This is a genomic window from Amycolatopsis pigmentata (genome assembly GCF_042684065.1).
GTDB classification, from domain to species: domain Bacteria; phylum Actinomycetota; class Actinomycetes; order Mycobacteriales; family Pseudonocardiaceae; genus Amycolatopsis_E; species Amycolatopsis_E pigmentata.
This window is the reverse complement of record NZ_JBHUKR010000025.1, coordinates 1-56,133: the sequence shown is the minus strand read 5'-3', so window position 1 is coordinate 56,133 and position 56,133 is coordinate 1. Positions and strand designations below refer to the sequence as shown.

Below are 56,133 nucleotides of genomic sequence, written 5' to 3'. Positions count from 1 at the left end.
CAGCAGCGGCCGCCCCAGGACTGCCAGCGCGGCCAGCACCACGACGGTCACCGCCGCCAGGACGACGACCTGCCCGGTGGTGATGCCGAGGAACGTGCCGAACAGCAGCGCGTTGATCCCGTTAAGGAATCCCTTGTACAGCGCGATGAACAGATACCCGCAGGCCAGCGCGAACGCCTGCACCGTGCCGGTCACCGCCGACTCGTGGCCGAACTCTCCGTGCCCGCCACGGGGAATCACCGCGATCACCAGCGCCGCGGCGACGCAGAACGTGAAGTACCCGTAGATCGCCGACACCCCGAGCAAAGTGGCGCCCGCCGCGCCCGGGAACCCGATCACGGCCAGGGTGTGTCCGGCGAAGGTTTGCCGCCGCAACACCATGAACCAGCCCATCGTCGCGGCCGCGACGGCGACGATGGTGCCCGCGCGGAAAGCGTTGACCATGAACGGGAACGACCACAGCTCCCGGATGTCGGCGATCAGGTTCCAACTCGGTCCCATTGGATCAACCCCCCGCGAGCCCGTCGTGCCGGTCGGCGTGCAGCGCCGGGGCCTCGGGCGTGCCCACGACGACCAGCCGGCCGTCGGAGGCGCGCAGCACCTCGACCGGTGTGCCGTACAAGCCCGACAATGTTTCGCTGGTGATCACCTCGGCGGCCGTGCCGGTGACCGCACGCCCCTGGGCCAGGTACAGGACACGGTCGAGAGAGCGCAGGATCGGGTTCACGTCATGTGCCACCATGACCACAGCGACTCCCTCCTCCCGGCAGATCCGGCCGATCAGCGCGGCCACCGCGGCCTGGTTGGGTAAATCGAGACTGTCCAGCGGCTCGTCCAGCAGCAACAATTCCGGGCGGCGCACCAGGGCCTGCGCGATCAGCAGCCGTTGCTGCTCACCACCGGAGAGCTGCCCGATCGGCCGGTGCGCGTAGGCCGACGCACCGACCAGATCGATGACCTCGGCGATCCGTGTCTCGGCCGCGCGGCGGCGGGCGCTGAACAGTCTCGCGCCCGGGACGGGGACTCCCCATCGGTGGCCGTCCCAGCCCAGCCGCACGACATCCACCCCGCGTATGTGCAGGGACGCGTCGAAACCGCGGCGCTGCGGCAGATACCCGACACGATGTCCTGCCCGGCCCGGCGGCAGGTCCAGCACCTGAAGGGTGCCCTGTGCCGGGTGCACACCCAGCAGCACTTTGACCAATGTGGACTTGCCGGCACCGTTGGGGCCCAGCACCGCGATGAAATCGCCCCGCGCCACCCGCAGATTCAGCCCACGCCACAAGGTTTTTCCGCCAACACGCACCGCGGCGTCCTCGAGCACGATCACCGGCTTGCCGGGGCTCGGCGACGGGTCCGCGCCCGCAGCCGGGTCCGGCATCATCGGCCTACTCGACACGCCAGTCCTACTTTCCGGTGGCCTGGGCGAGCGCGTGCTCGATCCCCTCCAACTGCGTGACCTGCCAATCCTGGAAAGTCGCGCCGGCCGGGGTGAGCGTCTCGGTCACCAAGGCGACCGGAATCCCCGCCGCCTTGGCCTCGTCGGCCTGCCGCTGCACGTCCGGGGTCGAGTTCTGGGAGTTGTAGACATAGATCTTGATCTGCTTGCCCCTGATCTGGTTGTCGATCGTCGCCTTGTCCGCCGCCGTCGGGTCACTGCCCTCGCTGATCGCGTCCAGGAAGCTCTCCGGCGTCGCCATCGTCAGGCCCAGTCCCTCGGCCAGCGGCGTGACAATGGACTCCGACGCCCCGATCGGCGTTCCCGCGTACTTCGCCTTGATGTCGGCGATCAGTTGGTCGTAGCGGGCCAGGGTCTGCGTCTCGAACGTCTGCTTCCGCTGATCGAAATAGGCCGCGTCCGCCGGATCGATCGTCTTGTAGTCCGCGGTGATCTGCTCGATCACCTTGTGCACGTCCTCCGGTGAATACCAGCGATGCGGGTTGCCGCCGTCCTTGACCCCGGCCAGATCCCCGACATTGAGCACCTTCCGCTGCGGGTTCGGGTTCGCGTCGATCATCTTCGGAGCCCACGGGTCATACCCGATCCCGTTGACGATCGCGTACTGCGCGGACGCGATCGTCCGCCCGTCCGCCGGAGTGGGTTCGTAATCGTGCGGGTCCGCGTCCGGGTTGTCGATGACACTCGTCACCGTCGCGTGCTCACCTCCGAGCTGGGTGGCGAGGCTGCCCCAGAAGTTCTCCGCCGCCACCACCGCGACCTTGGTGTTCGACCCACCCGCGGCACCGCCCACGCCACCCGTCTGGGCCGGCGGTGTCGTCGCGCAACCCGCAAGCGCCGCGACCGCGGCCACCACCACGCCGACGCCCGCCACCCCACGACGCATCCCGAAAACCTGACCAGCCATCGACACAATCTCCTCAACGACGACGAACAAGCTGCCGCGGCTCAGCCCGCGGACCACCCGGCACGCTAAGTGAAAACGATTGTCATCTCAATGTCACCCATAAGTGGTAACGACAATCGTTCTCATCTCGTGACCATCGGCGCGTGGCCCGAACACGAGCGACGACGGCAACCCGTGGCAGCCTCGTCACCCGGCCGTGGCCACCCGTCCAAGCCCGAACGGTCTCGGTGTAGTGTGCACGCTGCACATGACAATCGTTGTCGTTTTCAGTAACTGGAGAGGGTAAGACTGTGAAGATCGCGTTCGTAGGCAAGGGGGGCAGCGGGAAGACCACACTGACCTCACTATTCGCCGCTTACCTGGCCCACAGGGGACGCCCCGTGCTCGCCATCGACGCCGACATCAACCAGCATCTGGCGGTCGGCCTCGGCGCGAGCGAGGAGGAAGCGGCGGCGCTGCCCACGCTCGGTGAACACCTGGGATTGATCAAGGACTATCTGCGTGGCGACAACCCGCGCATCACCGGCGCCGACGCAATGATCAAGACAACCCCGCCCGGCCGCGGGTCACGGCTGCTGCGCCCCTTCGAGGACAACCCCATCGCCGACGCCTGCTTCCGCACCCTCGGCCGAGTGCGGCTCGGCGTCACCGGCCGGTTCGACGAGACCGACCTCGGCGTCTCCTGCTACCACTCGAAAGTCGGCGCGGCCGAACTCCTGCTCAACCACCTCATCGACGCCGACGACGAGTACGTCGTCCTGGACATGACCGCGGGCGCCGACGCGTTCGCCTCCGGACTGTTCACCCGATTCGACATCACATTCCTGGTCTGCGAACCGACACTGCGCAGCCTCGGCGTCTACCGGCAATACGCCGACTACGCCCACGACTTCGACGTGCGACTCGCCGTCATCGGCAACAAGATCACCGACAACGAGGACATCGAATTCCTGCGCCAGCACGTGGGTGAGGACCTGCTGTGCTGGCTGACCGGCTCCGGCCACGTCCGCGCCGCCGAACGCGGCCGGACACGCCCCATCACCGCACTGGAACCGGAAAACCTCACCGCACTCGGCACCATCCTGTCCACTGTGGACAAGACACCGCAGGACTGGCACCGATTCCACCGCCAAGCGATCGAATTCCACCTCCGCAACGCCCGGTCCTGGGGCAACAACCGCACCGGCCACGACCTCACCGCCCAAATCGACCCCGGCTTCACCCCCGGCCCAGCCGCACTGACCGGCTCCTGAAAGAACCACGGCACCGGGACAGGCAACATCTCTCACAGCACCACGGCCGCGACCCGGCCCATGATCATCATGAGATCCCGCATAGCCGAGGGCAACAGCCCGCACCAGAAACGAACGCTGCGCCGGATCCTATCCATGTTCCCGATCACACAAGCCATCCCAGCCACGGCCCACGTGATTTTCCAACCGGTTCCGCCAGCCTTCATTGCGCACCTCCGCACCACCTTATTGCCCCGCCCGGAAACGCACCGCACCACAGCGCCTACTTGTTGTCGACGCCGTCGCGAATGCCCGAGCACGCCTGCGTTCGACGAGTCCCACCGCATTCCGGCCACGATCATCGCGGACAACCCGCCGGCATGGTCGTCGGTCGGCCGCGGAAGCCGATGATCAGTGCTTCTCGGCGTAGTGGACAGCGCCCTGCCAGTCCACGATCACGACCGTCTCATCACCGATCACCCAGGCGTCGTGCCCTGAGGGCAACATGGTCAACTCCCCGGCCTTCGCATCGAACTCGGTTCCGTCGGCCATGTGGACGCGGAGGGTGCCGGACACGTGGTACTGGAAGTGGGGCGCTTCGCACCACTGCGTCCCTGCCAAGGGCTTGACGTCGTGGGACCAGCGCCAGCCTGGCTCAAGCACCAGGCGGCCGACGACCCCGCCGCCCACGTTGAGGATCTCGGCACGTCCGTGGTCGAAGGTACGTACCTCGTCCGGATTGCTGAAGTCCAGGTGTTCGACCCGCCCCGCTGCTTTCGCGGCTGCGCCCGGTGCCCCTTGCGGCGTCACGCCGCCGCTGCCCTCGTCCCAGGCCTGCAGGCTGGTTTGCGCGATGATCCGCCCGTCACGCAGGTCCAGCATCGAGGTGGCGAGCACCGTCGTGGCGTCTGGGTAGCGGCAGCGCTCGAGGTAGGCCGCGTGGCTCCCGTCGGCGGAGACAACGACCTGCTCAAGATGGTGCTCCATGTCCCTGCTGCACAGTTCGTCGACGAACTCGCCGATGGCGGAGTTCCCGGAGATCTGGTGCGGGTGGCTCGGCTGGTCCCGCCGGTCCACCACGGTCATCTGCGCGTTCTCCGCGTACAGGCTCCGCAGGGTCGCGGCGTCGCGCTCCTCGATACCGCGACGCAGCGCCTCGACATCTAACGTCGGCCTGTTCTGCATAGCGTCCATTTCGGGTTACCCGCCTTCCTTTGCGCGGTGCCCCTACTGACCACGGTCCTCGCCGAGCGTCGCACCGTCAATCCGCAGGCCGGAGCCGATCATGGCACGCTCCCGCCTGCGGACCCGCCGCGGATCCTCACGCAGCCGACCACCTGGCTATGTGCCAGGCCAGTGGGAGCACCGCAGCGTGCTCGCGCAGTCGCGGTTGGGCAATCCAGTCGACACGCACGACGCGGTCGCTGTCGACAACGCGGCGGTGCAGGCCAGTCGTAAGGTCTGGGCTCCCAGGGGTGTGCCGGTGTGGCTTTCAGGCATCCTCCGTGTGTGGCTTCCTGCGATTGGCCAGCCACCCGGCGATTTCCTCTTTCGCGGAGGGCTTTGATCTTGCAGACGGTGCCTTCGACCGCGCCGCTGCTCCAGGAGAGGGTCAGTCCGTTGCGGACGGCGTCGTAGTCCTTGAGCAGTCCGGCAGCGAATCCCCGGAGCTGGGGAAGGCCGCTGGCCTGGGCTTTGGTGATCCAGGTGTCCAGGTACGGGACTGTCGGCGATCTTGTGGGCGGGATGGTGATCCGACAGGCTGGGGCACCGTGCCTCGGCAGGAAGGATCAAGATGTCGGAGAGGGTCGGACGGGATGACCATGCTCGTGGTGACCCATGAGTTGGGCTACGCGCGCCGTGCCGACGACCGCGTGGTGTTCCTCGATCAGGGGCGGATCGTGGAAACCGGTACGCCGCAGGAGTTCTTCGACAACCCACGCACCGACCGTGCCAGGGAATTCCTGTCCAAGCTCCTCACCCACTGAGGGCACCTGACGGAGCGCCGCGAACCGAAATCCGCGGGAACTGCTCTCGTTCCTCGCCGCCCTGACATACCTCGGCGCCGTCCGTCCGATCAGGTCAGCTCGATCGGCAGTGTTACGCGTGTGTGTAGTGGGTCGCCTCGTCGCCTTCGAGGAGGTGGCTGCGTTCGCCATTGGTCCCGGTCGGTACGTCGCCGGCGACGGTGACTCGGTGCAACAGCCGGGGCAGGTTGCCGTAGTCGTCCGGGGCGTAGTGCTGGGTGATGCGGTTGTCGAAGAGCACGAGGTCGCCGGGTGCCCACTGCCAGCGTACGACGTTTTCCGGCCGGATCACGTATTCCTGCAGGATGCGGAGGATGTCACGGGATTCCGACGTGGACAGTCCGTCGATGCTCTGGGCGAACCCGCCGATGAACAGGCCGCGTTCTCCGGTCTCCGGGTGGACGCGGACCACCGGGTGCCTGGTGCGGTACTTACGGGAGACGAAAACAGTGCGGTATTCCGCGGCTGCCTCGTTCGCGGGCGGCTGGAGGTAGTCGTAGTCGTTCGTGTGTACCGCCCACAGCTTGTCGGCGAACTCGCGCAGGTGCTCGGGCAGGTCCCGGTAGGCGGCAGCGGAGTTGGCGATGAGAGTGTTGCCCCCGTAGGGCGGAACGACGAGGCTGCGCAGGCTGGTGGCCTTGGGCGGGGTTCGTACGAACGTGACGTCGGTGTGCCAGCGGTTGGACCGGACGCCCTTTTCACCGTCGACCGGCAGCACATGGGGTTGTCCGGGCACGGACGGCACGGTCGGGTGCGCGCCGGTGAGTTCGCCGAAATGCGCGGCGAAGCGGGTGTGGTCGGCGTCGGACAGGTTTTGGCCGCGGAAGAACAGGGCCTTGTGTTCGAGGAGCGCGGCGTTGAGTTCGTTCACGAGGTCCGGGGGAAGGTCGGTGGCCAGGTCGACGCCGGTGGCCTCGGCGCCGATGCGTCCGCCGACTTTGCGGATTTCGATGTCGGTGTTGATCGTCGTCATGGGAACTGATCCTTTCTTCGATGTGCCGGTACGGGGAAGCGGTCAACAGCTGTTCAGGAGCGGTCTTCAGGAAATGATCGGACTGCTGTCCGGGTGCAAGGCGGGGCCGATTGCCCGGGCCGCGCCTGGAGTGCGCCCACGGCCCCACCCGATCTGCTCGCGGTAACTGCCGAGCAGACCGGATCGCAGTAATCCGTCGGCGTCGTGCTCGGGCGCTCCGGCGGGCAGCGGGTGGGTGTACGGGGCGACGAACAGCGCGTCGACGGGGCAGTTCGCCTCGCACTGGAAGCAGGTCTGGCAGTCGTCCTGTCTGCTGATTACGGGAATGCCGTCCGCGCCTGGGGTGAACACGTTGGTGGGGCAGACCTTGATGCATTTGTCGCAGGCGATGCACCGCTGTGCGGAGACCAGTTCGATCACGACGCCACCGCCGCGGCCGCACGGAGCGGTCGGGTCCACACCTGGTCGAGACCGCCGGTGAGGATCCGGTGATGCTGCCCGGGATCCTGGCCCGGGAAGTCGAGTCGCTTGGCCATGCCGCGGGTTTCCGTCCGGGACAGCGCGGAGGCGTACATCCAGCGGGCGTGTGCGACCATGGCCGCCGCCTGCCTGGCCCGCACCACGTCGGCACCATGTTCATGCAGCGATGCCCGCACGGCTCGCCAGCAGTCGTCGAGAATCTCCACGGAGGTCACGAGCCGGTCGCCCCGGCGCAAATAGTTCCTGTCGTAGGGCAGGATTTCCGCCTGCACCGTCCGGATCACGTCGCGGTACTCCCCCGCCGGACCGGGCTTGGCGTCCGGCCGGAGGCCCGCGCCACCGGCCGCGGTGATGCGGCGCGTGGCCGTTTTCGCGCCGAGCGCGATGGCATACCTGGCCGCCGCCCGCCCGGCCCAGGTGCCGGAGGAAATCGCCCATGCCGCGTTGTGGCTACCGCCGCCGGTGAACCCCCCGCAGATGAGTTCTCTCGTCGCCGCGTCACCCGCGACGTACAAGCCGGCCACGGTGGTCGAGCAATCGTCACCGGTGATGTGGATGCCGCCGGTGCCGCGCACGGTGCCCTCGGCGAGCAGGGTCACCGCAAATCGGTCGGTGAACGGGTTCACGCCGAGCCGGTCGAAGGTGAGGAAGAAGTTGGGCTGTGCCAGGCGCATCGCGCGCTGTACCGGCTCGTCGGCCAGGTCCAGCCGGCAGTAGACCTTCCCGGTCAACAGCGCCTGGGCGATCACGGATCGTCCACGCTGGCTCCCGGCGCCTTCCAGCACGGTTCCGTCCTCGTGATAGAAGGTCGCGTAGTTGTAGAAGGCGGTCTTGGTGACCGAGGTGTGTTCGGGTGCGATGCCGTAGGCGTTGGAGAACTCCATACCCGACAGCTGCGCTCCTGCCTCGGCGGCCATCAAGGCGCCGTCACCGGTGTTGACATCGCAGCCCAGTGCCTTGCTCAGAAAGGCACAGCCGCCCGTGGCCAGCACGACCGCGGCCGCTCGCACGCGGAACGCGTGGCCTGCCTGCCGCCGGTACCCCGCCGCCCCCGCCACCGCGCGGTCGGCGTCGGTGAGTAGTTCGAGGACCGGGCTGTGATCGAGAATGCGGATTCCTGCCCGTCTCACCCGGATCCGCATCCGGCGCATGTATTCCGGTCCTTGCAGGCCGGAGCGGATCAGCGTCCCGTCCGGGCTCGCCGGGAACGGGTACCGGGCGAGTTCGGCCAGTTCGTTGACGCCCTTGTAGGTCTGGTCCAGAACCCGTGCCATCCAGCGTCGGTCGGCGAGGTAGCCGCCGAGCGCTTCGCGGCTGGCCATGGCCGCTTCCCTGGGCTCGGGTTCGGGTGGTACATACCACACGCCGGTGCCGACGGCGGCGGTGGCGCCGCTGGTTCCGCAGTAGCCTTTGTCCGCCAGCACAACCCGCGCTCCGGCCTCCGCGGCCTTGAGCGCGGCCCAGGTCGCCGCTGGGCCGCCGCCCACGACGAGCACGTCGGTTTCGAGTTCCATCCTCAGCCTCCCACCGGGACACGCCAGCGGGTGAAGCGGCGCTCCAGACTCACCAAACCCTGGTTGAACAGCACACCGATCACCGAGATGGTCACGATGCCCGCGTACATCTCGGGGATGGCGAAGTTGAACTGTGCCGCGTTGATCAGGTAGCCGAGTCCGGCCTTGGCTCCCACCATCTCGGCGGCGACGAGCACGAGGATGGATACCGCTCCGGCGAGCCGGATGCCCGTGAAGATCGAGGGCACCGCGGCGGGCAGGATCACCTTTCCGAACAGCCGGTGCGGCGGCAGCGCCAGCGAACGCGCCAGCTTGAGCAGCGTGGGGTCGACGCCACGGACAGCGCTGATCGTGTTGAGCAGGATCGGCCACGTGCAGGCGAAGAGCACGATCGCGATCTTGGATGTCTCGCCGATCCCGAGCAGTAGCACGAACACCGGCAGCAAGGCCAGCGCCGCGGTGTTGCGGAAGAGTTCCAGCAGCGGTCCGAGGAGGTCGGCGACCGGCCGGTACCAGGCGATCAGCAATCCGAGCGGTACGGCGATGACGATGGCGAGCCCGAAGCCCGACAGGGAACGGACCAGGCTGGCTTCGGTGTTGGCCAGCAGTTGCCCGTTGAGCAGCAGTTCCCACCAGGCCCCGGCCACCTCGCTGACCGGTGGCAGGAACGTTCGGTCGACGAGGCCGATCCTCGGCGCCGACTCCCACACCACCAGTAGCACAAGAATCGCGGCCGACCTGGTAGCGGCCCTGCGAAGTAGGCCTGGCAGGAGTAGGTGGGGTGCCTGCGGCCTCGCCACGGGCGCCTTGAGGTCCGCGACCTCGGGGCGGATTTCCGTCGATGTACTCATGCGGGTGTGGCCTCCTTCTCCAATCGCTGGGCGCGCGCGACTTCGTCGTGCAAGAGTTCCCAGATCTCGTGGCGGTAACGGGCGAACTCGGCGCTGGAGCGCGGGTCCGCGGCCGTTGTACGGGCGGCCAGTTCAATCGGCACGATCTTCTTGATCCGTCCCGGTCGCGACGTGAGTACCGCGACGCGCTGTCCCAGGTACACGGCTTCGTCGATGCCGTGGGTGATGAACACGATCGTCTTGCCCGTGCGCTCCCAGATCCGCAGCAATTCGTCCTGCAACGTCTCCCGGGTCTGCGCGTCGAGCGCGGCGAACGGCTCGTCCATCAACAGCACTTCCGGTTCGTAGGCAAGGCTTCGCGCGATCGCGACACGCTGCCGCATGCCGCCTGACAGTTCGTGCGGGTAGCGGCGCTCGAAACCCTTCAGCCCCACCAGGTCCAGGTACTCCTTGGCCCGTTCGACGCGACGACGACGCGGGATCCCGACGGCTTCCAGGCCCAGTTCGACGTTGCCCAGCGCGGTTCGCCATGGCAGCAGCGCGTACTGCTGGAACACAATGCCCCGGTCGAGTCCGGGACCGCTCGCCTCCCGGTCGTCGAACAGAATCCGGCCGCTGGTCGGGGTGGCGAGCCCCGCCAGCAGGTCCAGCAATGTCGATTTGCCGCAGCCACTGGGTCCGACGATCACGACGAATTCCCCGGGGCGCACTTCGAGGTCCACTTCGGACAAGGCCACCAGCTCGGTTTCCCTGTCGCGGTTGGGGAAGTTCTTGGTTACCTGCCGGAGGACTATCTGTGTCATCGGTGTGCTCATTTCCCGGCGGGAAGGCCGTTGAACTCGTTGGTGTAGATGTCGGTGATGTGCACGTCCTGCTTCAGCTCACCGCGCGCCCGCAGCCAGTCGACCCAGATCGAAAGGTCTTTCTCCGCGATGGCCCCACCGGGCGCCGCGACGCCAAAGGACTTCCAGTACTTCAACGCGTCGGCGTTTTCGTTGCGGTTACGTTTTTTGACGATCGCGGTCATCCGGTCCACCACCTCGGCGGCGGGCGTGGTCTTACTCCACTCGATTGCCCTCGCGACCCCGGTGACGAAGGTACGCACGGTGGCGGGGTTGGATTTGAGCAATCTCTTGGTCATCACGTAGGTGCCCGCGTTGAACGCGCCGAGCAGATCGTAGTCGGTGAACAGCGGGCGGATACCGCCGTTGGCCAGCGCCTTGTCCCGCAGGATGCCACCGAGGACGACGACATCGAGTTGCCTTTGACGGAGTGACTGTTCCGTGTTGACCGGGGGGACGACCAGCCGTTCGACCTGCGATGTTTCCGCGGGGCCGAGGCCGTTACGCTGCAGGTAGATGTCGAGTATGGCTTCGGAGTGCGCGCCGAGTGTGTTCATCCCGACTTTCTTCCCGATCAGGTCGCGCGCGGAGCGGACCGGGCTGTCGGCGAGGACGTAAAACCCGTTGAAAGCATAGGCATCCGAGCCGTAGTAACTGATCACCGATTTGATCGGCGCGCCCGCGCCGGCGAGCTTGACCACAGCGCCGTTGAACGCGCCGCCGAAGTCGATCTGCCCGGTCGCGGCGGACTGGATGTCCTGCGGACCGCTGATGGTGTCACCGACCCATTCGAGCTTGACGTCACCCAGGAAACCGAGGTCTTCCGCGAGTTCCGGCAGGGTCACCTGGCCCGCCCAGCCCTGGTACCTGAGCGTCTTGGCTTCGGCCCCGCCCCCGCTGGCGGTACCGCACGCGACCGTGGTCGATGCGACGGCGAGCGCACTGAGAGCGAGGAACCTTCTTCGGGTGGCAGAAATCACCGGATTTCCTTTACTGGGTAGGGAAGGGGTATCGGATGCTCAGACCACGCTCGGCTCGGCGCGAGCGAAACCGTTGACCGGTTTGGGCAGGCCATAGTGGTCGCGCAGAGTGGTACCGGTGTATTCGGTGCGGAAGAGCCCCCGTTTCCGCAGCAACGGCACCACGTGATCGACGAAGTCTTCAAGCCCGGACGGCAGCAGCGGCGGCATCACATTGAACCCATCGGCCGCACCGCCGGCGAACCAGGCTTCGATGTGGTCGGCGACCTGCTCCGGTGTGCCCGCGAGCACCTGGTGACCACGCCCGCCACCAAGTCTGCCGAGGAGTTGCCGCAGCGTAAGCTTCTCGCGTTCGGCGAGATCCCGGACCAGTTCGAACCGGCTCTTCGCACCGTTGATCGCAGCCACCGGCGGCAGCGAGGGCAACCGCTCGTCCAGCGGATGGCCGGTCAGGTCGACGCCGATGAGTTCGGTCAACTGGGCCACCGCGCGCACCGGGATGATCAGGTCGTCCAGCTCCGCGGCCAGCTTTCGTGCTTCGGCCTCGGTTGACCCGAGCACCGGGACAAGTCCCGGCAGCACCTTGAGGGAGTCGACGGACCTTCCTTGCCTGGCCAGCCGCCCTTTCAGGTCCAGATAAAAAGACCGCCCATCAGCAAATGTCTGTTGTGCGGTGAACACTGCCTCGGCATGGCGAGCCGCGAAGGCCTTCCCGTCCTCCGACGAGCCCGCTTGCACCAGCAGCGGGCGGCCCTGCGGGCTACGGATCGAGTTGAGTGGCCCGCGCACCTCGAAATGGAGTCCGCGGTGGTTGACCTCATGCACCTTGCCCGGATCCGTGAACACACCGGAGTTCTTGTCCACGACCAACGCGTCGTCGTCCCAGCTGTCCCACAACCCGGTGGTGACTTCGAGGAACTCCGCCGCGCGGCGGTACCGGTCCACGTGTTCGCTCGCCTTGGCGGCGTTGAAGTTCTGCGCCGCGCGGTCCCCGGCGGACGTGACGATGTTCCATCCGGCCCGCCCGCCACTGATGTGGTCGAGCGAGGAGAACCAGCGTGCCAGATTGTATGGCTCGCTGAATCCGGTGGACGCGGTTGCGATCAGTCCAATGTGGCTGGTCACCGTGGCCAGCGCGGTGAGCAGCGTGATCGGCTCGAACACATGGGCCGCGCTGTGCCGGATGTCTCCCATCACCTGCACCCCGTCAGCGAGGAAGACCGAGTCGAACGTGCCCCGCTCGGCGATGGCCGCGAGCCGCTGGAAATGCCGGACATCGGCGACCCCGAACGGGTCGGTCGCCGGATGACGCCAGGCGGACTCATGATGGCCGACGCCCATCAGAAACGCGTTCAGGTGCAACTGCCGATTCGCCATGGTTACATCCTCGAAAGCAAACCCACACGAGGACAACTTTGCGAGAAATGAAATTAAGTCCGCCCACCGAGTGGAACGCCCGGCACGGTCCTGCCGGACACAACCCCGAGCGACAAGGGAGAGCGATAGATCGCGTCCAGCTCCACCGAGCCCCCCGCCACGGCGAGTGTGGCGTCCACGCCGAAGCTGCCGGCGACCACCGACGTCCGTGTGTCGGCGCACACATTCGAACGTGCGGCGACCTCGTCGCGCAACGCCTCGAGGCAGTCGGCGAACTGGAGCACACCGAGCTCGGTCACCACCAGCACCTCAGGATTGAGCACATCGAACAGGACCGCTGCGCCACGACCGATCATCCTCGCTCGATCCAGGAACAACTCGCGTGCGCGCCGGTCCCCCGCCATCGCCCTCCCTGCCAACGCCGTTAGAGAGGGCCGCGTGGTGATCCCGTCGGCGACGGCGCGGTGCGCCCAGGCGCGGTCGGAAACCGTGGCTTCGAAACAGCCGTAGTGCCCTCGGGAACAGCGCACCCCGGCCTCTCCCACCGGGAGGTGGGCGATTTCCCCCGCACCCGAGCGGGGGCCATGATGCGGTACGCCGCCGGTCATGATCGCGGCATCGACCACGTTGCCGACGAAGATGTGCGCAAACGACCCATGGGCCCGGACGTTGCCGAACATGCGCTCGGCGCACGCCAGAGCGCGGGCATGATTGTCCACCCGGACCGATGCGCCAAGGGCCCGGCCGAGCGTCTCGCCGACGGGAATATCACGCCAACCAAGCGAAGTGTGTTCGATGACTATCCCCTGCTGCGGGTCCACCCAGCCACCCACCGCCACACCGACCGCGACCGGCGTCCAGCCTGACAGTCGTGCCTCGACGAAGGCCGGGAACCTGTCCGCAATCGCGGAAAGCACGGCATCCGGAGCGGTGCCTTCGTGCGGGACACGTTCACTCGCCCGGAGCCGGCCCCGCAAATCGAGCGCGGCCAGCGTGAAATGCTCGTGCGCGATGTGCACCCCGCCGATCAGATGGCGGTCCACATCGATGTCCACCGGGACGTGCGGCCTGCCCATACCACCTCGGACAGCCGCCTCCTCGGCCTCGCGGATCAGGCCAAGTTCGACCAGGTCACGGCAATGCCTGGTCACCGCCGCCGCACTCAGCCCGGTCAGCCGCGCGACCGTACGGCGAGCCACCGGGCCATGCTCCAGAACAACACTCATAACAGCTGCCGCGCTCATCTCGCGCCGCCGCACGCTCATCCCAGTGGCATCCGACATGACCCGATGATGCTTTTCGTCACCCTGAAAGAAAATGTCTCTCAGCTAGAGCCCAGCATGTGGACATGACCCGTCCCCGCGCCACGGAAGACCCGCATACAGCGTTCCCACCAGCCTTTCCAGAACTTGGGAGGATAGAAGGAAACAGAGACTATCGCGGAGGTGCTGATTATCCTCAAGCCTGCCAGGACGACCGGAGCCAGACGGAGGAGGCATGACTATTGCGGCCGGGATTCCCGAATATACCGCCGGATCTCGCACATTGATCCGGTAAACTCCGACGTGTCCTTTGTGGTCCGCCACCTCGGGCCAACCCGTTTCCGCCGCAGCGCCGGAAAATACCGAGGAGAGATCGTGACCGGCACAGCCCCCTGGAATCTCCGGCGACCGCGTCGGTCGATCTGACCACTTTGGACACCGGACACGAAGGCTTCAATAGGCACCTCTTCGGCGCCGACTTCCTCGACGTCCAGAACCACCTCACAGCGGAGTTCCGCTCGACCGGCCTGTGCACCTGAAACAGGACTTCGCCCTCGGTTCGACCATCGTGGCGAAAGGAATCGCTTTGACGAAATGGAACAGAGAATCACTCCTTCAGGCCGGATGCCAGCCGAGCGCGGGCGCGACCTCGGTGGCGATGGTTTCGAGTGCGGCGACGGTCTTCGCGAAGCCGGGCAGTCCAGGCTGGACCTGCACGAGCAGATCGGTCGCGTGCTTGAGGACACGGTCCGCCCACAGCGCCGCCACTACGTCGGAGATGTGACCGTAAATGATGTGGTGGCGGGCGAACAACTCGGCCGCGGGCAAACCCGGGGCGATCCGGTCAGCGGCCATGGTCTTCGTCCAGTCCCGGGCACCGGCTTCGAGATCGGCGACGGCCTGCTCGCGACTGGCCGCCGGGTACACCGACCGCGTCACGCCGATCCGTGGCGTCCTGGTGTGCCCCGCTCTTCGGTAGGTGCTGAGGTAGGACTCGGCCAGCGGTGGCTGGATGTCCCGGGTGGGGCCGGTGAACGCCGAACGCGCGAGCAGCAGGCCGTGGCCGGCGCGCGCCGTCTCGGCGACACCGCTTTCCGACGAGGTCGCGCGCCACAACCGATCCACCAGCCCGGGAACGCGCGGCGTGAGCCGCTCGCCGCCAGGAAGCGGGCGGTTGGCGAGCGCGTCGGTCAATTCGTCAGCCGAGGCACGGTTGCGTTCGCGGCGCGTCTCGAAGTCCGTGCCCAGTGCGGTGAAGGAACGCTCATGCCCGCTCGTGCCGATCCCGACCTCGAGCCGGCCACCGCTGAGCAGGTCGGCCACCGCAGCGTCCTCGGCCACGCGCACCGGATGCTCCAGCGGCAGCGTGACCACGACAGCGCCAAGCCGGATCCGGCTGGTGCGCTCGGCGACCGCGGCCATGAACACGAACGGCGAGGGCAGGTGCCCCCGCTCCGCACCAACGTGGTGCTGTACCACCCACGCCGAGTCGAGACCGAGCTCCTCGGCAATCACGAACAGCCGGAGGGTCTCGCGCAACGCCGCCCGGGGTTCGCCGACGGACGCGACATGGCTGAGGAAGCCGAGCCGGAACGGCCGCTCGTCGTTCACCGGAACGGTTTCCTGTGCCAGCCCCGTTCGGGCGCGACCTCTCGGGCGATCCGTTCGAGTACGGCGAGCCGGAACAGGTCGGGCTGCGCGACAGGTTCGAGTGCGGCCGTTCCCACGCCAAGAACGTATTGCCGGACAAGACGCGGGCAAAGTCATTTCACATGCTGGTCGTCTTCACCAACGATTCCGGTGGCGCGGTCCCCGGTGACGGCGAGGCGCGATCCAGACCATAATGGACAGACGAGCGAGATCGCCGAGCACGGTCCTGGAACCCGCTGGACCACGCCGGCAGTTACGTACGATCTGTCACCCAGCCGCAGGACGCCCTGGCCGATCAGCTCACGGGATGGGAATCGTTGACCGGGCTGTCGGGGCGCGTTTAGCGTCGAAGACTGGAAGTACCGCACTGACGGTCAGCGCGTTCTACGACGGGGATGCGGCGAACTACGCGCGGGGAAGCAAGTGGGAGCAACGATGACCACATCCACCACACCCATCGACGCCTTCGCCGCCGAATGGCAGGAATGGCACCACGAGCACGAGGCGCGACTGTCCGGACCGCACGGCTTCCTGGCGATCACCAGCCTGCGCTGGCTCGGCGACGAGCCGGCACGATTTCCCGACGCCCCAGGCACATGGTCGACCGGCGATGAGGGCGTGACGGTCGTTCTCGACGACGGCGAGGAACTGGTGGTCGAAGGTGCTCCGGTGCGCGGGCGCTACGCGTTCGGGGTCATTCCCGAACGCGTTGGGGTCAATGCGGTTTGGGGTGACGCCGTGATCGAGGTGGCGAAGCGAGGCGGCCACGACATCCTGCGGCCACGCCACCCGGACACCCCACTCCGTACCGGGTTCAACGGCACCCCCGCCTACACACCGCACCCGAGGTGGCGCGTCACAGGCCGATACCAGACGTTCGCCCGCCCGAAGCCGACGACGGTGGGCGCGGCCGTCGAGGGGCTGGAACACGTCTACAACGCGCCGGGCCGGATCGACTTCGAACTCGACGGACAAGCGCTGAGTCTGACCGCGTTCCCCGGACACGGTCCGGACAGCCTGATCGTGCTGTTCACCGACGCCACCTCCGGCGTCACGACCTACCCGGCCAACCGCGTCCTGCAGGTACCGCCACCCGACGCGGACGGCTTCGTCACACTCGACTTCAACCGGGCCACCAACCTGCCCTGCGCCTACACGGACCTGGCGACCTGCCCGCTGCCCCCGGCGGAGAACCGGCTGCCGATCGCGATCGAAGCCGGCGAACAGATCCCCTACGAGCGTCGCTGAAGGTGGCCACGCGACCGGCCGTCACTTCGCTGGCCTTCCTCACCCCGGGCAACTTCGCCGACGACGACCCCTACCCCGGGCTCGAGGACACATTGTGGTTGTTCGAGTACGGCGAAAACCTGGGCTTCGACGGCGCGTGGATCCGGCAGCGCCATCTCGAACACGGTGCGGGCTACGCGGCGGTGTTCCTCGCGGCGGCCGGCCAACGCACACAGCGGGTCGAACTGGGTACCGCCGTGATCCCCATCGGTTACGAAAGTCCGTTCCGGCTGGCCGAAGACCTTGCCTTGGCCGACGTCCTGTCCCATGGAAGTCTCCAGGTCGGATTCTCCACCGCATGCCGCACGCCGAACTGTTGGGCGATCTCGTCTACGACGGCGATTGGCGCGGCTTCGACCTGGGCTACGGCCGGATAGCCCGCCTCATCGACAATCTCCGCGGTCATTACCTCGGTGACGAGCACACCGTCATCCACTCACCCGGCAACACCCAGCGTCCCCGGCTGCAACCCCATGTTCCTGGCCTGGTGGACCGGACCTGGTACGGCGGCGGCAGCCTGCGCTCGATCCGCTGGGCGGCCGAAGAAGGCCTGAACCTGCTCACCGGCAACGTCATCAGCGGCGAAGGCACCGACGACTTCGTCACCGCGCAACGCACCCTGATCGGCGAATACCGCCGCCTGATCAAGCCGGACCGCCCAGCGCGAATCGCACTCGGCCGGGTGATCGTCCCGTTCGACAGCGCGGACACGCGGACCCGGGCGCGCTACCGGGCCTACGCGGCCAGCCGGCACCGACCGCACCCTGAAACGGCACGGACCGAAGCGAATCCTGTTCGCGCAGGACATGGTGGGCACCTCCGAACAGATCCTCGAACAGCTCTCAGCCGATGCCGCCGTACGGGAAGTCGCCGAACTCCGCCTCGAACTGCCGTACGAGTTCGACCGGCACGACTACCAGCAAATCCTCCATGACTTCCGCACTGCGATCGCACCCGAACTCGGCTGGAAACCCGCCGGCTCAACGGTCACACCGGTGTGAACCAACCTCCGCGGCATGGAGGCCCTGAGAGCTGCACAGGGTCGAACCGGCGTACTCGGCGCGGAAGACGGCAAGGTACTGGCACTGAGGTATCACCTCAATCGCGAACTCGTCGGAAGCACACGTGACGCCGGTTTGGAGTTACGTCGATCACCTGGATTCCATTTTCTGGGACGACCATGCACGCGGTTGACATGCAACGTTCCGCTCTGCTCTGATCGTTAATCGTTCACACGCCAGCCCGAGGAATTTTTTTCCAAGGGTTACGGAAACAGCGCGCCACTGTCGGCACAGGCATGAACGGAAGTGCGAGCACAACAGTGAAAGACAATGAAACACGGGTCGACCCCGACCTGTTGCACAAGCATGGCCGGAACATGGAGGAACGGCTACTCGACCTGGATTCCGCGCTCGAGGCGGCGAGATCGCGGACCGCCTTGACTCCGTCGGATTTCGGCACCACCCAAGAAGCCCGGGACGCCGCATGGTCCTACGCCGACGCGTCCGACGCCCTCAACGCGGCCATGGCCGCACTGTCCCGGGCGGGCGAGAGCCACGCACGCGCGATGCGCGCCGCCGCCGTCCTGTTCCGGCAAGCGGACGAGGACGCGGCCGCGAGAACCCGCGACCCTGGACCGCGTGACCACCTCCCGGACGTCATGTCATGACCGATGTCAACGAGCCTGTCGAAAACGCCATCATCTGGATCCTCCAGAAAGTCGGTTTAAACCTGGGTACGGGCCACCCGCAACGCGTCGAACAGAAGGCGGAAGAACTCCGCCAATACGCGGAAACGCTCCGCCGCGAATACGACGGTCTCAATCGTGACCTGGCCGGCCTCGGCGACTCATTTTCCGGCCGCGCGGCCGACGCTCATGCCGAGGCATGGGCGAAACACATGATGCTGGCCGGTCAGGTAGCGGACGGCGCGGACGGGATGGCGAAAACACTCGACCAGCACGCCGATGAATCGACGCGGATAATCCGCACGATCATCGGCATCGCACTGGAGTTGCTCGAGATGTGGCTGCTGTGCGTAGCGCTGTCCTGGATCACCGGGTTTCTCTCCGACCTCATCTTCTTCAGCCGCGCCGGCCGCCTCATCGCCGAACTCTACAAGCTGTTCACCAGACTGGGCGAGTTGATCAGGACGACGACCGAGGCGATGAAGCAGTGGGGCACCTTCGCGGGCAAGATCGGGGAATACACCAGGGTGCTCCTGGTCGAGTACGTGCCGGACGGCATCAAGGAGTACCCGATCAACCTCGCCGCCACCGCGGTGCCGGCGAAGCTCAGCGGCCGGAACCTGGATGTCGGGTCACTGCTGCTCCCGATGATCCCCGCGATCGTCCAGTACGGCGCGCTCAATCTGGGCATGGAGATCCTGGAGAACGAGACCAAGGTGGTCGGCGGTCTCAAACGGTTCATCGAGGGCAAAAAAGAGGAACCCTCGGCACCGGAACTCCCGATGCCCGACGCGGGCAAACCGCTGCCGCAAGCCATCGCCGAGTCGCCGTCATTGTCCTCGGAACTCAGGAACCTGCTCGAGCGAGAGTTCCCCCACGACCGGCCCGCGCAGCAGGCGGGCGACGCGGCCCGCGCCGAACGAGGGACTTCCATGGAATCCGCGGAGCGGCCGGAAACCGTACACCCCCTTCCCGCCGAATACGAGCTTCCGATGCCGGAGTTTTCCCGCCCCCTCGCGGAAGAAATGGCCGAAGACGTCACACTGTCACCGGAACTGCGGAGCCTCCTCGAACGAGAATTCAACCTCAAAGCGCAGCGCGAAAAGAAGGGTTCGGAAACCGAACCGGCCACCGAGGAGGTGGTCTTCACCCCGAAGACGAACCGCGAACTGTTGTATGCCTTTCTGAAGGAAACACTCGTCAACGGCACCCAGAACATCCTGCTCGGCGCCGAACAAGGCCAGCACGACAACTGGCTGTCGAACGCCGCGATCGGCGCGCCGCTTGGTGGCCTGCGCAAGGTGGCTCTGGAAAAATACCTCAAACCCGCCGCCTACCAGGGCAAGCCTGCGGAAGCGCCGCTCGGCCAGCGCATCGTCCCCGAAATGACCATGCGAACCTTGGCCTACGGCTTGCGCAACACAGTCCGGGAGGCAGTGGAGGACGCGGCGAACGGGGATCCGGTGACGACACAGCTCACTCAGGACACGGCATCGTAGCTTCGCCATGAAAGCTTTCACCGCCCCAACCTCAAGTCAAGTTCAAATCTTTTTCCCTCAATGCGAAAAAAATCCGGACAACGCTATCATCGGTTCTGCCCGCGCCAGGGCGGAAATACCAGGCAGGAATTCGTTGCAGCGCTTTGCGAAACCCTGTATCCCCCTGGCTCGCGATGTCTCGACGTTCGGAGGAAATCCATGTTCACCGCCCGGTTCCCCTCGCGCCGGACCCCCTGGCCCGCCATCGCGGCCGTGGCGCTCGCGTCCGGCTTCCTGGCTTCGTGTGCCGCCGTGTCCTCCCCCGCTCTCCCCGGGCAGGAGCCAGACGTGTGCTCACCACTGGTCAAGGAGACGCCGGTGGCTCCCGCGGGCCTGCTTCCCGCCGGTTCCTTCGCCGACTCCGTGAAACGACGGGGTGAACTGATCGTCGGTGGTACCACGACCGCACCGTTGTTCTCGCTCCAGGACCCGACGACCGGAAAACTCACCGGATTCGACGCCTGCCTGTCGCAGATGCTCGCGAAATACGTCATCGGCGAGCCGAAGACGCGTCTCACCCAGGTGACCACCGACACGAGGGAAGCCTTGCTGGCCAACCATGCCGTGGACGTCGTCCTGGCGACGTACACGATCACCGCGGCACGCGCGGCAAAGGTCGACTTCGCCGGACCCTACTACGAGTCCGGGGTCGGCATTCTCACCAAGAAAGACGACAACACGATTCACACCGTCGCCGACCTCAATGGCAAGAACGTGGTCACCCAGTCCAGCTCCACCGCCGCGCAGGCACTGGCCACGCAGGCTCCGCAGGCCAAGGTGACCTTGTTCGGCACCAACGACGAATGCCTGGCGGCCGTCCGGCAGGGACGCGCCGACGCCTACGTCATCGACCAGTCACTGCTCATCGGAGCGGCCGCACGGAACAACGACATGAAAGTCGTGGGGCCGACGATCACCCACGAGTCCTACGGCATCGGGACCCCTAGGGAAACCGGGATGAAGGAAGTCGTCAATGACTTCCTTCATCGGATTCAGGACGCGGGCCTGGCAACCCGGCTGTGGAAGGGCACCATCGGAACCGTCGTGCCGGGCGAAGCCCCGCAGTGGCCCACGATCGGAGCCGGACCGTCCTGATGAACAGCATCACGCATATCGGCGTCCTGCTCTCCGGACTGGCCGGCACGGCCGAGCTTTCCGCGCTGGCATTCGGCGGCGCGCTGGTCCTGGGCACGCTGCTGGCGATCTTCCGGGTCAGCCCGATCCCACCACTGGCGGCGGCCGCCACGGTGTATGTCGCCGTGTTCCGGAACGTGCCGCTCCTGGTCCTGCTGGTGTTGTTCGTCTTCGGCCTGCCCGAAATCGGCCTCCTACTGCCGCTGTTCGCCTCGGCCGCGCTGTGCATGGCGCTCTACGCGGCGGCGCTGGTCTGCGAGGTGGTCCGCTCCGGAATCCGCACCGTGCCGCTCGGTCAAGCCGAGGCCGCGCGGGCTCTCGGTCTCACGTTCGGTCAATCGCTGCGGCACGTCATCCTGCCCCAGGCAATGCGGTCCATGGTGCCCCCACTGGGCAACATCCTCATCGCGGTCGTCCTGAGCACCTCGCTCGCGGCGGCGGTCGGCGTGGCGGAACTCACCAACGGCGTGCAGACACTGTCCCTGCGGTATGCCGAGGGACTCGCTGCGTTCGGGATCGCCGCGGTGTTCTACGTAACGATCACACTGGGTTCTTCGGCAGCGCTGTCCCGCATCGAACGACGAGTGAGGATCCGGCGATGAGCGACACCGCGGTGCTGTTCGATCTCCCCGGGCCCCGTGGACGCCGCAGGATCGCGGTCGCGACCGCGATCGCGGTCGTCCTATTGGGCGGCCTGCTCGCGCTCGCGCTGCGGCAGTTCGCCGCGCACGGAGCATTGGACTGGACCAAGTGGCAGATCTTTCTCGCACCGTCAATCCTGCGGTATCTCGGCCAAGGCCTTCTTGGCACGGCCGAAGCGGCCGCCGTCGCCGGCGTGCTGGCACTGCCGCTCGGCGCTCTCCTCGCCATCGGACGACTCGCCCGCCGACCCGTGGTCCGGCTCGGCTGCGGCGCCTACATCGAGACCTTCCGGTCGTTGCCGGTGCTGCTGTTGCTGTACCTGTTCTTGCTGGGACTGCCCTCTGCCGGACTCACCTTGCCGATCTTCTGGCAACTCGTCGTACCGGTCGTCCTCACCATGTCCGCGTCGATCGCCGAAGTGTTCCGGGCCGGTGTCCTCGCCCTGCCGCCAGGTCAGAGCGAGGCGGCCTTCGCACTCGGCCTGGGTTACTGGCAAACCCAGCGGTTCGTGGTGATACCGCAGGTGGTTCGCCTCGTCCTGCCCGCACTGATCACCCAGTCCGTCAGCCTGGTCAAGGAAACCACCCTCGGCTACGTGGTCAGCTACGCCGAACTGCTGCAAAGCGGAAAAGTCCTCGGCGAGTACACCCACACTTTGGTCCAGACCTACCTCGTCGTCGCCGCGGTCTACGTCCTCGTGAACCTGTCGCTGAGCAGACTCGCACGCAGCCTCGAACACCGGAGCGCGATGGCATCGGGCCGCCAGCGCGGAGGGCTTCGGTTGATCGCCAAAAGACGATCCGCCCCAGGCCCTTATCGGCCGCCCCACACAAGAGGCGAGTCCGGCACCACGATCACCGCGGCCAGCCGCTCCCGGCAATGCGTCACGCCCACAAGCAGACACAAAGCGTACCCATGCGGCAACTATCAGCAATAATCGGGCCTTGTGACCCCCACGAGGTTCACAGACAGGGACCGAACCGAAACCCCAGGTCACGAGTCCAAGACGCTGCACAATGTCGCGTAGGGGTGGAGCAGTGTGCTCCAGCAGGGACACCTATCCACGGCCACGGAACCGATCGGATCCGCTCAACACCGGATATTCAAAAACCCTCTGACCAGCGGAGACGCGTGACCGGGCCTTCCACATCGGCCTGCTGGCCGGATGCGGCAACCAGCGGATGCTGGAGACCGCCCGTCCCTGCGCCAGGAGGTCGAACTGTACCTGCACTGGTCGGTCTCTTTCGGGGACGAACCGGACCGCGACCTCGCCACCGAACACCGGCAACTCCTCGACGCAGCCATCGCACGCGACGCGGACCGGGCACAGCAACTTCTGCGGGACCACATCGCGCACACCACGCGACTGCTGATCCGCTGCGACCCGGACCCGCCGAACAAGGTGCGTTCCTGACCGGCGTCTCGCCGGGTTTCAGCGTGCGGGATGTGGTTCCCTCGGGTGCGGTCCGGTCACCCAGGACAGTGCGGCCTCGGGTCCGGCCTCAGCGCACGTGCAGCACGGTCTTGCCGCGCAACCCGGCGACTTCGATGCCGGCGGCGAGGGCTAGCGGTGCCTCCTCCAGGGAGAGCGTTGTGCCGATGACGGGCCGGATGATGCCCGAGGTAGCAAGCTTCGCGAGCTCGGCGAGGCGTTCGGGCTTGCGATCGAGCTGGTAGTTCGCCGTGCGGATGCGCCCGTCGGCCTGGAGCTGTTCATCGATGCCAAAGGCGGTCGACCACAGTGCACCCCCGTCCCGCACGGCGCCGGCCACGCTGCTGGTGATGGAATGATCGCCGACGACGTCGAGGATCGCGTCCACGCCCTCGGGCGCGAGCGCGCGCAGCGCCTGGTCCAACGGCTCGGCGTCGCGGAGGATGATTTCGCTGGCGCCGAGCTTGCGCACCTGATCGGCAAGCTGGGTGGGCGCCGTTGCGATCACGCGTATCCCGCGGGCCGCAGCGGCCTGCACCGCGAAGGTGCCGACGCCCCCGGTGGCCCCGATGACCAGCACCGTGCCGCCCTCGTCCACCCCCATATGGTCAAGCGCACCGATCGCGGTCATACCCGCGGTCGGGAGCGCGGCGGCCACGTCGTTTTGCAGTCCGCCGGGGACGGGCATGAGCGCGCCGAATGCGGGTTCCGCCTGCACGACACAGACCTCCGCGAACGTGCCGTACTGCAACGGCTGGCTCCAGAACTGGCCGAACACACGGTCCCCTACCTGGAACTGGGTGACACCATCGCCGAGCGCGGTCACGGTGCCGACGCCATCCATGCCGAGGGTGAGGGGAAACCGGTACTCCCCGAACGTGGCCAGTACCCCGGCGGCGATGGCCACGTCCATCGGGTTGGTCGAGGCCGCCTCGATAGCGACTTGCACCTGGCCGTTGCCGGGCTCGGGCGCGGACAGCTCGGTGAGCTGCGGGGTGTCGCCGAAACGCTGGATGCTGATCGCTCGCATTCTTTTCTCCGTTCTGCCGTGGGCGATTCGCCCTGCGACGGCGCCCAGCGTGCGGCCACGGCGAGGCGTTGGGAATGACCGATCCGGCACCGACCAGGAACAAAAAAGCACCAGTCGCACTGCCGAGCGGGTAATAAAGTAGGGTTATGTCAGTCGAGTCCCGGCCCGTGCGGTACTTCGTCGCGGTGGCAGAGGAGCTCAGCTTCACGCGCGCCGCGACACGGCTCGGCATCGCCGGTCCCGCACTCTCGCGCGCGATCCGCAATCTAGAGACTGAGCTTGGTGTGCGCCTGTTCGAGCGCTCCACACGCGTGGTGGAACTGACCGAGCCCGGCATGGTCCTGCTCACGCACGCACGGCCGGCGCTGGAAGCTCTGGACGCGGCGGCCCGGCGTGCCGTCCGGGCCTCGGCACCGCACCGCAGCGTGCTGCTCGCCGTCAAGGCGGATACCGACGGCGGCCTGCTCGAAGACATCCTCGCCGCAACGGCCGCCGAACCCGACGCCGAACCCGTCGCCGTGCGCCTGTGCGGCTGGCGTGAGCACACGCGGCTGTTACGAGCGGGTGAGGCCGATGCCGCGCTGATGTTCGAGCCCTGCGATCCGGCCGGCATCGACGCGGATGTCATCGCGGTCGAACCGCGCGTGGCAGCGCTCCCTGCCGACCATCCCCTTGCCCATGCCTCGCGAGTGCGACTGACCGACCTCGGTATCGACCCGGAGGGGGTCAGCGAACGGGCGGACCACGACGTCGGCGAGCATGGCGTACACGACCTCGCGCAACTGCTCGCCCTCATCGGCCTCGGCGCGACGATGACCGTGTTGCCCAAATCGGTCGCCGCGAGATATCCCCGGCAGGCGGTGGTCTATGTTCCCATCGAGGACTGCCCTCCCGCCTCACTCGTCATAGCCTGGCCCGAACTCTCCCGCAGCCGTGGTGTGGCCGCGCTGGTACGTGCGGCCACGGCCGTCGCCGAATCGCGAGGCATGAGCGCTGCCGTCGAGACGTCCCGGCTTCTGCCAGGTGCGCGTCAGCGGTGACGGGATCACCCTTGCGCGCGGCGGCGAGACCTGCCTTCAGGTGCGGGACACCGTGCATGGCCCGGCGGTCTCGTCATCGGTGCGGAGTCGATCGGTAATCGGGTGTGTCCGGCTCACCCCGCGCGCGGGAACCGAACGCCGCTCCCCCACTCACCACCTAAAGCAGCCCGCTCCGGAAACACCCCGGCAGAGGCAACGGAATCTCCCCGCAAGCGATCAAACAAGATCATCGCGACACCGCAAAAATCGCTGGACCCGCGCCCGCCGCGCACCTTCGGCATGGTATGGACCTACGCGTGTGCCTCCATGTCAACCGCCACCCGTGCGATAAATATGTTCGTCTTGCGCACGATCCGGACCCCTCCCAGGGAACTCGCGGTCAAACCGTCGTCGCGCCTCCGACATGACACATCGTCCTCGCATCCCATGCCTCGACGAACTCGGGGAAATCTCACTCAGAGGATTTCTGGGCACGGCAACCAACTGAAAGGGCAGCGCGTCTCGGACAACACATCATGCGGCAAACTTTTCTGTTACTGTCCGATAACGCAAGGTCAGAGACAATGTCCTGACGGAGGTATCAATTGATGCGCCCCGGGTTCTGTGCAGGCGGACGCCTTCGGCGAACTGGCCATGAATACCATCTTGCCCGCAGAAGCGCCGCCGCAGACGAGCCGGAATCGCGTCAATCACTCAGGTCGTCACATGACGGCTCATTTGACTGCGAGTGGGGTGCCCCTGGAAACGAGCCATAGTAATGCAGACCGCCGTAGACGTCGCGCGCTTGGACAACGTGACCTTGCACTGTCCCGCTCATCTGATTTTGCGTGTTGCCGGGGTCAGCTGCGAGTCCGCGTTCAGAGCCCGGCGGCTCGACGATGAACTCGTCGGTTACCTCTTCTCCCTTTTCCGCGATATACCATTCATCTGGAATGAAAGTGACTACTGTTGAGGCACGACGCTCTGCTTGTACTATGGACCGGAGGTGTTCGGACGACTGGTCGGTGCGATTGATGCGGAGTTGCACCAAATCGTTGATCGGAACTGTCTTACCTCTCGCGACGATAGGTTTACCTTCGCGATACGGCTTCAAGAACCGAACCTCCAACTGCTGGCCGGTCAGGTCGAGCTGCACAATGTCCCGGCTTGGGTCCGACCTCGTCGAAAGCCGCACGTGGTAGTACGCGGTTTGCGGTGGATTTTGTCTGCGGAACGCTGCTTCTTCCGCTTCTGCAACCCATTGCGCGCGAACGCTAATGCAGTCCTCGACCGTTTGCACATCACGAAATCGCCAGATCTCGCGCCCGACGGAAACCTGCCACGCGTCGGGCAGGCCACCACCACCGGTGATGCCCCAATTGTCAAGAAACAGCATGGCGTAGAGGCATCGGAGAATGATGGTCTCACTTTGGTCCAAGCCGAGGTACTCTCGAATCTCGTCACTGGTGACCTGTGGCCCAGGTGGCCCACCCGGCTCCGACTCGAAGTCCATCTCCCTCTCAGCGAGCCACCGGAGCAGCCGGACAAACCGGTTGGTGTCTTCCGAACCCCCGTCGCAAGCATGGATGCCTGGCAACCGCAAACGTACGACCTCGTCCGGCCCCAGCCATGCTCCGGGATGTGGCTTGACAACCAACTCATCCGGCGACGACAAATAGACGGTGTGGGCATCCAGGCCGTGCGTGCGTCGGAGTGGCCGGTCGATGACGATCAACTGAGGCCAGTCGCCATGTTCATGGAACCAGTCATAGATCGACTGGAGCACGAGCCGCTGTTCGGGGGACAGCGGCACCTCCCCGTTTCCCACGTCAGCGCCCTTTCACATCGGTCTCATGCGCTCATATCTTAGGTCACGGTTGACGGGACCAATCGGGACGTTTAGCCACGGCCTCGGTCTCCTGCATCGTCTTGGCCAGTTGTCCAGCACGCGGTTCAGCCTGACCTTCCCGCACCACACTCCGCACGCGAGCAAGTCCCTGGCCGCGCTGGCGCTCAGTCTTCTCGACACCCAGACCGGCGTCGGCGCACTAATGCGGGAGCAGCTGTCGCGAGCCCCGTACATCGCCGCGGCGTTGGGGTGCACCTGCCTGACGTGCAATTGGCGAGTCCACATAACTTGCTGACCATCGAGCCCCGGAGACCTGACAGGGGGACCCAGAAACCCAGAGCCTTCGGGGAATCACTCGGTGGATGTGCCATGGTCAGAAAATTCGTTTTTTGAATCAATAACCGTGCCATCAAATTACCCGGGTCAGACAACTGGGCGCATCTCCAGCATTCAAGAAATCGTTTATTTTCCGTCCGGATGGCCATTCGTGATCAACTCTTACCTGCATCACTACACCCGAAAGATCAACTTCGCGGTCGGAGGTCGCCCCTACAAACCTCCGGGTGCGCGGTCACCAGCGTGGCATCCAGATCGACGATGATCGGATCATCGGCGTCGATCCCGTGATCGGGTGCGCGGTCACCAGCGCGCTCCCACACCGCGGCTCGTGCCGTGGCGCACGCGCAGCGCGGATCGCTGTCACTGCCTTTCCCGCGTCGCCGGCCAGCGTGGTGATCAGCCGGGACACGGTCGGGTCCGAGGCCACACGCCCGAATACGCCCGGCTCGGCCCGCAACAAGCCGACATCGGCCAGACAGTCACCGCCCAGCGCGACCGCGATCGCCAGATCCAGCACGATCTTGCCCGGATCGAACACCGCCAAGGGTTTCCGCCACGGCGACAACGCCCTCGACAATGCGCCCGTCAGCCCGACCAACTCGGCGGCACGCACCAGCACCACACCCCCGGCCTGCGACACAACACCGGAACCGGACCCGTCAACAACCAGCCGGGGATAGGACCCCGTAGACTCCCCACCGAAAAGGTGCTCCTCGAACTGCACGAATTCTGACCTCAGCAATCAGAATTCTCCCAGGTCAGAGCACCTTTTCCCATTCACGACACACACCACACACCAACTCGCATGAAAGCCCCGGGCTAGCGCCTGTTTCGATGTACTGACCTGCGGAGTTTCTGGTGGGCGTTGTGGGTGCGGCGTGTCTTGGATCAAATAGTCGAGGTCTCCGGTAGACCGATCAACGACCAAGCTGATCAAGAACACCGGAGACCTCGTGCCCAGCCTAGCGGCGACGGGGCGAGCCGATCTGACCGACGCGCAGTGGGCGATCCTGGAACCGCTGCTGCCTGTCGGTAAGAAGCCCGGCCGCCCGCCATTGTGGAGTAAACGCCAACTTCTGGACGGCATCCGCTGGCGGGTTCGTGTCGGTTCGCCGTGGCGTGACGTCCCACCTGTGTATGGCTGCTGGCAAACCGTCTACGGCTTGTTCCGGCGCTGGCAGCGCGCTGGTGTGTGGGCGCAGATCGTGGCGGCGTTGCAGACCCGGGCCGACGCCGCCGGGTTGATCACCTGGGAGGTGCGCGTGGATTCCACGATCAACCGGGCGCACCAGCATGCCGCAGGCGCCCGCATCGACGGCGACCTGCAGAAAGAACGGTATCGGCGGGCCCGAACCGGCCGACCACGCGCTGGGCCGGTCGCGGGGAGGCTGGACGACCAAGCTGCACCTGGCCACCGAGGCCAGAAACCATTGTCGTTGCTGGTGACCGCTGGTCAACGTGGTGATTCACCGCAGTTTGAGGCGGTGCTGGCCAGGGTCCGGGTCGCCCGGCCAGAGATCTACAAGCAACGGCACGCGGCCGAGTGCGGCATCAACCGGCTCAAACGCAACCGAGGCGTCGCCACACGGTTCGACAAACTCGCGGTTCGCTACGAGGCGACCGTGCACATCGCGGCGATCAACGAGTGGCTACGCCATTGAAACAGGCTCTAGGTCCGGCCGTTGACTCGGAGCGCCTTATCGGGGGAGAAGGCCAGCCTGATGGCTTTGATTACGCCACTCACGCGATCAAGGTTCGCCAGGCGTAAGCACGTCCACATCAATGAGACCGCGAATAGGGAAAGTGGGGCGGAGAATCTATGACCGTCGAGAATTTCGCGGCTAGCCGTCCGAGGCATCCCAGCGACGCAGGCCGACAGCGCCAGCACGCGTAAGGCTGACAACCACCGTGCTACCCGCCGCCAAAACACGATAAAATGCGGCCACATCTCGCTGATAATCATGTTTGACCGACCTTCGGCTTCTTGAACGCCACGGTCACGGTGTCGGCTTCGCCCTCGTAGCCCAGATCACCCAGCACCGGTCGGTCCTCAGCGATCCAGGTGGCCAACGCGGGGAGGATCATCACGTGTTCCCGCAGCGCGGTGGTGTCGTGCTCGTGGCCTGGACGGACCTCCGATGTCCACAGTGGCCAACCGTCCGGAGCGGTGATGACCTGGATGTTTCCGCCGTGGTTGGCGTGTTTGCCCGACCACCACAGGTCCAGGCCTGTCGTGGGTCACGGGGTGCGGCAGCGATCGGTCTCGATGAGCGTGCCATCGATGCTGACACGCCCGTATCCGGCCATTTTCGCCGCCAGGAGCGCTGATTCCAGATTCGCACCTCGGGCGTCAGCGCAGGGTCGCCGCCTGTACCTCGTCGAGAGCGTGGCGGGCGATCACGCCGAATTCCTCGTCGCCGGTGGTTTCGCTCCATCGCTCGTAGGCAATCCTCGAGGCAAGCGCGCCCAGTTCCGCGGCGACGCGAGCGTTCAGGTCCGATACGCCGCGTCGCTTGAGCGCTTCGGTGACCGCTGCGGTGAGGGCCACGTTCTTGAGTGCCTCCCGCTCTCGCAGTTCCGGATTGGCGTCGATCACCTTCTGTCGACGGGCGACGAACGCGCGGCGCTCCGGCGTGAACGCGTAGTGTCCAACGATCTCCAGGGCGCGCGCCATGACCTCGAGCGGTGTGGCGGTCGCAGCCGCTGACGTGATGGCGTCGACGAGCATCGCGTCCAGCGTCCCGTCACCGAAGAGCACCTCACGTTTGTCCTGAAAATGCCGAAAAAATGTAGTTTTTCCCAATTCGGCGCGCTGGGCGATGTCGATGACGTTGGTGTTCTCGTATCCGCGTTCCTCGAACAGGTCGAGCGCCGCCGCGGCGAGCCGCTCGCGGGCGTTCGGTTTCCAGCGAGCCATGAGACACACCTTACAGAACTTGGTTCCATCACGAGTGCTAGGGTGATGGAACCAAGTTCCGTCAGAGGTCGGAGACCGATCATGAAGCGCATCCAGTACCACGAGTACGGCGGGCCGGAGGTCATGCGGCTCGAGGAGTTCGAGCCCGCACCTCTTGGGGCGAACGAGGTCCTGGTCCGTATGCGTGCGGCCTCGGCCAATCCGATGGACTGGGGCATCCGCGCCGGTCGTCTGAAACTCGTGACCGGTCGTAAATTTCCGCGGGCGCTCGGCTACGACTTCGCCGGCGTCGTCGAGGAGGTCGGTGAGGGGGTGACCCGGGTTCGCGTCGGGGACCCGGTCGTCGGCGGTACCCGGATCAAGGCGTCGGGCGCGTTCGCCGACGTCATCGTTGCGCACGAGGACGACGTCGTGCGCAAACCGAAAGAGCTGTCCTTCGAACAGGGCGCCACGCTTCCGATCGTGGGGGTTACCGCCCTGCAGGCCTTGGTCACGAGGGGGAAGCTTCAGCGGGGACAGGCCGTGTTCATCCACGGCTGCCTGGGCGCGGTGGGCCGCTGCGCCGTGCAGATCACCCTGGCGCGTGGAGCAAGGGTCGGCGGCAGCTGCCGCGACACCGCGGCGACCGAGGCACATGAACTCGGTGTCGACCCGGTCGTCGCTTTCGACTTCGACCCTAAGACACTGACCGGCCGATTCGACCTCGTCCTCGATGCCGCGGGCGCCCCTGGCACGCTCCCGCTCGGCGAGGCGCGGAAAATGCTACGGCCCGGCGGCCGGATCGTCGGCGTCCACCCTTCACTCGGCAACTACCTGCGTAGCGCGTTGCCCGGTCCCTTCCACGTCTTTGCCACCCAGCCGAACGTGGCCGACCTCGAAACCGTCGTGGAGACCGCTGCCGCAGGAACGTTGCAACTGCCGATCGCCCGCACGGTCCCGCTCTCTCAGGCCATACCGGCCCTCACCGAACTCGAACAGAAACGCCTCGGCAAGCGCGGCAAGCTGATCATCACGGCCGACTGACGCCGCCGCAACGAACAAACCCGTCCGGGCCTCGCCCCTGAGTGGCCCGAACGGAGCCTAACCCTCAAAAGCGCAGCAAGGAGAACGATGGCCGTCACGATCGTTGACGATCAGCGCCGGAAGACCGTCGAGCAGCATTACGGTCCGCTCGGTCCACACACCGTCGAACTCACCGACCCAGTGATCGTCGCCGCCGATGACGGCTTCGAACTCACCGGCATCCTGGCGCTCCCGGTGGGCGTGGCCAAGGTGCCGGCCGTACTCATCCGCACGCCCTACAACCCGGCGTCCTTCCCGCCGGAGGTCACCGCTTTCTTCCTGGGCGAGGTGATCGCCTGGGCATCCCACGGATACGCCTGCCTGGTGCAAAGCACCCGCACCAGCACCTCGTACTTCGACGAGGCCGCCGACGGCGCCGCCACCGTCCGGTGGATCGAACGGCAGCCGTGGTTCAACGGGGCCCTCGGCCTCACCGGCGCCAGCTATCACGCCTTCAGCTCCTGGGCCACCGCCTCCACCCGGCCGACCAGCCTGAAAGCGATCGCCACCGCGATGTACAGCACCGACCGGGTCAGCTCCTGGTATCCGGGCGGCGGATTCGCGCTCGAACTCGCGCTGAGCTGGACCGCCATGCAGCAAGCCGAAGGCACCCGGGTTGATCAGAACCCCTACAACCGGCTGCCCCTCAACGAGGCGGACGTTGCCGCCACCGGCTCCAAGCTCGACTTCTACCAGGAGCGCCTCGCCCACGACGGCGGCGACCCGCACTGGCGCCCGTTGGACTACTCCGCGCTGCTGGACGACCCGCCTGCGCCGGTCCTGCACATCGGCGGCTGGTACGACTACCACCGCACCTACAGTTGGCAGGACTTCGAACGCCTCACCAAGAGCGGCAGCAGCCTGCCGCATCGGTTCGTCATCGGCCCGTGGGCACACGCCGCCCTCGACTCCCGGATCTCGATGGCCGAGAGGCTAGCCTGGTTCAACACCCACGTACGCGGCGACGGTAGCGCCCGCTCCGGTGTCCTGCGCTACTACCGCACCGGCGCGGAGCCCGGCTGGGTGGAGTGCGCGGATTGGCGAGAGCCCGGCACCACGACCTTCCACGTCGCTGCAGCCGGCCGACTGGTCGACACCCCCGACGATGCGTTCTCCCGAGTCGAATGGACCTACGATCCGGCAGACCCCACCCCCTCTGTCGCGATGGCCATCCTCGACGTCGGTGACGTCGGCGGCGTCTGGGACAGCGGTCCTCTCGAGCAACGGCCCGACGTGTGTGCCTTCACCAGCGAGCCATTGTCCGAGCCGATGGACCTCGCCGGTCGCGTCCGCGCCGCCACGACCTTCTGCTCGGACGCCGTCAGCGCTGACCTTTTCCTGCGACTCCTGGACGTCCACGAAGACGGCCAGGTGCGCAGCGTGGTCGACGGTTTCCTGCGCATCACCGACGCGGGCCTCGCCGACGGCGTACCCGTGGAGATCGACCTCGGCCCGGCCGGCCACCGCTTCGCCCCGGGCCACCGGCTCCGTCTGCTGGTCGCCAGCGGAGCCCATCCCTACCACAACCGCAACCTCGGCAACGGCGAGCCGACCGCTACCGCCACCAGTCTCCGCGAGGCCCACCAGGCCATCGTCACACCCCTGACCCTCACCCTCCCGACCGAGTTCCCCGCCAGCTGACCAGACACCCGCGAGCTACAGCCCCCTTTTCGCCACCGGAGAACTTGGCCGAGATCGCCACTGATCCACGGCTCGGCTCCCACGTGCCGCTGGGGAGTGGAGACACCATGAAGGACCTGCGCAGCACCTATGGCCGCTATGCGGTCGTCACCGGTGCCTCCTCCGGCATCGGTGAACAATTTGCCCGTGAGCTGGCCGCGGCCGGCGTCAACGTCGTCCTGGTGGCACGCCGCAAAGACCGCCTCGAGGCCTTGGCGGCCGAACTCTCCCGCACACACGGCACCACCAACAAAGTCGTCGCTCTCGATCTGCTTACGTCCGGAGCCGTTGACGACCTGTGGCAGCAGGCCGCCGACCTCGACGTCGGCATCGTCGTCGCGGCCGCCGGTGTCTACTTCGGCGGCGCACTGGTAGCCAATACGCTGACCGCCGAGCTCGACGTCCTCACCTTGCACGGCGCGGTGCCCCTGCAGTTGGCGCACCGCTTCGGCGGCCAGTTCGCGCGGCGAGGACACGGAGCGATCATTCTGGTGTCCTCTGTCATCGCTGCCGGCCCGGTTCCCTTCGAGGCCAACTACGCCGCGGTGAAGACCTACGTCCTGTCCCTGGGACAGGCATTGAACTATGAACTGAAACGGGATGGGGTTGACGTCCTGGTCGTCTCCCCTGGGAAGACACAGACCGAGGGCTTGGACAAAGCGTCCGGTATCGACTTCAGCAAAATCCCGGGTACCAAGATGGCGTCCTCCCGGGTCGCGCGGACCGCGTTGACCAGTCTCGGCCGACGCGCCCACGTCATCCCCGGCGCCGCCAACACCATCGCCGACCTCATGGCGAAGTATCTGTTACCCCGGCGGCTGTTCGTACGGATGTACGCCTCGTTCATCGGACGAGCCCTCACCGGCGACACCCGGAACGTGCAATGAGCCGTCCAGTGGTCCGCCGCAGCCGGACGTCTTAAGCCGAGCAGGTGCTGCGCCCAGGCGCCCAGGTCTGCGGGGCCGGGGCCTGGCCGGCGGCCAGCGAGATCGTCAGGTACGACTCCACCCGCCGATGGCATCGTCTCTGATCTGCGTACTGACCTTGACAACCCCTGGCTCCGGACACCCGCTGCGCCGGTCACCGATGGTGAACGCGGTGGGCTTGTCGAGGCCCTGGGCCGGATCCCGGACCCGCGTAATCCCTGCGGGACCCGGTATCCCCTCGCGGCGTTGCTGGCCGTTGCGGTCTGCGCGGTCCTGGCCGGTGCCACGTCGTTCGCGGCGATCGTCGACTGGCTGTACGACCTCGACGAGCAGGAACGGGCCCGGCTCGGGTTTAGCCGGGGCATGCCCGCCGGCACGACGATGTGGCGGCTACTGCCTCGCCTCGACGCGAGCGGGTAACCGCCTGTCGCTGTGAGTGATCATGTTGTGCGGTCGTGGTCGATGTGCAGGAGCACCAGGGCGGCGGCGACGATCACGCCGATGCGCCAAGGACAGAGACTGAGATTGCGCAGCGCCTTGAACGTGGTCTTGAGCAGCGAGTCGTCGATGTCGATCCGGCGTTGCAGTAGATCGGGATTGTGGTCGTGCAGGAACGCGGGAGTCGGCGTGATCGGGCACAGCACGGCGCCGAACTCCGCGAAGAGCTGTCCCCAGCACGGTGGAGCTCGCGATGGTTGTTCGCCTCGATCCCGCCGGGCGTCATCCTGGACGTCAACACCACGTCACTCAAGGATCCCCCACTACCCCCTTGCACCCCAACCACCGCAGCTCAACCGGCATCGTCGCGAAGCGGCGCACGATGCCGCTCGTGTAGTCGGGTCAGCGGGGTTGACCGGCTACTATCGGTGAGGCCGGTTGGCAGCCAGGGCCTTCGGAGTTGATCCACTGTTCCAGCGCGCGGCGGGCCGCGTCCGGTCGGCATGGGGATCCGTCTGGGCCGCCCCTAGTCTGCCAAGGCGTGGCCTCGCAGTCCGCTCAATGGCGGGCCCGCGCCGCTGTCAATCGCCTGCCACGAGCAGAATTCGGAATCGGCTCGGTTTTCACCGGAGATAGGCGCGGCAACGACGGTAACCGCACCGTCTTCGTGCTGCGCGGAAGGCGCGCTCAGCCGCGCTGTAGTGCGGCCGCGGTGCCTGGGCAAATGCGCCGCCACACTCGTAAGGTCTAACCGGTCTGCTGTGGGTAGGCGCCGACTGGGCAGCGGAAGTGCCTGGCGTCCTGAGGGCACTGCCACTCTGCGGTATCGCGGGCTACTACGGCTAATGGATGGGGGTGACCGGGGCAGCGTGGCACTGTTGTCCGAAACATCTCAATCACGATGTCCTGAAGGCCGGAGGCCAGGGTGGCGACAACGGATACATCACCGCCAGCCACATCAACTCCAAACCCGTGCTTCCACAGCGTTTCACGCATGCCGTGGACGCGCATCCAATTAGGTATTTTCGGGTCATCGTCGATCAATACGACAAATTTCGTGTCCACTGTCGCCGGTTCGTCGAACTGGCTACCCAACAAATCAGACAGGACACCGGAACAGGATTGTAATACGAACTCTCTTCGCGGGTGTGACGAATTACAGGTGATCAAGATCTCCATGACTCTCCAAGTCGGCGTGGTGGACCGCCATTGGGGTCCACCACGCCTCATCATACCCGCGGCGATGAACCGTATAGCTGGACTACGACGCGCGCACTACGAACGGGTCATAGATGATCACTGTTCCGACTGCGCCTTGGTAGGTGAACTGCAACGTCCCATCGAGCACGTATTTGTTGCAGTCGGTGTCGACAGCACTGGAACCGTGGAACAGGTAGTCCGACTGCTCGATGTGGTGCGAACTAGCGACAACCTTTCCGTCGCATGTCAGGGTGGTGTTCTCGACGACTGGGCCGACAATCCCGGCTTGAATGTCGAGTGCTATCTGGACACTCCAGGCATAAGTAGGACCGCTGAAGCTGACCTGCCCTGTGAAGGTCCCACCAGCAGTCACGCTCTCGTAGCTGGGATTCTGTGGTGTGTAGGCGTGAATTTCTTCAGCTTGGGCGGGCGTCGCCAGGCCGGCAATCAGACCGACCATCAGGGCGAAAACCAACGCGATGCGCTTCAATGTCTCCACTATTTCCTGCCTTCCTGTGTCGTGTTCTTGGCAGGTATTGCGATACTCGCAATCTTTCGCAAGTGCACTGACTGCTCCTTAGGCGGCCAGATGACATGGATCATCAATAAGTGAGCGTCCTCGGCGTGACATTATTGAGCTTCCCCAATTGCTCGTATTACCCCCTGAGCTGGCCGTCGGGTTGTAACCGAACCCTAGCCGCGATACTGTTGCTCGTGCAAGCACTAAATACCAGTGATTCTAATGTACCACAATCGATGCTCCAAATGTCGCATATGTCCAACATTTGGACGGATGCCGGTCGGGGGCCGATTTTAATGGAAACGACGTTTCGGGCTTACGGCGGCGAGGTGATTGCGTGGCCGGTGAAACCTTCCTTGTAAAAGGCGGTCCGTGGCCACGAGTTTTTGATCACCGTGTTGGCCTACGCGGCAACCGTTGCTCTGGGCGCGCCGATGGGCGAGTAAATCAGCGCTGTCCCTATGGAGTGACCGCCTCCTCGGAGAGATAGGTCCCTCCACATGCGGAGGGCCATTCGGTGAAGCAACGTTGGCGGCCAGTGCCGGAGCTTGCGCCGCCCGTGTCCGTTATCTGACGGTGGCCGCTGGCGGGTTCGACACCCTCAGCCGGAGCGAGCGCGAATCGCCTTGGCGTCTCCTTGGTCTTCACTGCGACGCCCGCCACGACGAGCTTGTCCAGCGCATCGCTGACCGCCCCCGAAGACTTCCCACCCAACGACCGGGCGATGGTCACCGGACCGAACTCCTCGCCGGGGTGACCACGCAAGAAGTCCTCGACCATCCCCCCGCGACGCACCCGGGGCAAGCCGCTGGGCTGTCTTTCCCCTCAGGCGCGTCCGGCTCCACATCACCACTGTCGATGCTGTCCGTACCTACAGTCCCCGCGGCAGAGCCGACTACGGACTCGGTCGTCGTGGACCGCGGCCTTGCCCGAGCCGTTGCCGAGTTCTTGCCTGGTGGCTGTCTGTTTTCAGAGTTCAGACCGTGTCGGCAATGTCCAACGGTGCGGGAGCCGAGGCGGCTCGCTGCCCATCGTGGCCGCTGGGATGGTGCTGCGAACTTGTGGGCCCGACGTCATGTCGGTGCTTCTGTCCCTGGCCGATGCGTGTCGGCCGGACTATATTCGCCGAGAACGAAGCTGGCTTGACTGCCGACCTACGAGATGCTCTCGACACGTTGGACGCTACACCAGAAGTGCCTAACCTCTTCGAACGGGACTCGGAACGACTGACGAATTCACGGCGACGGCGGCCCGGCCTGAGTGCTCTCTTCGTCCTCCTGGGCGCGGCGAGAGGCTTCGCGCATTTCGATCATGTCGGTGAGCCAGTCGCCGGTCTCGCGGGCGATGTCACGCACCGCGCCGGTGATGATCATCGCGATGTTGCCGATGCGCGTCGCGGCCGACTCGGTCAGCACCTGCAGGGTGTCCTTGGTGCGTTCGAACTGACCCACCATATGCGCGTCCCCTATGCGGCTTCGGGCTCTTCCTTGGCGTTCAGGGTAGTCGCCGCCGGAGGCCTGCCGGGTACGGCGTCCGGCAGCGCGAGTTTGATGATCTTCTTCGCGACCGAGAACAGTTGCTTGTGCAGGGGACCTGTGTGATAGGGCAGCCCGTACCGGCGGCAGATCTCCTGGATCTCGGACGCGATCTGTGGATAGCGCCGAGCCGGGATGTCGGGGAACAAGTGGTGCTCGATCTGGTGGGACAGGTTGCCGGTCAGGATGTGGAACAGCTTGCTTCCGGTGATGTTCGCCGAGCCGAGGATCTGGCGCAGGTACCACTGGCCGCGTGTCTCGTTCTCGGTCTCTTCCTCGGTGAAGCTCTCCACCTCGGCGGGGAAATGCCCGCAGAAGATCACCGAGAACGCCCACAGGTTGCGGGCCAGGTTCGCCGTGGCGTTGCCGAGGAAGGTCAGCGGCGCCAACGGACCGGTCAGCAGCGGGAACAACACGTAGTCCTTGCCCACCTGCCGGGAGGCCTTGCGGAGCATCCTGGCGCGCGCTTCAGCTGTCTCCGACCATTTCCGCTCACCCTTGACCATCCGGTCGAATTCCAGGTCGTGGAGCATCACAGCCCATTGAAAGATGAAGGCCACGAGGACGGCGTAGAGCGGGTTGCCCAAATAATACGGATGCCATTTCTGGGCGGCCTCGACCCGCAGGACGCCGTATCCGATGTCCCGATCCTTGTCGAGGATGTTGGTGAAGGTGTGGTGAATGTAGTTGTGGGAATGCCGCCAGTTCTGCGCGGGCGCCACCAGATCCCATTCGAACCGCTGCGAACTCAGCGCCGGGTCGCGCGTCCAGTCGTACTGACCGTGCAAAACGTTGTGCCCGATCTCCATGTTGTCCAGAATCTTCGACAGCGCCAGCGCACTGACACCGGCAAGCCAAGCGGGCGGGAGGAAACCGGCAAACAGCAACCCGCGGCCGACTATTTCCAGGCCGCGCTGGGTTTTGATCACGTTCTGGATGTAGTCGACGTCGGCTTTGCCGAGATCGGCGACGACGCGTTGCCGGATCTCGTCCATCGCGCGACCGAACTCGTCGATCTGTTCCGGGGTAAGCCTGTCTTGTAAGCCGGTCATCACGCTCCTAGCAGTTCAACTCGATGTCGCCAAGGGGGACGGAGATGCAAAGCTGGATTTCCTCGTTGTCCTCGTGAGACACCTCACCGGAGGTGACGTTACGAACGCTGCCACGGGCCTTCACCTGGGTGCAGGAGAGGCAGATTCCCCTCCGGCAGCCGTGTTCCGGCTTCAGTCCGGCCGCTTCGGCCTGTTCGAGCAGCGGCCTGCCGGAGTTGCCGATCTCCCTACCGCTGCGCGCGAAACGGACCCGTCCGTTCGCGTCCGCAGCGCTGGGCCTCAGCGGCGGAGCCGTGAACTCTTCGGTGTGCAGCCGTTCACTCAAACCTTCGGCGGCATACAGCTCGCGGACGACCTTCATCAGCGGCTCCGGCCCGCACAGGTAGGTCTCCGCATCGCGGTACCACGGCGCCGCACGCTCCAGATGTTCCGCCGAGAAGAACCCCCGCAGGTCGCCCCCCTCGGCGTGGGTATACCCGAGCACGACACGGACGTTGCGCGGTTGCCCGGCCAGTTCGTCGCGATGAGGCACATCGCCCCCGGTGTTCGCGTAGTGGAGGAACACGACCTCGCCTTGATGGTCCTCGTCTGCCAGCGTGCGCAACATCGACAACACCGGCGTGATCCCGCTACCACCACTGACCAGCAGAATACGGTCAGGACGCGGCGTGGGCAGGATGAACCGGCCGTCCGGTTCGGAAAGACCAAGGACCAAGCCGGGTTCAGCCCGGGCGTGCAGATAGCCGGAGACCAGGCCCCGCGGGATGGCCTTGATCATCAACTCCAAGCCGGCCCGGTGCGCTGAGCCGGTGGGCGAGTAGCAGCGCGTGCGCCACACACCATCGATTTCCACCGACACCCGCACGTACTGGCCGGCCCGGAACCCCCGCCACGCCCGGCTCGGTCGCATGGTGAGGCTCACCGTGTCCGCCGTCGGCCGGCGAACACCGGTGACCACGCCCCGGAGCTCACGGCGGACAAGCATCGGGTCGATCAACTCGAGGTAGCGATCCACGCCGTGCGGCGTCAACAGCGCTTCGGCGATCGCGAGCCTGCCCATCGAACCTCCTCCAGTGAACATCCGTACACTCAATCATACGGATGCGACCAAGTCGAGCAAGGCGGCCCACCACCGTGGAGGACAGTCGTACGCTGAATCCGTGACTGCCGAGCCAGTGACGCGCCACGCGCGCAAGGAACGAACCAGGCGTGCGCTGCTGGACGCCGCGCTGAGGCTGCTCGCCGACGGCGGTTTCACCGGCCTCAGCTTGCGCGAGGTGACCAAGCAGGCCGGCATCGTGCCCACCGCGTTCTACCGGCATTTCACCTCCATGGATGAACTCGGCGTCGTGCTCGTCGAGGAATCCATGCGCACCCTGCGCGCGACGATCCGGGAAGCCCGGCGAGATTCACGATCCTCCGCCGACATCATCGGTGCATCTGTGCGCACGCTCCACGAACACGTCCGAGCCCACGAAGCCCACTTCCGCTTCGTGATCAGGGAACGCCATGGTGGCGCGGGCCCGGTACGGCAGGCCATCGCCTTCGAACTCAAGCTGGTTACCAGCGAACTCGCCGTGGACCTCGCCCGTTTCAAGTATCTGCGCGACTGGACCACCGACGACCTTCGCATGGTGGCCGACCTCATCGTCACAGCGATGCTCGCCACCGTCCTGGAGCTCCTCGAAGCCCGTGCGGGCGACACCGAGACGGACGAACGGATCCTCCGCCGCGCGGAAAAGAAACTGCGCCTCATCACACTCGGGATGCCGCAGTGGCGCAGCGGCACCTAAAGGTTTCGATCACATGAATCTATTGTGGACTTTCACCCAGGGGCCCGCGTGCGACCGGGATCGACCACCCCGAAGGCCATGATGGCCATTGAGCGGCCTCGGCTGAAACTCCGCTGAGAAGCCTGAGAAGGAAGCTCAAGGCGCCCACCACGGGGTATGTCGACGGAGCCTGGTGGCCCCGATCGCGGACCTGACCGCCGGACTGCCGGTACTGATCGCTGTGCCGGCAGCCCGGCTGGCGGTCCATCGTCCGGCCAGACACGGCTCGTCACCTCTCCGGCCATTCGGCCAGAGCCTCTCGCAGAGCGGCTGCGACCGACTGGAACGCGGAACCGCTGTCGAGTTGGGACATAACTACATCGGTCACATCGGCGATGGTCCTCGTTCCTCGCTCGGTAGCCTTCGCCAAGGCTGTGGCGATGTTGGCCGGAAGCTGCGACGACGCCGATGATCGTGGTGCGGTCGCCTGGGTATTCCGCCAGGCAACCTCGAGATGATCGAGGGCATCGAGCAACTCTCGCCACACCACCAGTTGGTGAGAACTCTTTTCCGGTGTCGCGCGCCGTGCATAAGGTCGACCTTTCCGACGGTGCGCCACCTAAACCGGCAACACCGCGCGCGACGCGCTGGTCGACGAACTCGGCCGCGCCGAGACAGAAATGTGCCGCGCGCGGTCGGCGGTGGCCCCGTCGGCCATGGCCGTGCGCGCCGGCGGGTCGGTCAACGGGTGGCTGAACACCAGCGGCGCCGCGGCGAGTGACGATCTGTTCTCGTCATGAGACTCCTTGGGTAGGGAAGCGTCAGGGATGCAGTACAGCTTGCTGTATTGCTGGGAAAGGAAGAAAGACACCAAATGGCGGTCGAGCGCTCAAAAAAGGTCTTCCGCAACGGCACGATAGATTTTGCCTTCTATGTCAGCCTACCCGTCACGGCCCGCCGACCCGGACCGCTCAACCGCGAACAGCGCCGGTAGTTTCGCGGAGGCGCCAGGATCAGGGCCACCGCCGGCATACCCGTGATGGATGCCCGGGTACGGCAACCGCACCCGGGCATTTCGTGACGAACTGCCAATCCGGTTCCGCGGCTTATTACCGGGAGACCGTTGCCTCGTTGTTCCCCGGTACCTCCGCCATCGATGGCGGAGGTACCCGTGCCTGCGGCACCGGAACTGTGGGGGCATCGGCCTTCGGCGGAGTACCCGCTGCGGACGCCTCGCGGGCCAGGAAGGAACCGAGTTCACCGATCGTGCTCATCAGCGGCGCGGGGAACACGACGGTGGTGTTCTTGTCCACCCCGATCTCGACCAGGCTCTGCAGGTTGCGCAACTGCAATGCCAGCGGGTGAGCCATCATCGTGTCCGACGCCTCACCGAGCGCGTCCGCGGCCAGCGACTCGCCTTCGGCGTTGATGATCTTCGCTCGCTTCTCCCGCTCGGCTTCAGCCTGCTTGGCCATCGCGCGTTTCATGCTCTCCGGCAGCTGGATGTCCTTCAACTCCACCAGTGTCACTTCCACACCCCACTCGACCGTGGTGACGTCGAGGATCTTGCGGATATCCACATTGATCTTGTCGGTCTCGGCCAAGGTCTGGTCAAGTGTGTGCTGACCGACGACTTTGCGCAGGGTGGTTTGCGCGATCTGGTCGATCGCGGCATAGACGTTCTCGATCGCGACGACCGACTTCACCGCGTCCACCACCCGGAAGTACGCGACCGCGGACACATCCACACTGACATTGTCCCGGGTGATGATCCCCTGGGACTGGATCGGCAACGTGACGATCCGCAGCGACACCCGACGCAGGACGTCGACAATCGGGATGATCAACCGCAACCCCGGCATCCGCACGCCCTGCACCCGGCCCAGCCGGAACAACACCCCCTGCTCGTACTGCTTGACGATGCGCACGGAAAGGCCCAGCAACAACAGAACCATGGCAATAACGCCGATAGTGATCCACGCAATCATGATGACGCTCCGTCCGAATTCCGACCCATCGTTTGCGGATGCGCTGACCCGCAGGCGGGATGCCGACGGTGACCGCGTAGCGGCTGAACGAATCGCCAGGTTCACCTTGCCGCTCATGAACGCCCTGCCAGCGTCACGATCCCATCACCTGACTCCTTGACGCTAGCCCCGGCTCCGTCGAGAAAGGCGTGGACTTAAGGCACCGCCCGGCAGGACCTCGGGCCCCAATTCGCGTGCAGCACCCCCGCGTTTTCCCGTCCGGCCCCAAGTCGGGGACGGCGCTGGGGCACTTTTTCGCGACCCCATTTCAAATAGGGTCACCCACTGCCCCAAGTTTGCCCCAGTTACTGAACAGTAACTTGCATCAGTCCATAAGGGACTAATGTTCGGTGTACCAAAAAACAACGCCCAACCTGTGGAAACCGCAGGTCGGGCGATCTTGAAAACTGTGGAGCTAAAGGGACTCGAACCCCTGACACCCTCACTGCCAGTAAGGTTTCGGTTACTCTAAGTCCACAGGTCAACGGTAGCACCACGAGAAGCCGCTGGTCAAACACTGCCGTTGATAGCAGTTGGCTGCTGTTCGATGCGGTTCAACGCGTGCTCCTGCTCCAGGTTTGCTCCAGGCATAAGCGCGTGAACGCTACTTGCTGTTCATCGCAGACCCCGGCACGACGGCGCGTGCCGACCAGGTTGGCATACGTTAGTTCTTGTCGTGGTTCGCGGCGACCCACTTCAAGGCCGACACAGCGAGCGAGTACCGATGGTAGAGCGGGTTGGTCTTGTCCTTCGGTTCACAACCGTTACGCAGTCGGCGCAGTTCATCGATCATCCCCTGCAAACGAGCAGCATCGCGGTCATCGGCCCGTGGTGCGATGACTCGTTCCGCCGGCGGCAGGGGCGTCGCCTCGGCGAGTGGCTGGGCCGAATCCGTAGGGCAGGCCTCGGCCAGTGAAGCGCTTCCGCCCACGGGAACCGCCAGCAGACGGAAGGTACCTGCCGCTCCAGGCGCTACAGCGCTGAATTCCGTCCAGCGCAGTGGGTAGGCACCGGTCAGTTCGAGTGGCTTGTCCCGGCCCCGGCGGGTACCTTCGCCGGCCTCGTCACCCCAGGCAAGGCTGCTACGCAGCACTTGGCCGTCATGGAGGCGAAACGCAGCGTCGACCGTCACGCGAGCGGAGGTCTGCCAGAAGCCGTGATCGTTGGTCAGAAAAAGTGCCCATCCCCGGTCAACGACCCCGCGGTCAACCAACGTTTCCAGACGCACCAGGTCTTTGATGAAGTCATGGCGGCGAATGTCCTGGGCATCGTGGCTGCGTAAGTAAAATGCCTCGCCGCCGACATCGACCGACAAGGCCCGGGTGGCGTACTTGAGTTCAACCGCGACACGCTCACCAGATGACGGCTGGATCAACAGCAGATCCAACTGCAAACCCAGCTCCGGCACCGGCCGAACTTCCAGACGGACCCGCAAACTCGGATCGAACCCGCGAACCGTCCACGCCAGATGATGCTGGAAGTCGGCTTCGCTGTGAAACACCGGACGCTCAGCAGCCAGAGCCGCCACGACCTCGGCCAACAGCACGTCACCGACCAATCGCACCTGTGCGGAATCCAAGCCGCTCAACGGCTCCCCCTGTAACCCGATTGGTTCGAGACAGCGATAGAGACCTCAGAAATATAACCCGATCCTCAACGAAAAAGACCACCTCAGCGAAGGAGTCGAAACTCGTGCCCGCCCCCCACCCTGCCGATCCGGCCGCCGAGGACTACAGACGCCAGCACCAACTTCTTGACAAGTGCGTCTTGGGTGTCTGGCGAGACGAATCAATCGAGGCGCTGCGTCGATACTTCCACGAGGACGGGCCGCCCGACACCCTCTACAGCGGCCGGCGATTCGATCGCCTGACCGGCGGCGGCGACACCCCCGCCGTTCGCGACACCATCACACCAGCCGACCTACTGGCCCTGACCTTCCTGAGCATCACCGACCGCCTACCCGCCCTCACCGTCGACACCACCGAAACCCACGCCGATCAGATCACCAACCTGCTGGCCCAGATCCCCAGCGACCTCCCCATGCACGCGGCTCCTTGGCAGTTCTACGCCCCGGAATCCCCCGCAGCCGGGCTCTGGGCGCTACTCTGCCGCTGCGGCGGCCACCACCGCCCGGTCACAGCCAGCAAACTCCTGGCACGCAAACGACCTCACCTGCTACCTGTCTACGACAGCAAGGTAGCGAACCTGCTCGACCAGCCCAGCAACATCTGGGCCTGCCTGTGGACATGGTTCCACGACGACCCGCGCCGCCAGGAAGCCCTGACCACGATGCGCGACGAAACCGGCAGCATCACCGACATCAGCCTATTGCGCTGCCTGGACGTCATCCTCTGGATGCGGGCCACCCGATCGAACCGATGACACGGGCAACCGACCAAGACACGGTAGGCAACGACGGCGACTGACAGGCCGCAGAGCGGTCGCGGCCGTCCACTGTCCGCGCGTCGCCGGGTCGGCCAACACCATGGCGCGCTGGCGCGCGTTCACCTCACAAGTCGATGACTTCAACGACCCGCCCATGGCACGCTGCCGTAAACACCAATCCTCCGCTCCCACAGGTCCAAGAAGTCGGAGCCCCCGTGAGGAAGCATCCAAGGCCGCCGTCAAGACGCAGGTAGCCGTTTTTCCACGTAGTCGTCGATCTTGCTCACGATCGCGCACGCGGCGTCGGTCGTGGCGTTCGCACCGTTGGTCGCGTCGTTGATGTCGACCCGGCCGGACCCGACAGCAATGCTTGCGGCGCAAGATCCTTTGCCTTCGTTGTTCTTCAGAAGGACCGCTTGGCGGCCCGTGGTTGTCGTGGTGTTGGAGAGCTGCCCGCCTGGGCTGACGACGATGTCTTTGATGCCTTGCGCAGGGCGGACGGTGATCCCGAAAGACTGTGCCGCGGAGTCGTTGGTCGCCGGTTTAGTCCACCCACAACTGCTGACTCCGCTCCCGCCAATGGCGCCCATGTCCTGGTGGGTCCCAGCGCCGGGAACAGCTTGCTGTGCCTCGGCGTCGGTAAGCAGGCTGCAGGCGTTGAGCCCGGTCAGGCCGTTGGTCACGGTGCCGGCCGTCGAGGTGCTGGGTGCGGCGGTTTGCCCGCCAGAGGGTGAGGACGCCTGCCCCGTCTGGTTGCTGGTGCACGCGGTTACTACCAGGGCAGCGGCCGCAATGACTGTAGTGAGGGCTGCTGCGCGCACCCATACCTCCCCGTCGGCTGTGGCTACTTGAGGCCTTGAACGTTAGCGTGTTCGGCCTCGGCGTAGTTCTTCCTGGCCTGGTTGAGCGCGTCCCGAGTGATGTCGAGGACCTCGCTGAGCTGGTTGACCACCGTGTCCGCGGACTGCGGCTCGCCCGTCCCGCCCTTCTGGACATGCACCGCCACCGTCTGTGCGTAGGGGCTGGTGCCCAACTGCGGCGCCTGCTTGACCGTGAAGGTGGCTTTCCTGAGGTCAGCCAGATGGGTGTAGCACTGGTTGATCGCGTCCATGAGAGTGGTGAACCCGTTCTCGGTGATCCGGATTTGACCCGATGACGCGGCGTCTTTGAGCCCTTGAGCGGCCTGCTGCGCCTGGGCGAGGGCCGCCGTGCCGACGCCAGCTTCGACCGCCTGGCCCACCGCGCTGAAAACCTCGCCGAAAGAACCGGCCGAACTACCCGGCCCCGGGTCAACGATTGCCACGGTGGTCCCCCTCCTGATCTGGTAGTCGAACTCAAGGTAGCAGCGGTGTGACGCACCCGGGTGCGACTTGGTTCTATCGACTGCGGCGCGAGGAAGGAGGAGGTACCGCTCCTGCCGTGATCAGCGAGAATCCGATCGTCGAGCAGCGGTCTTGACCTGCGAGTTCGCCCGCAAGGCAGGTCATTCAAACCCACGTACGCTCTCGGACCACAAGTCGCTGCGGAGAGCGCCCCCGTGCACTATTGTCCGGCCCCGTGGACGGTGACAGGTGGGGTTTCGAAGAAGCCGAGGACTGGGAGTACGAACAGCTCAACACCAAGTCGGCGCCAAAACCGGCTGAAGAGCCCACTGAAGCGTTTGTCGGACAGGATTCCGGCCGCGTGGTCGCGGTGCTGGTCTCACCCGATGGCGAGGTCATGCAAGTGAAACTGTCACCGGTGTGGCGACAGTCGGTGGAACCTTGGGATTTGCCCGGTCGCGTGCGCTCCGCTGCGAACGCGGCGACCATGCGCGCTCTCGCCAGTAGCGTCGAACGATTCGACAGCACGGCCCCGGTCACGCCGGTCGAGCCACAAGCTGGTGCCGAGGAATCGTCCCTGACCTCGCTGGATGTGCAGCGACTGCTCGACGCGGTGTCCGAAGAGTTGGATCAGTTCACGGAGCGGTTGGCCGAGGTGGTGGATCACCGGGCACAGGTGCAAAGCGCGGGTGGGCATGTGCAGGGTTCGGCGCAGCGCGGCCAGGTGCTATCGCTGGACATCGACCCCAACTGGGCAGGGCAAGCTCGGCACAGTGAAATCGAAACTGAACTACTTGAGGTCTTACGTGGCTTACACGATAGGAGCGCCCCGGGCGAGTTGGCTGCGGGGCCGAGCGGTAGTGCGATCTCGGAGTTGATGGACCTGGCTGCCGACCCGCGACGGCTGATGCGGCGACTCGGCATGCCCGACTGATTCTAGGCTCGGCGGATCGATTCGGAGGGGAGATAAGAGAGTGGTGGACATCAAGTCCGCAGTGGGTGCGCTGCGGTCCGATGCAGATATTTGGGACGCTGCAGCCCAGGATGTAGCTGGCCCGCAGCAGGCGATCGGCTCGCTTGGATTGAGCGGGCAAGACGTGTCGATGTATGGCATGGACGCGGGTATCGACACCACTTACGCCGGCGCGCAGAGCGCGTTGCAGAACATGCTGCAGCAGGCAGCGGAGAATTTTCACGACCTCGCTGGAGCTTTGCGACACGCCGCGGACATGTACGACCAGACCGAAGCCGACCACCAGCAGCACATCCGCCGTGCCGCCGGCGAATGACAAAGGAAACGGTGACCTGGCATGACAAGCCCCGCAATCCAGCAAGCCGACGACAAATTCCATGAGTTGGAACAAAAGATCCGGGAGTTCTTTGACAGGGTCAACGACGTGCTGAGCTGGGTTCCCGACTTTCTTTCCGGCCTGGTCCAACCGATCCAGGAAGGTCTGACCACGCTCAGGCAGAAGATCCAGGAGTTCTGGGACCGCGTTAACCAGTTACTCACCCACCGCGGTAACCCCACACGGCTGCACCAAGTCGCGGAGGACTGGGCGAACTCGGTCGGCAACATTGTCGGCGACATCGCTGGACGGATCAGCCTCGACAAGCTGCAAACCAACCTGGACTGGCAGGGCCGCGGCGCCGAAGCCTACAAGACGACGGTCCCGGCTCAGGTCAGTGGACTGAACGCCGTGAAGGACCTAGCCAACCAACTGCGCAGCTCACTGGACAATCTGGGCAACGGGATCGAAACGTTCTGGACGGCAATGACAGTAGCTGGCGTTGTCTTCGCCGTCGGTGCGGTTGGCGCCATTGCCGCCGCCTGCACCGTGGTAGGCATCCCAGCCGCGATAGCAGCCCTCGCAACCGCCGCTGGCGTTTCCATCGGATTGGTCACCACCGCGATCCTGTCGCTGCAGTCGCTGACCAACACCATCTCCACCGAACAGCACACCATCGGCCAGAAAGTCCACGACCTCGGCGACCAGTGGGCGAAATCAAACGTCGGCGCCATGCAAGCCAAATCCGACTGGCACGTGACACCGTGACCCCAGACCTTCGCAAGGCGGGCCGGATCGGCGGCATGGCGTTGAGCGTGAGCCTCATCGCCATCATCGTTCTTATCGCACTCGGCATGACCGCACCCAAAGGCACAGACCCCTTCTTCTACCTCGCACTCGGCCTGTGCGGAGCCGGCGCCGTCGCCTTGCTGCTGGCTGGGATCGGCGCGCTGTTCGCGCGGGACCGCACCCCTACCCTCCCGGCCATGGACCGGGAATTCTTCGCCGGAGTCCGCAGGATGGTACTGGCCATGTGGCTGTGCGCAGTGGTCACCGACGCGCTCGGTATCCTGCTCCTCTTGGCGATCAAAGGCGGAACGGGCGGCGCACCGCCCCTGGGCCGAGTCACGCTGGGCGTCGCCTACACGGTCGCGGCCGTCACTGTGATCTGCGCCGGGGTGTCTTCCATCGCGATGCGCCGCCTCCTACCCCGTGTCTGAACCGTGCCACATCGACCTGCTCGCTCTGACCGCCGCGACTACCGCGCAATCGACCCCCAACGGGCTCACCGCATTCATACCCTCGCGGTCCCGCTGGGGGTCGGGTCGATGGCACTGGGCGTCGTTCTCGCGGGCTGTGTCCTGTACTTGGCGCTCGCTTGGATGGCGAAGGTGCCACTGCTGGGAATGACGGTGGGCATCCACGGGGCGATGGCACTGCTCGCGATCGTCTTCGGAGGAGTCACGATATCCATGCGGTCCGCGGTCTCAACCGGTCGGCTCGAACTGGGTTCGGCCAACGCGGCACGCCGGAACCTGCTCGTCGTCTGGAACCTCAGCCTGCTCACGGCGTGCCTCGGCTGGCTCACCTACGGAGTCGGCATCAGCATCGCGCGCGTGCCGTTCGGAAAACTCGCCATCCTTGCCGATGTACTCGCACCGGCCGCGATTGCCGTCTACGACGGTATCGTCACCGTACTGGCCACCCGACTGCTCCGCAGCTGAGCACCCTGGTCGGCGGCCTGTCTTACTGACTCGCCGCCGATTTCGCGGGCCAGCCTCGCCCGAGCCCGCCGATCTTGTTATTCCGGAGAAGGGTTCAGCCTCGCAACGATAGCGTTCCGCAGTGCCGCGGCGTCGCTATCGGGGAAGGCCGTGACCAGCGTTAATGCCTCTCGCCAGTGGCGTTGTGCTTCGTCTAGCTCACCGGACATGTCGAGCGTAGCGGCGAGGTGGTCCAGAGAGACGGCCAGGTGCCAGCGGTCGTCGCGTTGGCGTGGCCAGCGACTGCTCGGCGGTGGAAGTCGGCCGCTTCGTCGAAACGCCCGAGCTTGCCGTAGGCCTCTCCGGTGCCGTCGAACGCGATTGCTTCGCGGCTGGTGTCGCCGAGCCGCCGGTAGAGCACGGCGGCTTGGTGGAAGGACAGTAGGGCCTCCTCGTAGCGCTCGCTGGCGAGCTGGGTCTGGCCGAGTTCGAGTAGGACGTAGGCTTCGCGGACCGGGTTGTCGAGTTCGTGCGCGAGGTCCTGCGCGTGTTCGAGGTTCGCAACCGCTTCCTCGAACTGGCCCCGTTCGCGCTGGATCGCACTGATGGTGGTCAGGCACGCGAACTCACTCATCGTGTTGCCGGTTTCGCAGTGGATGGAAAGCGCCTGTTGCGCCATGGCAAGCGCTTGCTGCGGCTCCCCGAGATCGAGAAGAGCGTCGGCGAGGTTGCCGAGTGCGATGCCTTCCCACTGCCTCTGGCCGAGTCGACGGACGGCGGCCAGGCATTGCTCGAAATGGCGGCGGGCCGGCGTGAGCGCGCGGCTTCGCAGGTGCACCAGACCAATGCTGTTCAACGCCATTGCTTCGCCGAACTCGTCACCGTCTTCCTGGCGGATCGCCAACGCCTGTCGATGGTAAGCCAAGGCCTCTTCGGTCCGGCCTGCCTGAACATGTGCCATGCCCAGACTTTCGAGGAGATCAGCTTCGCCGGAACGCGCACCGACACGCCGAGCAGCGTCGAGGCCGATCAGTCCCGTGGAGATCCACTCGGCCGGCGTGTGGAAGGCGTAGATACGGCGGAGCACCGCAGGCAGTTGCCAGGCGAGCGTGTTCAGGCCAGCTGATGCGGCTGCGTGTATCGCGGAGGCGAGGTTCTCCCGTTCCTGTTCGTACCAGCGAATCGCGTCCTCACGGTTGGAGAACTGGAGAACCAGCGCACTGTCATCAGCGGACAGCTCGACGGGCCGGAGATGGGTGTCGATGACCGCCGCAGCGGCGTTGGCGGTGTGCAGATACCAGGTCAGCAGGCGTTCCAAGAGGGCCAGGCGGCTCTCCGGTGTTTCCTCGTGTTGGGCTTGATCGACAGCATAGGCGCGCAGGAGGTCGTGGAACTGGTAGCGGTCCGGTCCCGTCTGTTCCAGCAAATGCGCGCCTGTCAGCACGTCGAGTTGCCTGCGAACGCGCGGGAGGGTTGTGTCAGCCAGTTCAGCAGCGGCATGGGTGCTGAACTCGGGGCCGGGATGAATGCCGAGCAGCCGGAACAGGCGCGCTGCTTCGGGTGGCAAGGCCCGGTAAGACCACGCGAAGACAGTGCGAACCGCGTCTGTCTCTCCGCCGTCCGCTGTGAGTGCGTCCCACAGGCCGGATTCGTCCCGGAGCTCCTGGATGAGGTCGCTCAGCGGCATGTGGGGGTGGCTCGCGGCGCGCTCGGCGGCGATCCGCAAGGCGAGCGGAAGCCGGGCGCAAAGCTGGGCGAGTTCGGCTACGTGACCGGCGTCGTCGCCGACGCGGTAGTCCGCCGTGACCGCCTCCAGCAACGCGACAGCCTCTGAAGGCTCCAGGACGCCCACCGTCACGCGGCGTGCGCCGTCGCGCGCGACCAGGCCCGACAAACGACTGCGGCTGGTGATCAGCACCAGACAGCGCGGTGCCCCGGGCAGCAATGGACGGACCTGCCCAACCGTGGCGGCATTGTCCAACACGACGAGAATCCGTCGCTCCGCCAGCAGCGAGCGATACAGCGCGGTCCGGCTGTCCAGGTCGGCGGGGATAGCGTTCGCCGGCATGTCCAACGCCCGCAGGAAGTGCTCGAGTACTTGTTCGGCAGACACCGGCAGCCCGGGGTCGTAGCCCCGCAGGTTGACATACAACTGGCCGTCCGGGAAACGGTCCTGAACCTGATGAGCCCAGTGCAGCGCCAACGCGGTCTTGCCCGCACCGGCCGTGCCGACAACCGCAACCACCGCGGACTCCCGCTGACCATCGCCACCCCCGCCTTGGGCGATGAGCGTGCTCAGCCGCTGTAACTCGTTCAGGCGATTCACAAAGCCACGCACGTCCGCAGGCAGTTGCCTCGGAACAAGACCCGCCCGGCGGCCGCGCCCATGGAAGTGCACTCCCCCGTGCACGTCGCGCGCCTGCACCGCATGGCCAGCCGAGCCCGAAATCTCAGACCGCGTGGTGTCCCCCGCTCGCTCGGCGGCATCACCGGCGCGTGGCGGCTCACTGGACATACGGTGGTTTCAGCCGGGCCACGCTGTGCTCGAAAAACGATGCCAGATCTTCGCCGTCGGCATACAACTGCTGGATGAACTCCCGCCACTGTGTGACGGTCTCCGAGTCGGTGAAACGCACCGCGCCGTCCAGCAACCCGTCGGTGGTGTAGACGAGCCTGTACAGCACCGCTGCGCCCAACGTGACGACCTCGGGCAGAATTCCGTCTGACTCGAACTCCGCGACCTGCTGTGGCCTCACGACACGGATGTTTTCACCACACTCCGCTCGCAACCGGAGCGAATGCAGTTCCCATTGCAGGTAGGGCACGACCGGCTCCTCGACGACGCGTACCCGCTGCACGGTCGAGCCCGCCTCGGAGACCTTGCGGAACTCTTCCTCAAGGCCGGACCGGTTGCCCTCCAGAAGTCGCAGAGCCTCGTTCCACTCGCCCTGCGAAAACGCCACCCAACTGGGGCTTTCAGGCTGCCGGAAGTGTTGGAGGCGCTCCAACTTCCACACACCGTCCGCGCCAAGCGCCCAGAATCGCGCGTCGAAATCATCCAGATAGGCCTCAAGCTCCAGCCGCTCGCCGAAGCGATCACCGACCTCAGGCATCCGGGATATCTGGCTTCGCGGCGACCAACACATTCCGAGGCAGCACCACCAACCGCTCATCACCAGCGATCTTCACACCATCGGGAAGACGCGGTTCGTACGACGACGTCAAATCCCGCCCGATCACCGCGATATCCCCGTTATCCAGCTCCCACACGTCCGGACAACCGCTGACCTTGTCCGTATTCCCCAACTCCACCGGCGACTTTCCCAACCGACGCGCCATGACGGCCGATGGATCCGCCTCCCAAGGTCGTGTCATCACCGAACCTCCCTGTAGGCATTCACATGACTACTCAATGTAGTGCATGAATCGCGCACTCGGTAGAGTGACAAGGGCCCGCGCGCAGCAGAATGGGACCGCTACTGGCCAGACGGGCCGGCGGTGTTCCGTTCCGAGGCTGGGGTACGGCTGTCATCGCCCTGTCGACAAGTGGGTATCGTGCCGGCGCAAGCGATGTCAGGGGTCCGACGACCTGCAAGCGCGCAGGCAGCGCCAACCGTATCGAGCCAGTCACCATTACGGCTCCGGCCTGGTGAGCCGTCGGCGTACGAGGGCGATTCGCACCCCACCTTGTCGACATCAACACGGCGACCGGGGAGTTGCACTTCGAAGGATCAGGCGGGCTCGAGACAGGCCCGAAACCCATGCCAGCTGACTTGTACCGCAGCTGCGTGCCCTGCTGCGGCCATGAAGAGCGGTCGTTGAAGGGGTCGAAGCCATAGACACCTGTCGCGGCGTTCCGGCTTCGCTCCTACGCTAACCTAATGAATCTTGACAAGAATTGGCTAGACGGGGTTGCGACACCCCGCAGCGCACTGGAAGAAACAATAGCCACATACGATGCAGCCGCGGAGTCTTACAGCCAACGGTTTGCAGACACAGATTTCGGGTCGTACCTCGACGATTTCCTTGAAGTAATTCCACCCGGAGCGCAGATCCTAGATGTTGGCTGTGGGCCCGGGCGGGATCTGGCCAGCTTCTGTCAGTCCGGGTTTAGGGCCTTCGGACTCGATCGATCACAAGGCATGCTTTCCACAGCCCACCGGGTGGCTCCGGACGCAAAACTTGCAATGGGCGATATGCGAACATTACCGTTCAGAAATGAGATATTTAAGGGTGTCTGGCATTGTGCCTCACTACTTCACGTTTCAACACCGGATGCCGCGAGGACGTTAGCGGAGGCAACCCGAGTGATGTTGCCGGGCGGGATGCTCTTTCTATCAGTGTCGTGTGGAACCGGAGCGGAATGGCGGTCCACGTCGCACGGTAGGCGCTGGTATTGCCACATCGGAAAGGGCGAGCTCGAAAGCATCGTAGCCTGCGTGCGACTAAAAATCCTGTGGAGTCGCACTGAGCCGGGCGTAGCACACGGAAAATGGATCAATTTACTTGCTCAAAAGTAGTCCCCAGATAAACTTCACCAGAAAATGACTAATAAATTCTCGAAGAAAGCTTGACACGCGGACAGCGGTGTTTTTCCGCACTACGACGATGGCGGACCGAACGATCCACTGATATGGACGGAGGAGTTCCCTCTTTTCGCGCGTAATCGGGAATGCCAATCCTGATCAACTACCGGGTTCACCGATCGCCACCGAGTCCATCACCAAAAGCGTGCCAGGACCAAACTTCGCCGGCGTTGACACCCGTGGCTGGAAATCCTGTGGCACTGCCTTACCCGAGGTATCCGCGACGACGAGACCGTTCACATTCACAACCGACAGCAGACGACTCTGAGCAATTGTCAAATCCTGTGGATCGTGGGCGTTCAAGATGTCCGTAGCCAATCATCGAGGACTGCGAAGTCCTCGACCGTGAGGCCGCGGGACGGTTCGACCTGATGGAGAAGGGCTCTGCCGTGATGGTGTGCAGGCACCCATTCCCGGTCGGCGTCGGTGATCTCGTCGTCGACCCAGATGAATGGTCGTCCGTGCGCCCACTCCAGCAGAGTCCGGGTCTTCCAGTGCAGGCCGTACCATCGGTCTTCGTGTTCATGTTCGGCTGAGGGTTCGGGCCAGTGCACGACCGGAAGCGGTGGCAACCCCAACCGAGGCGTTATCTCGGTGTTCGCCTCGTCCTCCCAGGTGGTTGCCCAGACCAGTTCACAGGAAAACGCGGCCAGCCGAACCCCGGCACGGGAGTCGAGCCGCTCTACGCGTGCATCCACCGTGGCAGCGGGTGGTTCGCGTTGTGTGTTGCCGCCAAAGGGCAGTAGCGTCCCGTCGATATCGAGGAACAGCAGGGGGCGTTGCTCGTGAGGCGTCACGCTGCAGTGACCTCGTCGCGCTCGATGAGAACGCCGCGTTCGAACCGGGCTCCGGCGCACGAGCGCGACCAGGTGGGGTGCGTTGACCGCCCGCCAGCGAGACTGCGCCGACTCGATCAGATTGAAGGCCATCGCCAGCCCGGCCGCCCGCAAGCCTGGTCCCTTGGGGACCTTCGTCCGATGCCGCACGGTAGCGAAGGTGGATTCGATCGGATTCGTGGTGCGCAGGTGGACCCAGTGGCTCGGCCGGGTAGTCGTAGAAGGCCAGCAACTGCTCAACGTCATCGGTGATCTTCGCCACCGCCTTGCCGAACTTGGCGCCATAGACGGCGTCGAATGCCTTCACCGCGTCCAAGCGTGCTGGTGGTCCTCGGCGTTCCAGATGTCGGCCAGTGCCTTCTTCGCCCCTGGGTGCGCCGACTTGGGCAGGGCGACCAGCACATTGGCGATCTTGTGAAACCAGCAGCGCTGCTCCCGGGTAGCCGGGAAGACCTCGCGTAACGCACCCCAGAACCCCAACGCCCCGTCCCCGACCGCGAGCACCGGCGCGACCATGCCCCGCCGGCGGCAGTCTCGCAGCAGATCGGCCGACGACTCGGTCGACTCCCGGTAGGCATCGGCCAGCGCGACCAACTCTTTGCGGCCGTCAGCCCGCACACCGATCAGCACCAGCAGGCAGGTTTGTTTTCCTCCAGGCGAATATTGACGTGGATACCATCAGCCCACAGGTACACGTAGTCCACGCCGGACAGATCCCGCTCGTCGAACGCGCGCTGTTCGGCCTTCCACTGCGCAGTCAGCTTCGTGATCACTGCTGCGGACAGGCCCTTCGCGGAGCCCAGGAACTGGCCCAGCGCAGGCACGAAGTCACCGCTGGACAGGCCATGCAGATACAGCAGTGGCAGCACCTCGGTGATCTTCGGGGTCTTACGTGCCCACGAAGGCAGGATCGCCGAGGCGAACCGCTTGCGCTCACCGGTGTCCGGGTCAACGCGCTTGTCATGGACCCGCGGCGCGGTCACCTCCACCTCACCCGCGCTGGTCACGACCTCACGGGGCTTGGTGGTAGCCGTTGCGCACGACCAGACGACGGCCGTGCTCGTCCCGTTCGTCGGCGAACGCGGCGATGTAGGCGTCGACCTCGGCACCCAGCGCTTCGGCCAGCATCCGACGGGCGCCTTCCCGGACGATCTGGTCGATCAACGACCCCTCGCCGGCGGCCGACTGGTCGTTATCACCGGATGCGGGGTCGGGGACTACGGTGAGCATGAGCGTGCCTTCCCAACCGACGCGCCAACGTCGGCTTGTTTGAGACCTCTACTCGATCACCGGGAAGGTACGCCTTCACCGGCCGATCCACAGGTCTCAAGCATTGCCTGCGCCACGAGGTGCAGTGTCGTATCGCCCGCGT

Annotated in this window: 55 protein-coding genes and 6 pseudogenes (1 of these 61 only partly in view); 26 read left to right on the top strand and 35 right to left on the bottom strand. The window is 65.3% G+C overall.

The annotated features are described in order from the left end of the window. The 3 genes in view from ACFSXZ_RS38290 to ACFSXZ_RS38280 are tightly spaced (at most 7 nt apart) and all read right to left on the bottom strand, a layout consistent with a single transcriptional unit that may run on beyond the window. Window positions 1–501, bottom strand: partial view of a metal ABC transporter permease gene (locus ACFSXZ_RS38290; protein ID WP_378271166.1) — the 5' portion only. Its footprint begins 357 nt before the window's first position; only the first 501 of its 858 coding nucleotides appear in the window; it begins with the start codon at window positions 499–501; its stop codon lies off the left edge, out of view. A gap of 4 nt (window positions 502–505) precedes the next feature. Then, a complete protein-coding gene (locus ACFSXZ_RS38285) occupies window positions 506–1,399 on the bottom strand; it encodes a metal ABC transporter ATP-binding protein (RefSeq protein ID WP_378271164.1) in 894 nt (297 codons plus the stop codon). Window positions 1,400–1,406: 7 nt separating this feature from the next. After that, window positions 1,407–2,366: a metal ABC transporter solute-binding protein, Zn/Mn family gene (locus tag ACFSXZ_RS38280; RefSeq protein WP_378271163.1), complete on the bottom strand. Its 960-nt coding sequence runs from the start codon at window positions 2,364–2,366 to the stop codon at window positions 1,407–1,409. Between the two features lie 290 nt (window positions 2,367–2,656). Between ACFSXZ_RS38280 and ACFSXZ_RS38275 the strand changes: the two genes are divergently transcribed. Continuing rightward, window positions 2,657–3,619, top strand: a complete 963-nt coding sequence (locus ACFSXZ_RS38275; protein WP_378271161.1) for an ATP-binding protein — start codon at window positions 2,657–2,659, stop codon at window positions 3,617–3,619. Between the two features lie 390 nt (window positions 3,620–4,009). Here ACFSXZ_RS38275 and ACFSXZ_RS38270 read toward each other — a convergent pair whose 3' ends face one another. Continuing rightward, the gene (locus ACFSXZ_RS38270; protein ID WP_378271159.1) at window positions 4,010–4,792 is read right to left on the bottom strand and encodes a nuclear transport factor 2 family protein; all 783 of its coding nucleotides are present in this window, start codon (window positions 4,790–4,792) and stop codon (window positions 4,010–4,012) included. 617 nt (window positions 4,793–5,409) lie between these two features. On the opposite strand from ACFSXZ_RS38270, the pseudogene ACFSXZ_RS38265 reads away from it, so the two are divergent. Further along, window positions 5,410–5,586: pseudogene (locus tag ACFSXZ_RS38265) on the top strand (amino acid ABC transporter ATP-binding protein); the annotation flags it as partial. Window positions 5,587–5,698: 112 nt separating this feature from the next. On the opposite strand, the gene ACFSXZ_RS38260 reads toward ACFSXZ_RS38265, so the two are convergent. From ACFSXZ_RS38260 to ACFSXZ_RS38225, 8 genes are all read right to left on the bottom strand, one after another. Next, window positions 5,699–6,598, bottom strand: a complete 900-nt coding sequence (locus ACFSXZ_RS38260; RefSeq protein WP_378271157.1) for a TauD/TfdA dioxygenase family protein — start codon at window positions 6,596–6,598, stop codon at window positions 5,699–5,701. 66 nt (window positions 6,599–6,664) lie between these two features. After that, complete coding sequence (locus tag ACFSXZ_RS38255; protein ID WP_378271155.1) at window positions 6,665–7,018, bottom strand: 4Fe-4S dicluster domain-containing protein; 354 nt, start codon at window positions 7,016–7,018, stop codon at window positions 6,665–6,667. After that, the gene (locus ACFSXZ_RS38250; RefSeq protein WP_378271154.1) at window positions 7,015–8,592 is read right to left on the bottom strand and encodes an FAD-dependent oxidoreductase; all 1,578 of its coding nucleotides are present in this window, start codon (window positions 8,590–8,592) and stop codon (window positions 7,015–7,017) included. Before ACFSXZ_RS38250 ends, ACFSXZ_RS38255 begins: the two co-directional genes overlap by 4 nt. 2 nt (window positions 8,593–8,594) lie before the next feature. Further along, window positions 8,595–9,443, bottom strand: coding sequence for an ABC transporter permease (locus ACFSXZ_RS38245; RefSeq protein WP_378271153.1), 849 nt, complete (start codon window positions 9,441–9,443; stop codon window positions 8,595–8,597). Continuing rightward, the gene (locus ACFSXZ_RS38240) at window positions 9,440–10,246 is read right to left on the bottom strand and encodes an ABC transporter ATP-binding protein (RefSeq protein WP_378271151.1); all 807 of its coding nucleotides are present in this window, start codon (window positions 10,244–10,246) and stop codon (window positions 9,440–9,442) included. The genes ACFSXZ_RS38245 and ACFSXZ_RS38240 overlap by 4 nt, the downstream gene beginning before the upstream one ends. Window positions 10,247–10,254: 8 nt before the next feature. Next, window positions 10,255–11,265 (bottom strand): ABC transporter substrate-binding protein, encoded by a 1,011-nt coding sequence (locus ACFSXZ_RS38235; RefSeq protein WP_378271149.1) that lies wholly within the window; start codon window positions 11,263–11,265, stop codon window positions 10,255–10,257. Window positions 11,266–11,304: 39 nt separating this feature from the next. After that, window positions 11,305–12,642, bottom strand: coding sequence for an LLM class flavin-dependent oxidoreductase (locus ACFSXZ_RS38230; protein WP_378271147.1), 1,338 nt, complete (start codon window positions 12,640–12,642; stop codon window positions 11,305–11,307). Between the two features lie 53 nt (window positions 12,643–12,695). Then, window positions 12,696–13,841 carry an ROK family transcriptional regulator gene (locus ACFSXZ_RS38225; RefSeq protein WP_378271145.1) on the bottom strand — a complete coding sequence of 382 codons (1,146 nt, stop codon included), beginning with the start codon at window positions 13,839–13,841 and terminating at the stop codon, window positions 12,696–12,698. A 494-nt stretch (window positions 13,842–14,335) separates the two neighbouring features. On the opposite strand from ACFSXZ_RS38225, the gene ACFSXZ_RS38220 reads away from it, so the two are divergent. Next, the gene (locus tag ACFSXZ_RS38220; protein WP_378271143.1) at window positions 14,336–14,443 is read left to right on the top strand and encodes a YceI family protein; all 108 of its coding nucleotides are present in this window, start codon (window positions 14,336–14,338) and stop codon (window positions 14,441–14,443) included. A gap of 76 nt (window positions 14,444–14,519) precedes the next feature. On the opposite strand, the gene ACFSXZ_RS38215 is transcribed toward ACFSXZ_RS38220, so the two are convergent. Continuing rightward, window positions 14,520–15,515: an LLM class flavin-dependent oxidoreductase gene (locus ACFSXZ_RS38215; protein ID WP_378271142.1), complete on the bottom strand. Its 996-nt coding sequence runs from the start codon at window positions 15,513–15,515 to the stop codon at window positions 14,520–14,522. Window positions 15,516–15,989: 474 nt separating this feature from the next. Here ACFSXZ_RS38215 and ACFSXZ_RS38210 point away from each other — a divergent pair, with 474 nt between their 5' ends. The 9 genes from ACFSXZ_RS38210 to ACFSXZ_RS38170 all read left to right on the top strand — a co-directional run bounded on the left by ACFSXZ_RS38210 (window position 15,990) and on the right by ACFSXZ_RS38170 (window position 23,256). Then, a complete protein-coding gene (locus ACFSXZ_RS38210; protein ID WP_378271141.1) occupies window positions 15,990–16,802 on the top strand; it encodes a DUF1684 domain-containing protein in 813 nt (270 codons plus the stop codon). 2 nt (window positions 16,803–16,804) lie between these two features. After that, window positions 16,805–17,218: an LLM class flavin-dependent oxidoreductase gene (locus tag ACFSXZ_RS38205; RefSeq protein WP_378271140.1), complete on the top strand. Its 414-nt coding sequence runs from the start codon at window positions 16,805–16,807 to the stop codon at window positions 17,216–17,218. Continuing rightward, entirely contained in the window at window positions 17,140–17,775 is a 636-nt protein-coding gene (locus ACFSXZ_RS38200) for a hypothetical protein (RefSeq protein WP_378271138.1), read from the top strand. Before ACFSXZ_RS38205 ends, ACFSXZ_RS38200 begins: the two co-directional genes overlap by 79 nt. A gap of 387 nt (window positions 17,776–18,162) precedes the next feature. Next, window positions 18,163–18,510 (top strand): hypothetical protein, encoded by a 348-nt coding sequence (locus tag ACFSXZ_RS38195; RefSeq protein ID WP_378271136.1) that lies wholly within the window; start codon window positions 18,163–18,165, stop codon window positions 18,508–18,510. Beyond that, window positions 18,507–20,027 carry a WXG100 family type VII secretion target gene (locus ACFSXZ_RS38190; protein ID WP_378271135.1) on the top strand — a complete coding sequence of 507 codons (1,521 nt, stop codon included), beginning with the start codon at window positions 18,507–18,509 and terminating at the stop codon, window positions 20,025–20,027. The genes ACFSXZ_RS38195 and ACFSXZ_RS38190 overlap by 4 nt, the downstream gene beginning before the upstream one ends. Before the next feature lie 198 nt (window positions 20,028–20,225). Next, window positions 20,226–21,161 carry a transporter substrate-binding domain-containing protein gene (locus ACFSXZ_RS38185; protein ID WP_378271134.1) on the top strand — a complete coding sequence of 312 codons (936 nt, stop codon included), beginning with the start codon at window positions 20,226–20,228 and terminating at the stop codon, window positions 21,159–21,161. Then, the gene (locus tag ACFSXZ_RS38180; RefSeq protein ID WP_378271133.1) at window positions 21,161–21,802 is read left to right on the top strand and encodes an amino acid ABC transporter permease; all 642 of its coding nucleotides are present in this window, start codon (window positions 21,161–21,163) and stop codon (window positions 21,800–21,802) included. Before ACFSXZ_RS38185 ends, ACFSXZ_RS38180 begins: the two co-directional genes overlap by 1 nt. Next, window positions 21,799–22,779, top strand: a complete 981-nt coding sequence (locus tag ACFSXZ_RS38175; RefSeq protein ID WP_378271130.1) for an ABC transporter permease subunit — start codon at window positions 21,799–21,801, stop codon at window positions 22,777–22,779. Before ACFSXZ_RS38180 ends, ACFSXZ_RS38175 begins: the two co-directional genes overlap by 4 nt. 228 nt (window positions 22,780–23,007) lie before the next feature. Next, a complete protein-coding gene (locus tag ACFSXZ_RS38170; RefSeq protein WP_378271128.1) occupies window positions 23,008–23,256 on the top strand; it encodes an FCD domain-containing protein in 249 nt (82 codons plus the stop codon). An 88-nt stretch (window positions 23,257–23,344) separates the two neighbouring features. Here ACFSXZ_RS38170 and ACFSXZ_RS38165 read toward each other — a convergent pair whose 3' ends face one another. Beyond that, window positions 23,345–24,304 (bottom strand): quinone oxidoreductase family protein, encoded by a 960-nt coding sequence (locus tag ACFSXZ_RS38165; protein WP_378271126.1) that lies wholly within the window; start codon window positions 24,302–24,304, stop codon window positions 23,345–23,347. A 146-nt stretch (window positions 24,305–24,450) separates the two neighbouring features. On the opposite strand from ACFSXZ_RS38165, the gene ACFSXZ_RS38160 reads away from it, so the two are divergent. Beyond that, window positions 24,451–25,344, top strand: coding sequence for a LysR family transcriptional regulator (locus tag ACFSXZ_RS38160; RefSeq protein WP_378271125.1), 894 nt, complete (start codon window positions 24,451–24,453; stop codon window positions 25,342–25,344). 685 nt (window positions 25,345–26,029) lie between these two features. On the opposite strand, the gene ACFSXZ_RS38155 is transcribed toward ACFSXZ_RS38160, so the two are convergent. After that, a complete protein-coding gene (locus tag ACFSXZ_RS38155) occupies window positions 26,030–27,151 on the bottom strand; it encodes a hypothetical protein (RefSeq protein WP_378271123.1) in 1,122 nt (373 codons plus the stop codon). Window positions 27,152–27,729: 578 nt separating this feature from the next. Next, window positions 27,730–28,235: pseudogene (locus ACFSXZ_RS38150) on the bottom strand (transposase); the annotation flags it as partial. 229 nt (window positions 28,236–28,464) lie between these two features. Between ACFSXZ_RS38150 and ACFSXZ_RS38145 the strand changes: the two are divergent. Beyond that, the gene (locus ACFSXZ_RS38145) at window positions 28,465–29,172 is read left to right on the top strand and encodes an IS5 family transposase (RefSeq protein WP_378271122.1); all 708 of its coding nucleotides are present in this window, start codon (window positions 28,465–28,467) and stop codon (window positions 29,170–29,172) included. A gap of 322 nt (window positions 29,173–29,494) precedes the next feature. Here ACFSXZ_RS38145 and ACFSXZ_RS38140 read toward each other — a convergent pair. Together ACFSXZ_RS38140 and ACFSXZ_RS38135 are read right to left on the bottom strand one after the other, a co-directional pair. Then, window positions 29,495–29,845, bottom strand: a pseudogene (locus tag ACFSXZ_RS38140) (transposase family protein); the annotation flags it as partial. A 16-nt stretch (window positions 29,846–29,861) separates the two neighbouring features. Beyond that, window positions 29,862–30,428, bottom strand: coding sequence for a TetR/AcrR family transcriptional regulator (locus ACFSXZ_RS38135; RefSeq protein ID WP_378271120.1), 567 nt, complete (start codon window positions 30,426–30,428; stop codon window positions 29,862–29,864). 81 nt (window positions 30,429–30,509) lie between these two features. Here ACFSXZ_RS38135 and ACFSXZ_RS38130 point away from each other — a divergent pair, with 81 nt between their 5' ends. The 4 genes from ACFSXZ_RS38130 (at window position 30,510) to ACFSXZ_RS38115 (ending at window position 34,516) form a co-directional block, all read left to right on the top strand. Then, window positions 30,510–31,451 (top strand): NAD(P)-dependent alcohol dehydrogenase, encoded by a 942-nt coding sequence (locus ACFSXZ_RS38130; protein ID WP_378271118.1) that lies wholly within the window; start codon window positions 30,510–30,512, stop codon window positions 31,449–31,451. Between the two features lie 87 nt (window positions 31,452–31,538). Then, window positions 31,539–33,131: a CocE/NonD family hydrolase gene (locus ACFSXZ_RS38125; protein WP_378271117.1), complete on the top strand. Its 1,593-nt coding sequence runs from the start codon at window positions 31,539–31,541 to the stop codon at window positions 33,129–33,131. Window positions 33,132–33,238: 107 nt separating this feature from the next. Continuing rightward, entirely contained in the window at window positions 33,239–34,057 is an 819-nt protein-coding gene (locus tag ACFSXZ_RS38120) for an SDR family NAD(P)-dependent oxidoreductase (RefSeq protein WP_378271115.1), read from the top strand. Between the two features lie 132 nt (window positions 34,058–34,189). Next, a complete protein-coding gene (locus ACFSXZ_RS38115; RefSeq protein ID WP_378271184.1) occupies window positions 34,190–34,516 on the top strand; it encodes a transposase family protein in 327 nt (108 codons plus the stop codon). A 20-nt stretch (window positions 34,517–34,536) separates the two neighbouring features. Here ACFSXZ_RS38115 and ACFSXZ_RS38110 read toward each other — a convergent pair. The 7 genes and pseudogenes from ACFSXZ_RS38110 to ACFSXZ_RS38080 all read right to left on the bottom strand — a co-directional run. After that, window positions 34,537–34,659: pseudogene (locus tag ACFSXZ_RS38110) on the bottom strand (IS5/IS1182 family transposase); the annotation flags it as partial. Further along, a pseudogene (locus tag ACFSXZ_RS38105) lies at window positions 34,660–34,805 on the bottom strand (amidase); the annotation flags it as partial. Window positions 34,806–35,281: 476 nt separating this feature from the next. Continuing rightward, the gene (locus ACFSXZ_RS38100) at window positions 35,282–35,713 is read right to left on the bottom strand and encodes a hypothetical protein (protein WP_378271114.1); all 432 of its coding nucleotides are present in this window, start codon (window positions 35,711–35,713) and stop codon (window positions 35,282–35,284) included. 82 nt (window positions 35,714–35,795) lie between these two features. After that, complete coding sequence (locus ACFSXZ_RS38095) at window positions 35,796–36,233, bottom strand: hypothetical protein (RefSeq protein WP_378271112.1); 438 nt, start codon at window positions 36,231–36,233, stop codon at window positions 35,796–35,798. Between the two features lie 1,256 nt (window positions 36,234–37,489). After that, window positions 37,490–37,708 carry a hypothetical protein gene (locus ACFSXZ_RS38090; protein WP_378271110.1) on the bottom strand — a complete coding sequence of 73 codons (219 nt, stop codon included), beginning with the start codon at window positions 37,706–37,708 and terminating at the stop codon, window positions 37,490–37,492. An 11-nt stretch (window positions 37,709–37,719) separates the two neighbouring features. Continuing rightward, window positions 37,720–38,841, bottom strand: coding sequence for a fatty acid desaturase family protein (locus tag ACFSXZ_RS38085; RefSeq protein WP_378271108.1), 1,122 nt, complete (start codon window positions 38,839–38,841; stop codon window positions 37,720–37,722). A 7-nt stretch (window positions 38,842–38,848) separates the two neighbouring features. Next, window positions 38,849–39,901 (bottom strand): ferredoxin reductase, encoded by a 1,053-nt coding sequence (locus ACFSXZ_RS38080; RefSeq protein WP_378271107.1) that lies wholly within the window; start codon window positions 39,899–39,901, stop codon window positions 38,849–38,851. A gap of 100 nt (window positions 39,902–40,001) precedes the next feature. Between ACFSXZ_RS38080 and ACFSXZ_RS38075 the strand changes: the two genes are divergently transcribed. Continuing rightward, the gene (locus ACFSXZ_RS38075) at window positions 40,002–40,634 is read left to right on the top strand and encodes a TetR family transcriptional regulator (protein WP_378271106.1); all 633 of its coding nucleotides are present in this window, start codon (window positions 40,002–40,004) and stop codon (window positions 40,632–40,634) included. Window positions 40,635–41,232: 598 nt separating this feature from the next. Here the strand turns inward: ACFSXZ_RS38075 and ACFSXZ_RS38070 are convergent. The 3 genes from ACFSXZ_RS38070 to ACFSXZ_RS38060 all read right to left on the bottom strand — a co-directional run bounded on the left by ACFSXZ_RS38070 (window position 41,233) and on the right by ACFSXZ_RS38060 (window position 44,228). Further along, window positions 41,233–41,484: a hypothetical protein gene (locus ACFSXZ_RS38070; protein WP_378271105.1), complete on the bottom strand. Its 252-nt coding sequence runs from the start codon at window positions 41,482–41,484 to the stop codon at window positions 41,233–41,235. 238 nt (window positions 41,485–41,722) lie between these two features. Further along, complete coding sequence (locus tag ACFSXZ_RS38065; RefSeq protein ID WP_378271104.1) at window positions 41,723–42,601, bottom strand: slipin family protein; 879 nt, start codon at window positions 42,599–42,601, stop codon at window positions 41,723–41,725. 703 nt (window positions 42,602–43,304) lie between these two features. Beyond that, window positions 43,305–44,228: a hypothetical protein gene (locus ACFSXZ_RS38060; RefSeq protein WP_378271103.1), complete on the bottom strand. Its 924-nt coding sequence runs from the start codon at window positions 44,226–44,228 to the stop codon at window positions 43,305–43,307. Between the two features lie 104 nt (window positions 44,229–44,332). Between ACFSXZ_RS38060 and ACFSXZ_RS38055 the strand changes: the two genes are divergently transcribed. Continuing rightward, window positions 44,333–45,022, top strand: coding sequence for a DUF6308 family protein (locus ACFSXZ_RS38055; RefSeq protein WP_378271102.1), 690 nt, complete (start codon window positions 44,333–44,335; stop codon window positions 45,020–45,022). Between the two features lie 242 nt (window positions 45,023–45,264). Here ACFSXZ_RS38055 and ACFSXZ_RS38050 read toward each other — a convergent pair whose 3' ends face one another. Together ACFSXZ_RS38050 and ACFSXZ_RS38045 are read right to left on the bottom strand one after the other, a co-directional pair. Then, entirely contained in the window at window positions 45,265–45,846 is a 582-nt protein-coding gene (locus tag ACFSXZ_RS38050; protein WP_378271101.1) for a DUF3558 family protein, read from the bottom strand. 23 nt (window positions 45,847–45,869) lie between these two features. Further along, window positions 45,870–46,328: a hypothetical protein gene (locus ACFSXZ_RS38045; protein ID WP_378271099.1), complete on the bottom strand. Its 459-nt coding sequence runs from the start codon at window positions 46,326–46,328 to the stop codon at window positions 45,870–45,872. A gap of 254 nt (window positions 46,329–46,582) precedes the next feature. Between ACFSXZ_RS38045 and ACFSXZ_RS38040 the strand changes: the two genes are divergently transcribed. The 5 genes from ACFSXZ_RS38040 to ACFSXZ_RS38020 all read left to right on the top strand — a co-directional run bounded on the left by ACFSXZ_RS38040 (window position 46,583) and on the right by ACFSXZ_RS38020 (window position 49,360). Beyond that, complete coding sequence (locus ACFSXZ_RS38040; RefSeq protein WP_378271098.1) at window positions 46,583–47,281, top strand: hypothetical protein; 699 nt, start codon at window positions 46,583–46,585, stop codon at window positions 47,279–47,281. Between the two features lie 40 nt (window positions 47,282–47,321). Next, window positions 47,322–47,636 carry a hypothetical protein gene (locus tag ACFSXZ_RS38035; RefSeq protein WP_378271097.1) on the top strand — a complete coding sequence of 105 codons (315 nt, stop codon included), beginning with the start codon at window positions 47,322–47,324 and terminating at the stop codon, window positions 47,634–47,636. A 21-nt stretch (window positions 47,637–47,657) separates the two neighbouring features. Then, entirely contained in the window at window positions 47,658–48,404 is a 747-nt protein-coding gene (locus ACFSXZ_RS38030; RefSeq protein ID WP_378271095.1) for a hypothetical protein, read from the top strand. Beyond that, window positions 48,401–48,856 carry a hypothetical protein gene (locus tag ACFSXZ_RS38025; protein ID WP_378271093.1) on the top strand — a complete coding sequence of 152 codons (456 nt, stop codon included), beginning with the start codon at window positions 48,401–48,403 and terminating at the stop codon, window positions 48,854–48,856. Before ACFSXZ_RS38030 ends, ACFSXZ_RS38025 begins: the two co-directional genes overlap by 4 nt. A gap of 108 nt (window positions 48,857–48,964) precedes the next feature. Continuing rightward, entirely contained in the window at window positions 48,965–49,360 is a 396-nt protein-coding gene (locus ACFSXZ_RS38020) for a hypothetical protein (RefSeq protein WP_378271091.1), read from the top strand. A gap of 193 nt (window positions 49,361–49,553) precedes the next feature. Here the strand turns inward: ACFSXZ_RS38020 and ACFSXZ_RS38015 are convergent, their stop codons facing one another. The 3 genes from ACFSXZ_RS38015 to ACFSXZ_RS38005 form a co-directional block, all read right to left on the bottom strand. Continuing rightward, complete coding sequence (locus tag ACFSXZ_RS38015) at window positions 49,554–51,677, bottom strand: ATP-binding protein (protein WP_378271089.1); 2,124 nt, start codon at window positions 51,675–51,677, stop codon at window positions 49,554–49,556. Between the two features lie 166 nt (window positions 51,678–51,843). Next, window positions 51,844–52,452 carry a DUF6879 family protein gene (locus ACFSXZ_RS38010; RefSeq protein WP_378271087.1) on the bottom strand — a complete coding sequence of 203 codons (609 nt, stop codon included), beginning with the start codon at window positions 52,450–52,452 and terminating at the stop codon, window positions 51,844–51,846. Then, window positions 52,445–52,714 carry a hypothetical protein gene (locus tag ACFSXZ_RS38005; protein WP_378271182.1) on the bottom strand — a complete coding sequence of 90 codons (270 nt, stop codon included), beginning with the start codon at window positions 52,712–52,714 and terminating at the stop codon, window positions 52,445–52,447. Before ACFSXZ_RS38005 ends, ACFSXZ_RS38010 begins: the two co-directional genes overlap by 8 nt. A gap of 506 nt (window positions 52,715–53,220) precedes the next feature. Between ACFSXZ_RS38005 and ACFSXZ_RS38000 the strand changes: the two genes are divergently transcribed. Beyond that, window positions 53,221–53,859, top strand: coding sequence for a class I SAM-dependent methyltransferase (locus ACFSXZ_RS38000; protein WP_378271085.1), 639 nt, complete (start codon window positions 53,221–53,223; stop codon window positions 53,857–53,859). A gap of 365 nt (window positions 53,860–54,224) precedes the next feature. Here ACFSXZ_RS38000 and ACFSXZ_RS37995 read toward each other — a convergent pair whose 3' ends face one another. Together ACFSXZ_RS37995 and ACFSXZ_RS37990 are read right to left on the bottom strand one after the other, a co-directional pair. Beyond that, window positions 54,225–54,722, bottom strand: a complete 498-nt coding sequence (locus tag ACFSXZ_RS37995; protein ID WP_378271083.1) for an HAD domain-containing protein — start codon at window positions 54,720–54,722, stop codon at window positions 54,225–54,227. Continuing rightward, window positions 54,719–55,991, bottom strand: a pseudogene (locus ACFSXZ_RS37990) (IS256 family transposase). Before ACFSXZ_RS37990 ends, ACFSXZ_RS37995 begins: the two are co-directional and overlap by 4 nt. Window positions 55,992–56,133: the final 142 nt, after the last annotated feature.

Excerpts from the sequence above, each read along its gene's own strand:
- ACFSXZ_RS38030 (WP_378271095.1), top strand. The coding sequence starts at position 47,658 with ATGACAAGCCCCGCAATCCAGCAAGCCGACGACAAATTCCATGAGTTG.
- ACFSXZ_RS38090 (WP_378271110.1), bottom strand. The coding sequence starts at position 37,708 with ATGGTGGGTCAGTTCGAACGCACCAAGGACACCCTGCAGGTGCTGACC.
- ACFSXZ_RS38250 (WP_378271154.1), bottom strand. The coding sequence starts at position 8,592 with ATGGAACTCGAAACCGACGTGCTCGTCGTGGGCGGCGGCCCAGCGGCG.
- ACFSXZ_RS38010 (WP_378271087.1), bottom strand. The coding sequence starts at position 52,452 with ATGCCTGAGGTCGGTGATCGCTTCGGCGAGCGGCTGGAGCTTGAGGCC.
- ACFSXZ_RS38175 (WP_378271130.1), top strand. The coding sequence starts at position 21,799 with ATGAGCGACACCGCGGTGCTGTTCGATCTCCCCGGGCCCCGTGGACGC.
- ACFSXZ_RS38245 (WP_378271153.1), bottom strand. The coding sequence starts at position 9,443 with ATGAGTACATCGACGGAAATCCGCCCCGAGGTCGCGGACCTCAAGGCG.
- ACFSXZ_RS38085 (WP_378271108.1), bottom strand. The coding sequence starts at position 38,841 with ATGACCGGCTTACAAGACAGGCTTACCCCGGAACAGATCGACGAGTTC.
- ACFSXZ_RS38260 (WP_378271157.1), bottom strand. The coding sequence starts at position 6,598 with ATGACGACGATCAACACCGACATCGAAATCCGCAAAGTCGGCGGACGC.
- ACFSXZ_RS38160 (WP_378271125.1), top strand. The coding sequence starts at position 24,451 with ATGTCAGTCGAGTCCCGGCCCGTGCGGTACTTCGTCGCGGTGGCAGAG.
- ACFSXZ_RS38065 (WP_378271104.1), bottom strand. The coding sequence starts at position 42,601 with ATGATTGCGTGGATCACTATCGGCGTTATTGCCATGGTTCTGTTGTTG.
- ACFSXZ_RS38230 (WP_378271147.1), bottom strand. The coding sequence starts at position 12,642 with ATGGCGAATCGGCAGTTGCACCTGAACGCGTTTCTGATGGGCGTCGGC.
- ACFSXZ_RS38135 (WP_378271120.1), bottom strand. The coding sequence starts at position 30,428 with ATGGCTCGCTGGAAACCGAACGCCCGCGAGCGGCTCGCCGCGGCGGCG.
- ACFSXZ_RS38180 (WP_378271133.1), top strand. The coding sequence starts at position 21,161 with ATGAACAGCATCACGCATATCGGCGTCCTGCTCTCCGGACTGGCCGGC.
- ACFSXZ_RS38240 (WP_378271151.1), bottom strand. The coding sequence starts at position 10,246 with ATGACACAGATAGTCCTCCGGCAGGTAACCAAGAACTTCCCCAACCGC.
- ACFSXZ_RS38185 (WP_378271134.1), top strand. The coding sequence starts at position 20,226 with ATGTTCACCGCCCGGTTCCCCTCGCGCCGGACCCCCTGGCCCGCCATC.
- ACFSXZ_RS38100 (WP_378271114.1), bottom strand. The coding sequence starts at position 35,713 with ATGGAGATCTTGATCACCTGTAATTCGTCACACCCGCGAAGAGAGTTC.
- ACFSXZ_RS38190 (WP_378271135.1), top strand. The coding sequence starts at position 18,507 with ATGACCGATGTCAACGAGCCTGTCGAAAACGCCATCATCTGGATCCTC.
- ACFSXZ_RS38000 (WP_378271085.1), top strand. The coding sequence starts at position 53,221 with ATGAATCTTGACAAGAATTGGCTAGACGGGGTTGCGACACCCCGCAGC.
- ACFSXZ_RS38210 (WP_378271141.1), top strand. The coding sequence starts at position 15,990 with ATGACCACATCCACCACACCCATCGACGCCTTCGCCGCCGAATGGCAG.
- ACFSXZ_RS38125 (WP_378271117.1), top strand. The coding sequence starts at position 31,539 with ATGGCCGTCACGATCGTTGACGATCAGCGCCGGAAGACCGTCGAGCAG.
- ACFSXZ_RS38080 (WP_378271107.1), bottom strand. The coding sequence starts at position 39,901 with ATGGGCAGGCTCGCGATCGCCGAAGCGCTGTTGACGCCGCACGGCGTG.
- ACFSXZ_RS38120 (WP_378271115.1), top strand. The coding sequence starts at position 33,239 with ATGAAGGACCTGCGCAGCACCTATGGCCGCTATGCGGTCGTCACCGGT.
- ACFSXZ_RS38130 (WP_378271118.1), top strand. The coding sequence starts at position 30,510 with ATGAAGCGCATCCAGTACCACGAGTACGGCGGGCCGGAGGTCATGCGG.
- ACFSXZ_RS38020 (WP_378271091.1), top strand. The coding sequence starts at position 48,965 with ATGGCACTGGGCGTCGTTCTCGCGGGCTGTGTCCTGTACTTGGCGCTC.
- ACFSXZ_RS38005 (WP_378271182.1), bottom strand. The coding sequence starts at position 52,714 with ATGACACGACCTTGGGAGGCGGATCCATCGGCCGTCATGGCGCGTCGG.
- ACFSXZ_RS38280 (WP_378271163.1), bottom strand. The coding sequence starts at position 2,366 with ATGGCTGGTCAGGTTTTCGGGATGCGTCGTGGGGTGGCGGGCGTCGGC.
- ACFSXZ_RS38200 (WP_378271138.1), top strand. The coding sequence starts at position 17,140 with ATGCCGCACGCCGAACTGTTGGGCGATCTCGTCTACGACGGCGATTGG.
- ACFSXZ_RS38165 (WP_378271126.1), bottom strand. The coding sequence starts at position 24,304 with ATGCGAGCGATCAGCATCCAGCGTTTCGGCGACACCCCGCAGCTCACC.
- ACFSXZ_RS38270 (WP_378271159.1), bottom strand. The coding sequence starts at position 4,792 with ATGGACGCTATGCAGAACAGGCCGACGTTAGATGTCGAGGCGCTGCGT.
- ACFSXZ_RS38170 (WP_378271128.1), top strand. The coding sequence starts at position 23,008 with ATGCGGCAACCAGCGGATGCTGGAGACCGCCCGTCCCTGCGCCAGGAG.